The sequence below is a fragment of the Microlunatus ginsengisoli genome, from assembly GCF_039537205.1.
Taxonomy (GTDB): domain Bacteria; phylum Actinomycetota; class Actinomycetes; order Propionibacteriales; family Propionibacteriaceae; genus Microlunatus; species Microlunatus ginsengisoli.
This window is the reverse complement of the sequence record NZ_BAABAB010000052.1, coordinates 57,672-114,620: the sequence shown is the minus strand read 5'-3', so window position 1 is coordinate 114,620 and position 56,949 is coordinate 57,672. Positions and strand designations below refer to the sequence as shown.

The window sequence follows — 56,949 nt, the reverse complement described above, 5'->3', positions numbered from 1 at the left end:
TGTAGTCAGCAGCACTCATCGTTCTTCCAGACTCTCACGTGCCACCAACACTTTCGAACCCTTTAGCTCTGGGTGGAGCCGCCGAGCCGGGCCCTGATCACGGGTGCAACCGGCGCGAGTGTCCGGAAATGCCGGCGACACGCCGACGATCGGTCACCAGATGGGCCCGAGTGTCCGATTCCGTCGAGCGGGTGGTGGGCGCAGCAATCAATCTGAGGCAATCAGTACAAGCTGTAGCCGCCGTCCAGCACGAGGACCTCACCGGTGACGAAGCTGGAGGCCTGGGAGGCGAGGAAGACGACGGCCGGGCCGAGCTCGGTCGGGTCGGCGGCGCGCTGCATGGGCGCGTCGTCGATCCAGCGGGCCTTGAACTGCGGGTCGTCGACCGGCGCCATCTCGGTCCGGGTGTATCCCGGGGCGACGGCATTGACCCGCACGCCGTGCGGCGCCCACTCGGCCGCGAGCGACCGGGTCAGCTGGTGGACGGCCGCCTTCGAGGCGTTGTACGCCGGCTGCCACTGCGGGCGGTTCACGATGAACGCCGAGATCGACCCGATGTTGACGATGGCACCGCTGCCGGCCGCGACCATGTGCCGGCCGAAGGCCTGCGCGCAGTTCCAGACCCCGGTGACGTTGACGTTCATCACGAGTTCGAACTCGTCGATCGGCACGTCGAGCGCTGGCCGGTGGATGCAGGCGCCGGCGTTGTTGACCAGCACGTCGACCCGGCCGAACTGCTCGACGATCTCGGCTGCGGCGCTGACCACCGAGTCGGGCTCGGTGACATCGGCGGCGACGGCGACGGCCTGCGCTCCCAGCTCGGTGATCTCGGCCAGCACCGGGGCCGCGGCCTCGAGGTTGCGGACCAGCAGCACGACGTCGCTGCCCGCCTCGGCCAGGGTCAGGCTCAGTGCCCGGCCGATGCCGCGGTTGGCACCGGTGACGACCGACACCTTGCCGGCCAGCGAGAACGTGTCGAGTACGGCCATTCAGTCCTCCAGAGTCCTGTGTCTTCTGCCACCCGGCAGGGCGACCTCGCCGTGGGCGACGATGACCGCCGGCCCGGTGAGCCAGGCTTGGCCCTCGCCCAGTTCGACCTCGACGCTGCCGCCCGGCACGTCCACGCGATACTGCGCCGGCTCGCTCGACCCGCCCAGCCGGGCGTGGGTCGCGGCGGCGACGGCGACCGTACCGGTCCCGCACGAGCGGGTCTCGCCCGAGCCGCGCTCGTACACCCGCATGGCAACGTGCCGCTCCCCCAGCACCGCGACGAACTCGGCGTTGACGCCGGCCGGGAACGCCTCCGCCGGGGTCCAGCTCGGGGCGGTCCACAGCGGCAGCGCAGCCAGCTCCGCGGGGTCGGCGACGAAGGCCACTGCGTGCGGATTGCCGACGTCCACCCCGACCGCGTCGTACGCCCGGCCGTCGGCGACGGTCACCTCGACGGCCTCCCCGGTGAGCCGGACCTCGCCCATCCCGACCCGGACGGAGCCGTCGGGAAGAACCGCAATCGGCTTGATGCCGGCGCGGGTCGCGATCTCCAGCTCGTGCCCGCTGACCAGGCCCTCGTCGAGCAGATAGCGCGCGAAGACGCGGATCCCGTTGCCGCACATCTCGGCGATGGAGCCGTCGGCATTGCGATAGTCCATGAACCAGGTGTGCGGGTCACCGCCGTCGACATGGCTGGCCAGGACGACCCGCAACACGCCGTCGCCGCCGACTCCGGCGTGCCGGTCGCAGAGGAAGCGGACCTCCTCCTCGCCGAGGTCCAGCACGCCGTCGCGGTCGAGCAGGATGACGAAGTCGTTCTCGGTGCCGTGCCCCTTCGCGAACGACCACCTGCGCATGCGGGCCAGTCTTCCAGAACGCGCCGGACGCGTCGTCAGGGCCGGACGTCCAGCGCGTCGCGGACCGCGCCCACCAGATCGGGACGCCCGGCCTCGAACCAGCTGATCCGTTCGTCCCGGCGGAACCAGGAGTCCTGCCGTCGGGCGAACTTCCGGGTGCCGACGACGGTCGCCTCGCGCGCCTGCGACTCGGTCAGCTCGCCGTCCAGGAAGCGGAGGATCTGGGCATAGCCCAGTGCGCGCGACGCGGTCAGCCCGTCCCGCAAGCCGAGGCTGACCAGGTGCTCGACCTCGGCCACGAAGCCGTCAGCCCACATGGCGTCCACCCGCTGCTCGATCCGTGCGTCCAGGCCCGGCCGGTCGAGGTCCAGCCCGAGTTGGCGTACGTCGGGGAGCAGATAGCGGCGCTCCGGCAGCGAGGCCGCGAACGGCTCACCGGTCAGCTCGATCACCTCCAGGGCCCGGACCACCCGGCGGCCGTTGCCGGGCAGGATCGACGCCGCGGCCGCCGGGTCGCGCTCGGCCAGCCGGGCGTGCAGCGCCGCGGGCCCGAGTTCGGCCAGTTCGGCCTCCAACCGGGATCGCAGCTCCGGGTCGGTGCCGGGGAAGCGGAAGTCGTCGAGCACGGCCCGGACGTACAGCGCGGAACCGCCGACCAGGATCGGGATCACGCAGCGCTCCTGGCAGTCCGCGATCGCCGCCCGGGCCATCGATTGGAACTCGGCCACGGTCGCGGTCCGGGTCACGTCCAGGACGTCGATCAGGTGGTGCGGCACCAGGGCCCGCTCCGCCGGGGTCGGTTTCGCGGTGCCGATGTCCATCCCGCGATAGACCAGCATCGAGTCGGCGTTGACGATCTCCGCCGGCCGGCCGTCGGCGGCGAGTTCCTGGGCGAGCCCGATCGCCAGCGACGACTTGCCCGCCGCCGTCGGACCCACCACCGCCACGATCACGGCGCCAAGTCTGCCCGGAGTGCGCCCTTCGACAGGCTCAGGGCACAAAGGCCGGGCAGACCCGCGCTGAGCTGGGCACAAAGGCCGGCACACCCGCGCTGAGCTCGTCGACGCGCACGTCTCCCGCCCTTCGACAGGCTCAGGGCACGAAGGCCGGGCACACGCGCGCTGAGCTTGTCGACGCGCGCGTCTCCGGCCCTTCGACAGGCGCGGGGCACGTGCGGGCGAGAATCAGCTCATGGCTTCGGCGGTGTGGAAGGTCCTGGTCGACGGCGAGATCCGGCTCGCGAGCGGATCGCCCGAGGGTGGTCCGTCGGAGCTGCTGGCCGCAGGCGACCTCGACCCGCTGATTGCCGCGGGTGCCGCGGCGATCCGCGCGGCGCTGGACGGGACGGTCGGTCCGGTCCCGCCCGGCTACCGGGTGCTGGCGCCGATCGGCAGCCAGCCGGTCTGGGCGTCCGGGGTCACGTACGAGCGCAGCCGGGCGGCGCGCAACGCCGAGTCCGACGTGCCGGACGTCTACGACAAGGTGTACGTCGCCGAGCGGCCCGAGCTGTTCCTCAAGGCGCCGCCGGGAGGCTCTCGGGGACCGGGCGAGACGGTCGGCATCCGGGCCGACTCGACCTGGGACGTGCCGGAGCCGGAACTGACCCTCGCGGTCGACGCCACCGGCACGATCGCGGCTCTCACCTGCGGCAACGACATGTCGTCGCGCAGCATCGAGGGCGAGAACCCGCTCTATCTCCCGCAGGCGAAGGTGTACGACCTCAGCTGCGCGGTCGGCCCCTGCCTGCTGCCCGCCGGCGAGGTCGCGATCGCCGACCTGGAGATCCGGCTGGTGATCGAGCGCGGCGGGGCGACCGCGTTCGACGAGGCGATCAGCGGGTCGGCGATCCACCGCGACGTCGCCGACCTCGCGACCTGGCTGTTCCGGGCGAACACCTTCCCGACCGGCGCGTTCCTGATGACCGGGACCGGCATCGTGCCGCCGGAGGACTTCACCCTGGCAGCGGGCGACGTGGTCACGGTCGCGATCAGCGGGATCGGATCGCTGACGAATCCGGTGGTCGAGGTCGGGGCTCGATGATCGAACCCGAGAATCCGCCCCTCGATGCGAGGTCCGCGGGTCGGCTGAGCGGGACGCGGGTGTCGCGGCGGCCGCGAGGGTCGGATGATCGGGTTGTGGGACTCCTCCGATGACCGACGCCTTCACCCCCGCCCGGGACGACCTGTTCGATGTCCGCAGCCAGGCCGACGGACCCACGGGCAGCCTGCCGCTCACCGACGACCTGCTCCGGCACGCGCCGAGCGGCACCATCTTCGGGCTCACCCAGAACGTCGGGATGGGGGCCGACCCGGCCAGGTCGAACCATCCCGGCGTGCTGATCCTGTCGACTCAGGGCGGCATGCGGCACCCCGACGGGACCCCGGCCGCGCTCGGCTACCACACCGGCCACTACGAGCTGGGCACCATCGCCGCGACCGTCGCCGACTCGCTCACCAGCGGCGGTTTCCTGCCGTTCGCCGGGTTCGTCTCCGACCCCTGCGACGGCCGGTCCCAGGGCACCACCGCGATGTTCGACTCGCTGCCCTACCGCAACGACGCCGCGATCGTGATGCGCCGGCTGATCCGTTCGCTGCCGCACCGGGTCGGCGTGGTCGGGATCGCCACCTGCGACAAGGGCCTGCCGGCGATGATGATGGCCCTGGCCGGCTCACCGAGTGTGCCGTCGGTGCTGATTCCGGGTGGGGTGACGCTGCCGCCGGCCCGCGGCGAGGACGCGGGCACCGTCCAGACCCTCGGCGCGCGCTACGCGCACGGTCTGATCAGCCTCGAGGACGCCGCCGCGCTGGGTTGCGCGGCCTGCGCGTCCCACGGCGGCGGCTGCCAGTTCCTCGGCACCGCCGCGACGGCCCAGGTGGTCGGCGAGGCGCTCGGGCTGGCCGTCGGACATACCGCGCTGGCTCCATCGGGTGAGCCGGTCTGGCTGGAGGGCGGGCTGCGAGCGGTGCGCGCGCTGGCGGCCGCGGTCGAGCGCGGCCAGCGCACCTCCGACGTCCTCAGTGACGACGCCGTGCACAACGCGATGGTGGTGCACGCGGCGTTCGGCGGGTCGACCAATCTGCTGCTGCACGTGCCGGCGATCGCCCACGCCGCCGGGCTGCGGCGGCCGACCGCCGCCGACTGGCTCGCCGTCGCGCGGAGCACGCCGCGGATCGTGTCGGTGCTGCCGAACGGCCCGGTCCAGCACCCGACGGTCCGGGTCTTCCTGGCCGGCGGCGTACCGGAGGCGATGCTGCACCTGCGCCGCCTCGGGCTGCTGCGCACCGGCGTTCGCGTGGTGGAGGGCGGCACCCTCGACGAACGTCTGGACGCGTGGGAGGAGAGCGAGCGCCGGCGGCGGTTCCGGGAGATCCTGGCCGGACGCGGCTTCGACCCCGACGACGTGATCTTCGCACCCGAGCGAGCCGCCGAGATCGGCATGCGCGGCACGGTCGCCTTCCCGACCGGCAACCTCGCGCCCCACGGCTCGGTGGTCAAGGCCACCTCTATCGACCGCTCGATGCTGGACGCCGACGGTATCTACGAGCTCACCGGACCGGCCCGGGTGTTCACCGCCGAGCACGAGGCGATCGAGGCGATCAAGGACGGCACCGTGCAGGCCGGCGAGGTGATCGCCCTGGTCGGCTGCGGCCCGGCCGGCACCGGGATGGAGGAGACCTACCAGCTCACCTCCGCACTGAAGCACGTGCCGTTCGGCCGCCGGGTCGCGCTGCTCACCGACGCCCGGTTCTCCGGCGTCTCCACCGGCGCCTGCATCGGTCACGTCGGGCCCGAGGCGCTGGCGGGCGGTCCGGTCGGGAAGCTGCGCACCGGTGACCTGGTCCGGGTCAGGATCGACACCGCGGCGCTGACCGGCTCGCTGGACTTCGTCGGCCGCCCCGGCGCGGAACTGACCCCCGAGCAGGGGGCGGTGGAGTTGGCGCGCCGCGAGCCCACGCCCGGCCTCGCCCCGCACCCCGAGCTGCCGGCGGACACCCGGCTGTGGGCCGCGCTGCAGGAGGCCAGCGGCGGCACCTGGGGCGGCTGCGTCTACGACCCGGATGCGATCGTCTCGGCGCTGGCTCGCAAGCACGGCACAAGCCCCACCCAAGACGGGCCGAGCACGCTCGACCCGTGACCGAGACCACCCCGAGCGCCCCGACCGGCCCGACCTCCCCGACCGGCCCGACCTATCAGGTCAACCTGCCCGGCCAGGCGTACGTCGCCGAGGGCCCGCACGACCACACCGGTATGTACCTGATGCACTTCGCGCTCCGCCGCGACCTCGCCAACCTGACCTCGGCGGCGGCCAACACCCCGCTCGGCGCCGGGGACAGCTGGCAGGCGCTGCACGCCCGCTGGCGCCTGTTCGCCGAGATCTTGCACCATCACCACACCGTCGAGGACGACCTGTACTGGCCGGTGCTGGCCGAGGCGGTGACCGAGCGCGGCACCACCGCGGACCACGCCCTGATCGCGGAGATGGCCGATGAGCACGCCGAGATCGACCCGGCCCTGGCGGCGGTGACGGAGGCCTTCGAATCCGTGCTGGCGCACCCGTGCGGTGCCCACCGCAACGCGCTCGACGTACGGCTCGCGACGCTGCGGGAGGCGCTGGACGTCCACCTGTCGCACGAGGAGCGGGAGACCCTGCCGCTGGTCCAGCGGGTGATGACCGACGAGCAGTACGCGCGCGTCGAGCAGGGCGTCGAGCGGGCCTACCCGCTGCGGATGGTGCCGACCCTGATCCCCTGGGTGTGTCATCGGCTGCCGCCGGACGTCGCGGAGCACACGCTGGCGGCCGGCGGCCCGCTGTACCGGCTGCTGTTTCGGCTGACCAGGGGCCGGTTCGAGCGCCGCGAGCGGCTCGCCTTCCGCTACAGCGAGGTGGTCCTGCCGGCGTGATCCGTCGTGCGTCGCTACCGGCGGTGGTTCAGATCCGCAGTGCGGCGCGCCAGCGGTGCAGCCAGTCCAGATAAGCCGCCATGCCCCATTCCTGCGCCTGCGCGACGGCCCGCCCGGCCGCCGATCGCGCCGCCTCGGCGTTGCCCAGGACCGCCTCGGCCAGCGCCAGATAGCCGTCGACCGGTCCGGCGAGCGCCGAGACCCCCGAGACGCCCATCCGGCCCGACATCGACCGGAGCGCCGGCGCCACCTCGGCCGCAGCCGCCGGGTCGCCGAGGGCCGCCGCCAGCTCCGCGCGGTAGGCAACATCCATCGCTGTCGCCCAATAGTCCGGCACGGGTGCCAGCGGGCCGCCCGCCAGCATCGAGCGCAGGTCGTCCAGCCGGCCGCAGCGGACCAGGCCGATGCACAACGAGTCGAGCACCATCGGCTCGGCGGCGTCGCCGTAGGCGGCCAGGAGCCCATCGACCGCCTGCTCCAGGGCCTCGGCCCGCCACAGCCCGACGGTGACGCCGGCACCCGAGGCGACCACGTCCGCAGCCACCGGCGTCGTCGACCGCGCGGCCAGCGACTGCAGCTCCGCGAGCAGCCGGTCGGTCTCGGCCGCGCGGCGCAGCGCCGCGAGGTTCAGCTCGACGAACCCCAGCACCAGCTGCAGGTAGCGCAGCCGCCGGCGCGCGGCCAGCGCGGCCGCCGCTGCCGACCAGCGCTCGTAGCCGGCCAGGTCACCCACCTCGAGCGCGTTTCCGGCGGCCGTGGTCAGGGCGAGCGCCTCCCCGTCGGCGTCGGCGGCGAGCCGCGCGGCCGCGAGCGCCTCCATCGCCAGGCTCTGCCGGGTCTCGGCGAACCGGGGCCGCCACAGCGAGATCGTCGCCGTGTGTGCGGCCCAACGGGTCAGGGCCGGGTCGGCCAGCCGGCGGGCCGAAGCCATTCCCTCGTCCACCAGCGCACCGATCTCGGCCTGTCGGCCCGGGGCGTAGTACAGCTGCGTCGCCAGGGCGAGCACCAACCGGACCCGGTCGGCGGAGTCGTCCGGGTCGAGGGCTCCCAACGCGCTGCGCAGATCCTCGATCAGGTCGTCGTCGACCACCTCGTACGCCTGCGGCAGCCAGACGCTGTGCCGGGTCAGCTCCGCCGCGGCCCGCGCCACCCGGCGGGGATCGGCGGCGGCACCGGCCAGGCTGACGGCTTCGACCGCGCTCGGCACGACCCGCTCCCAGCGGCCGGCGTACGCGGCCACCTCGGCCAGTGCCACCAGCACCTCGAACCGTGCGTCCCGCGACGCCGCCGGATCCAGCCGCTGCGCCTCCGCCGCCGCCGCCAACAGGTCGACCGCCTCCTCGTTCGCGAACTCGGCCCGGGCCAGCCGGGCCGCGTCCACCGCCGCCGGCCAGGCCTGCGAGGCGTGGATCGGACCGGCGGCCAGCCAGTGCCGGGCGAGTTCGAAGGCGAGCTGATCGGCGACCATCGGCACGCCGGGACGGGTCAGGGCGTACGCGATCCGGGCGTGGGTACGCGACAGCTGCGCCGGATGCACCGTGCTCAGCACGGTGTCCCGGGTCAGGGCGTGCTCGAACGCGACGTCCCCGTGCGCCAGGTCGCGCACGATGCCGGCGTCGCGCGCCGGGTCGAGCCGCTCGTCGGCGGTCAGCGGGTCGAGCCCGACGACACTCGCGAGCACCGCCGGCGAGAACTCCCGGCCGAGGGCGGCGGCGACCACCAGCGCCGCCCGGGTCGGCTCCGGGAGGTTCTCCAGCCGGCGCCGGATCACCGCCTGCACCGAGGCCGGGACCTCGCCGCTCCAGCCGCCGTGCGCGCCGCGCCCGCCGCTCTCGGCGGCCAGCCGGGCCAGCTCGACCAGGAAGAACGGGTTGCCGGCCGAGGCCGCCCGCCACCGCTCGATCAGCTCGCCGGTGGCGACGCCCGGGGCGACCGACTCCACCAGCTCGGCCGTCTCCTGGCAGTCGAGGCCCCCGAGCTCGATCCGGCGGGCGCCGTGCCGGGCGAGAGTCACCTCCAGGTCGGCGAGCCCGCCGGCGGGTGCCGGCAGCGCCCGTCGGGTCACGACCACGGCGAGCCGCTCGCCCGGAACGGCGGTGTCGACCAGATGCCCGACCGCCCGGATCGTTGCCGAGTCGGCCCACTGGGCGTCGTCGAAGACGACCAGCACCGGCGCGGTGGCGCTTCGCCGACGTACGGTCAGGGCGAGCTGCTGGGCCGCCGCGAACGCCTGCTCGGCATAGTCGTCGGCCTCGTCCCGGTGCAACGCGGCCCGCAGCGCGGCCAGGTCGACCGGCTGCGCCGCCGGCCCGGCCAGGGCGTCCAGGACGTCGGTCCACGGCCACAGCGGCGGCGCCCCGTCATCTTGGGAACACCGTCCGGTGACCGCGACGAACCCGCGAGCCGCCGCCTCCTCCCGCAGCTGCTCGACCAGCCGCGACTTGCCCATGCCCGGCTCGCCGACCACGATCGCGTACGCCGGACGGCCCGCCTCCGCATCGTCCGCCAGCCCGGTCAGCCGGGTCCGCTCGCGGGTCCGGCCGACCAGGTCCCAGCGGGCCGCCGTCGCCGGCCCGGACGGGATCCGGTCGGGTGCATCCGGTGCCGGCGAGGCCCCCGGTGGCAGCACGGCGAGGATCGCCTCGTCCTGCCGCAGTACCGCGGCCTCCAGCCCGCGCAGCTCCGCACCCGGATCGAGCCCGAGCTCGTCGGCCAGTGCCGCGCGGACCCGGCGCAGCGCGGCCAGGGCGTCGGCCTGCCTCCCGGACCGGGTCAGCGCCAGCGCGTGCAGGGCCCAGGTCCGCTCGCGGAACGGGTTCCGCGCGCTGCCCTGTTCGGTCGCCGCGACGACGCCGGCGTGATCGCCGAGTGCCAGCATGACCAGCGCCCGGTCCTCCTCGGCGGTCAGCCGCAGCTCGTCCACACCGTTCCGGGCGGCCACGGCGTCCGGGTGGTCGCCGAGGTCGGCGTACGCCGTCCCCCGCCAGCCGCCGAGCGCCGACTCCAGCTCCTCCAGCCAGGCCTCCGCCGTCGGCCGGTCGGGCCAGTCCGGCGCGGGCCCGCCGGACAGCTGCGAGACGAGCGGGGCCACCCGCCGATGCAACGCGCGCACCCGGTCGGTGAAGTCGGTGGCGTCCACGTCCGGTCGCGCCAACGCCAGCCGGTAGCCGGCGTCGCTGGTGATCAGGACCGACGGCATCGCCCGCGGCGCGAGGTCGGGCTCCAGCGCCCGGCGCAGACCGGAGATGTAGCTGTGCAGCGTGCCGTGGGCACCCCGCGGTGGAGCGTCCCCCCAGACCAGATCGACCAGCCGGTCCGCCGTCACCGTGCTTCCCGGCTCCAGCGCCAAGGCGGCGAGCACGCTGCGCACGCGCCGCGCGGGCAGCACCTCGCTCTCCCCGCCGCGCTCGATCCGGGTGCCCCCGAGCACTCCCACCCTCATGGCAGGTCAGCGTAGGCCGTGACCCGGCAGCCGGACGCAAGAACGACCCAAGGGCCGCCCAAGGGGTCGCGGGCAGCCTGCTGCCATGACACAGACCAGTTCTCACCAGCCCGCCGGTTCGGCCCCCGTTCTCGTCCTCGCCGCCGGCGGGACCGTGGCCGGCGCCACCCTCGACGAGCTTCGCCGTCGCGACGTCGCCGTCCGGGCGTTGGTCCGCCGGCCACGGCCGGCCGACGATCCCGGGATCGAGTGGGTCGTCGGCGACCTGCGCGATCCGGGTGTCCTCACCGCCGCGCTGCGCGGCGTCCGGACCGTCCTGTACGTCACCCCGCACGAGAACGACGAGACCGCCATGGCCGACCTGGTCGTCCGTGCCACCCGCGCCGCCGGGGTCCGGCTCGTCTTCGTCGGCGTCCACGTCTCCACCCGGACCGTGCGCGGCTGGTTGCTGCACCACGTCTTCCGGCTGCTACTGCCCGCGTACGTCCCGAAGCTGAAGATCGGCCGGATGGTCGAGCGGACCCTGCCCGATGCGGCGCTGGTGGTGCCGTCGAACTTCTACGACAACGACCTGACCTTCCTCACCGACATCGAGGCCGGCGAGTACCCGACGCCGATCCGCCGGGTCAACCGGGTCGCGGTCTCCGACATCGCCGAGGTCTGCGCGGACGCGCTGACCGACCCGGCCTTCCCTGCCGGGACGCACGGCGTGTCCGGCCCAGCCAGCCTCAGCGGCGAGGAGTCGGCCGCGGCCTGGGCCGAGGCACTGGGCCGGCCGGTGCGCTACGTCGGGAACGACCCCGAGGCATGGGAGGCCGCGCTGTGCCGAGGGATTCCGGAGGGCAAGCGGCGCCGGGACTGGCGGAACTCCTTCCGAGCGCTCGGCCGGATGTCGATGAAGACCTCTCCGCGCGACGTCGAGGAGACCACCCGGCTGCTCGGCCGGCCGCCGCTGGACTACCGCAGCTGGGTCGCCGCCCAGGTACGCAGCCGGGCCGAGGTCGGGTCCTGACCGCCGGCACACCGCTAGGGTCGGCCCATGGGCATCTTCGACAAGGCCAAGGACATGATCGGCGACCACAACGACCAGGTCGACCAGGCGATCGACAAGGCTGCCGACCTCGCCGACCAGAAGACCGGCGGGCAGTACACCGAGCAGATCGACCAGAGCGCCGAGCAGATCAAGGAGCAGCTGGACAAGATGGCCGAGGAGCCGCCGGCCGGGGCCTGATCCGAGGGCCCGATCCGCGGCCTGATCGGAGCGGCCGGAGCCAGGAGGCTCGATCCGTCAGGCCGGCTCGCTCGGCACAGCCGCCCGGATCTTCTCCAGGGTGGCGGTGACCTCGGTCCGGGTCAGCTCCCGGGCGTCGATCCGGGCCGCCACGACCCCGCGGGCGTCGTCGATGTCGGCGTCGATCCGGGCGGAGGTCGTTGCGGCGCTGAGCCCCCGGCCGCGCCGGGACCGTTCGGCGCGGATGGTCGCAACGGCGGCGGCGACGGTGATCAGCGCCGTGAGGAAGGCCCAGCCCGACCCCAGCACGAACAGCACGACGCTGAGGATCAGGAAGACCCCGGTCACGCCCGCCGCGATCCCGCTCGGAACCGGTGAGGTGGGATAGCGCGCGATCAGCCGCGACTTCACCCGCTCGAGCTGTCCGGGCTGCGGCCCGGACGACGTGACGTCGATCTCGCCGTCCGCGGTGTGTACCCGCTCCGAGATCGGCTCGAGCGTCGCCAGGGTCGCCGCCTCCGCCTCGGCCGCTGCACGCAGCCCTCGGCCTACCCAGGACAGCAGCTCGATGCGTTCGGGTGATCCCGGCACGGTCGCCAGCAGAGCCTCCCGGACGACGTCGATCACCGCAGAGCCGGAGTTCTCCTCGGCCCGGTCGCCGGCCGGCGTACGACCGGGATTCTCGATCCGTTCGCGCAGCTCGCGTGCCCGCTCCAGCAGCGGAGCCTCCTGATCCGTGCCCTGGGCGACCAGCCGGGTGACCACGGCGCGCAGGGGTACGTCCGCCGGGTCCGGGGCCTGCCCAGACGTGTCCGTGCCGGCCGGGCTCACACCGGCTCGGCCGGCCTCGGGTGCCGCCGGCGATGCCGGCGACCCCACCGACCGGGTGCCGACCTCCAGCAGGTCGGCGATCCAGCCGACGATCGCCTCGGCGTCCCGGCTCCGGCTCTGCGCCTGGCACCAGGCCCGCCAGCCCCCGACGTCCGCGTTCGCCTGCTCGATCGCGCGCGCCCAGACCGGCCGGATCGCCGGCAGCACCGGACCGTATTCGCCCGCCACCGCGGCACCCCACAGCGCCAGCTGATCGTCGTTCAACCGGTCGTCGCAGGTCAGCAGCGGCGGCAACCGGTCGGCCACCGCGGTGCCGTGATGCAGGGCTCCGCAGGCTGCCACCACGAACAGTTCGGCCTGCGGCGACAGGTCGTGCGCGTTCTGCTCCGCGGCGGCATCGGGCCGCCCCTCGACCAGACCGATCACGGCGTTCGCGGCATGTGGCAACCAGTAGGTCTCGCCGCGATCGTCGACCCGCTCGGCCCGCCGCCCCTGCGCCAGGGCATCGATCGCCAGGGCGACATCGCGCCGGACCACCGTGGTGTCGGGGAATCCGGCCAGCTGCTCCCGGATGTCGCCGAGCTCCACATAGGCGTCGAAGGCGGCCGAGAGCGCTTTCAGCCGGGTTTCGATCGACCCCTGCAAGGTCCGCAGCTGGCTGCTCAGCCGCGAGCTCTGCGCGGCGGCCGCCGCGTTGGCCGCGTCGAGCTGGTCGCGCAGGATGCTGGTCCGGCGCTCGGCGCTGGTGAAGTACCAGCCCCAGTCGTCACTCACGCGGGCCTCCCGATGTCGTCGATCGACCCCCTATGCAAGCACGCCGCCGGGTCGTTCCCCGGACGGTGCGGCTCAGCCGCCCCCGGCGATCGCCGGCGCGGTCGGATCGGCGGCCTCGCCGGTGGTCTCCCGCTGCACGTAGTCCTCGATCGCCTCGACGTCGTGCTTGGCCCGCCGCACCACGGTCAGCAGGTCGCTCATCGTGGCGACCTCCTCGACCTGCTCCTTGATGAACCACTGCATGAACTGATCGGAGGCGAAGTCGTACTCCTCGCGGGCGATCCGGGTCAGCTGGTTGATCTGCCCGGTGACCCGCTTCTCCTGCTCCAGCGCGAGCGCGACCGGCGCCACGATGTCCTCGAACTGCGTCAACGGCGCGTCCACACCGGGGATCAGCACCTCGGCGTCCTGATCGACCAGATACTGGACCATCATCATCGCGTGACCGCGCTCCTCCAGCGCCTGGGCATAGAAGAACCCGGCCATCTGCGGCATGGTCAGCGCGTCGTAGTAGACCGCGCAGGCGACGTATTGCTGATGGGCGGCGAACTCGTTCCCGATCTGGACGTTGAGCTGCTCGACGAACCGTTGCGCTGGCATGGAGGACATCCTGGCGGATCGCCGTCCGCGGCGTCCAAGCGGCCCGGACAGCTAGGTTTGGCTGCCCTAACTTTCTGCTACGGTGTGCGGGTGCCGGCGAAGCCCAAGAAGAAGTGTTGCCGCGACAAGCCGCGCTGCAAACGCTGCCCGATCCGGATGCTGTCCGAGGGCAAGCTGGACCCCGACGTCGCCCGCAAGATCTTCGCCGACGCCCGCAACCGTAAGGCGCTCAAAGAGGCGAAGCTGACCAAGGCGGCCTGAGGCCCCCCGTGCGTTCTCGGATCCCCTGTGCGTTCTCGGATCCCCTACAGCGGATCCGAGGAGCAGGAAGGGATCCGAAGATCTGAGACCGGCGGAAGACCGAGGGTGGGCATGCCGAGGGTGACGGTGGGCCGGGCAGTGCTCGCGGGCTGCGCCTGGCGGGCGGCCCAGGCATCGCCGCCACGCGTCCGGCGCAGGTTCGACAGCCCGGCGTCGGCGGTCAGGTGGTGCGGTGCCGCGTACGTGATCTCGACGTCGGCGACGTCGCCCGGCCTGGGCCGCAGGTCCGGATCCTCGGGGACGCTCACGTGCACCAGCCGGTTGTCGGCGGCCCGCCCGGACATCCGGGACGTCGCCGCGTCCTTGCGCCCCTCGCCGTCGGCGAACATCACCTCGACGCTGCGGCCGACCTGGCGCTTGTTCTCCGCCCAGGAGACCTCCTCGACCAGCGCGACCAGCCGCTCGTAGCGCTCCTGGACCACCGCCTTCGGCACCTGGTCCGGCATGGTCGCCGCGGGCGTACCGGGACGGATGGAGTACTGGAAGGTGTAGGCGCCGGCGAACCGGGACGCCCTGGTCACGTCGAGCGTGCCCTGGAAGTCCTCCTCGGTCTCGCCGGGGAAGCCGACGATGATGTCGGTCGTGATCGCCGCCTCCGGCATCGCGGCGCGGACCCGGTCGATGATGCCGAGATAGCGCTCGCTGCGGTAGGACCGCCGCATCGCCTTGAGCACCCGGTCCGAGCCCGACTGCAGTGGCATGTGCAGCGACGGCATCACGTTCGGCGTCCCGGCCATCGCCGCGATCACCTCGTCGGTGAAGTCCTTCGGATGCGGCGAGGTGAACCGGACCCGGCGCAGCCCGTCGATCTCGCCGCAGGACCGGAGCAGCTTCGCGAACGCCGACCGGTCGCCGAACTCGACGCCGTACGCGTTCACGTTCTGGCCGAGCAGCGTCACCTCCTGCACACCGTCGGCGACCAGCATCTCGATCTCGGCCAGGATCTCCCCCGGCCGCCGGTCGGTCTCCTTGCCGCGCAGGCTCGGCACGATGCAGAACGTGCAGGTGTTGTTGCAGCCCACGCTGATCGAGACCCAGGCCGCGTACGGCGACTCGCGCCGGGTCGGCAGGGTCGAGGGAAACCGCTCCAGCGACTCCGCGATCTCGACCTGCGCCTCCTGCTCGATCCGGGCCCGCTCCAGCAGCACCGGCAGCGAGCCGATGTTGTGGGTGCCGAAGACGACGTCCACCCAGGGCGCCCGCCGGACGATCGTCTCTCGATCCTTCTGCGCCAGGCAGCCGCCGACGGCGATCTGCATCCCGGGCGTCTTGATCTTGGTGGGCCGCAGGTGGCCGAGGTTGCCGTACAGCCGGTCGTCGGCGTTCTCCCTGACCGCGCACGTGTTGAAGACCACCACGTCGGCCTGCGTTTGTTCCCCGGCCCGGGCATAGCCGGCGTCCTCCAGCAGCCCCGCCAGCCGCTCGGAGTCGTGCACGTTCATCTGGCAGCCGTACGTCTTGATCTCGTACGTGCGGGTCGAGGAGGCGCCGGTCGAGGAGGAGCGGGTCGTCGCGGGGCGTGGCTCGGCGCTGGGCAGGGTGGCAGTCATGGCCGGACCAGCCTAACTACGATCGCGGATATGGCCACCACGTTGCCCACCGGGGAGCAGTACGAGATCAGTGCCGGACCGTACCGCGCGGTGCTGACCGAGGTCGGCGCCACCCTGCGCGCCTTCGGCAAGGGCGGCCGGGACATCGTCCGCGGTTTCGCGGCCGACTCCGCCCCGTCCGGCGGCGCCGGCCAGCAGCTGATTCCCTGGCCGAACCGGATCCGGGACGGCCACTACACCTTCGACGGGGTCGAGCAGCAGCTGGCACTGTCCGAGCCGCCTCGGCACAACGCCAGCCACGGACTGGCCCGGCACGCCGTCTGGCGGCTGGTCGAGCTGACCGAGAGCAGCGTCACCCAGCGGCTGCGGATCTTCCCGCAGTCGGGCTGGCCGGGTGTGCTGGAGGCGACGCTGACCCACACCGTCGGCCCGGGCGGGCTGGTGGTCGACGTCCACGCCGCCAACATCGGGTCGCGCGCGGTGCCGTTCGGCTACGGCGCCCACCCCTACCTGACAGTCGGTGAGAGCAGCGTCGACGAGGTCGACCTGACCGTCCCGGCGAGGTCGTACCTGGACGTCGACGACCGGCTGCTGCCCGTCGCCGTGCTGGATGTGGCGGGAACTCCGTACGACCTGCAAACCGGCGGCGTGATCGGTGACCGGTTGCTGGACACCGCGTTCACCGGCCTCGGCCGTGGCGAGGACGGGCGCTGGCGCGTCCGGCTCTCGCTCGGCGAACGCTGGGCGGAGCTGTGGGGCGAGGAGCCGTTCGGCTGGACCCAGGTGTTCACCGGTGGACCCAAGCGCGATGCGTCGATCGCCGTCGAGCCGATGTCGTGCGGTCCGGATGCATTCAATCCGGGACCGACCCACGACGACCTGATCGTGCTGCAACCGGGCGGCGAGTTCCGCGGGCGCTGGGGCATCGACGGCGACTGAACGGGGTCCAGCCGGGCGTTCTGCGGCGGCGGTGGTCGCGACACGGCGAAGCGACCGCCGGCGTCGATCGAGCAAGAATCCTTGTGACATGGAAAAGTTGCGGCCCGGCCCACCCCGTAACCAAATCTCAACGTCCTCGTTCTCCCACCTGACAAGCATTTTCGTCTAGGGTCGGGCCATGGGTGAACCGGCAACGGAGGACCAGAACACCAATCTGCCCGGCGCCGGCGGCGCCGGGCTCGACGATGATCGGGACGAACCGGAGGCGCTCCAGGGGCCGTCGGTGGCTCCCGAGCACATCGGTGAGCCGCTGGTCGTGCTGACCGAGGTGGACAAATACTTCGGCGAACTACATGTCTTGCAGCACATCAATCTCTCGGTGCGCAAGGGCGAGGTGGTCGTCGTCCTCGGCCCGTCCGGATCGGGCAAGTCCACGCTCTGCCGGGCGATCAACCGGCTCGAGACCATCCAGTCCGGAACGATCGAGATCGACGGCACCCGACTGCCCGAGGAGGGCAAGGCGCTGGCGAACCTGCGCGCCGACGTGGGCATGGTGTTCCAGTCGTTCAACCTCTTCGCCCACAAGACGATCTTGGAGAACGTCACCCTCGGACCAACCAAGGTCCGCAAGAAGTCGGCGGCCGAGGCGAAGAAGCGCGGAATGGAACTGCTGAAGCGGGTCGGCGTTGACAGCCAGGCGGAGAAGTATCCGGCCCAGCTCTCCGGTGGCCAGCAGCAACGGGTGGCGATCGCCCGGGCACTCGCGATGGATCCCAAGGTGATCTTGTTCGACGAGCCGACCTCGGCCCTCGACCCCGAGATGGTCAACGAGGTGCTGGACGTGATGGTCGGGCTGGCCAGGCAAGGGATGACCATGATCGTCGTCACCCACGAGATGGGCTTCGCCCGCAAGGCGGCGAACCGGGTGGTCTTCATGGCCGACGGCCAGATCGTGGAGGAGAACGATCCCGAGTCGTTCTTCACCGCCCCGCAGAGCAACCGGGCCAAGGACTTCCTGAGCAAGATCCTGACACACTGACCACCCGCGGATCACCCCCGGGATCTGACATGGAGGAGGAACGATGAAGATCGACAAGAGGCTGGCGATCGTGGCCGCAGCGGCCGCGTTCGCGCTGCCGTTGGCGGCGTGCGGCGGTGGCGGCAGCAGCGCGGGTGGCGACCCCGGATCGGGCGGCAAGGTCGTCATCGGGATCAAGTACGACCAGCCGGGTCTCGGTCTGAAGGAGGGCGACAACTACACCGGCTTCGACGTCGAGGTGGCGAAGTACGTCGCCAAGGACCTGGGCTACACCGACGTCGAGTTCAAGGAGTCGCCGTCGGCCCAGCGCGAGACGCTGCTCCAGAGCGGCCAGGTCAAGATGATCTTCGCGACCTACTCGATCACCGACGACCGCAAGCAGAAGGTCTCCTTCGGTGGGCCGTACTTCATCGCCGGCCAGGACCTGCTGGTGAAGGCCGACAACACCGACATCACGGGGCCGGACAGCCTGAACGGGAAGAAGCTCTGCTCGGTCACCGGCTCCACCTCGGCCAAGAAGGTGAAGGACAACTTCGCCAACCAGGTTCAGTTGCAGGAGTACGACACCTACTCCAAGTGCGTCGAGGCGCTGAACACCGGCGGCATCGACGCGGTCACCACCGACAACGTCATCCTGGCCGGCTTCGCCGCTCAGCCGCAGTACCAGGGCAAGCTGAAGGTGGTCGGCAAGCCGTTCTCGACGGAGAAGTACGGCGTCGGGATCAAGAAGGGCGACACCGAGCTCTGCACCAAGATCAACACCGCGATCGAGAAGATGATCTCCGACGGATCATGGGAGAAGGCGCTGGACAGCACCGTCGGAGCGTCGGGCTTCAAGTACGACACCAGCACCAACCCGCCGAAGCCGGAAGCCTGCTCCTGATCACCGCCGAGATCAGACCCGACTGACCCAGTCACCGGTCCGGGTCCGCGCTCGGTGCGGACCCGGACCACCACCCCGACGAGAGGGGAGCCGATGGACGGCCTGACCACGCTGCTCGGTGAGTACAACGTTCTCGACGCGTTCTGGATGACGATCAAGCTGGCAATCGCCGGCGCCATCGGCGCCCTGATCATCGGCACGGTGATCGCGGTGCTGCGGGTGTCGCCGGTCGGCGTGCTGCGCGGCGTGGCGGTCGCCTACGTCACGCTGATCCGCAACACCCCGCTGACCCTGATCGTGTTCTTCTGCGCGTTCGGCCTGCTCCAGGTGCTCAGCCTGAATCTCACCGATCCGAAGTCGCCCACCTCGGTCATCGACAACAACTTCCGCTGGGGCGTGGTGGCGCTTGCGGTCTATCACGCCTCCTTCGTGGCCGAGGCCATCCGGAGCGGCATCAACACTGTGCCCAAGGGCCAGGCCGAGGCCGCCCGCGCGATCGGGCTCGGGTTCGGCGCGACGATCACCTCGATCATCCTGCCGCAGGCGTTCCGCGGTGCCATCGCGCCGCTCGGCAACACGATGATCGCGCTGACCAAGAACACCACAGTGGTGGCCACGGTCGGCGTCGGCGAGGCCGCCTACATGATGCGGCAGATGCTGGAGTTCGACATCTCCCAGCTGTACTGGATCTTCTTCATCATCGCCGCCGGGTTCGTCATCCTGACCCTGCCGATGGGCATCCTCTTCACCTGGCTGTCGCGTCGATTGGTGGTGCAGCGGTGAGTCCCGCCGAGCGAAGCGAGGGAGTCCGATGAGCGACGCGACCGTCCTCTACGACGCGCCCGGCCCGCGGGCCCGCGTCCGTAACCTCGTCATCGCGGTGATCGGCGGCGTTCTGCTGGCCGCCGCGGTCTTCGTCGTGATCCGCGCGCTGGCCGTCAAGGAGCAGCTGACCGGGGAGAAGTGGCTGCCGTTCCTGCAGGCCGATTCCTGGACCGCCTACATCATCCCCGGTCTGATCGGCACGCTGGTCGCGGCGGCGATCAGCGTCGTGCTGGCCGTCATCTTCGGCATCCTGCTCGGCATGGGGCGGCTGTCGGAAGTCACCCCGGTCCGGATCCTGTGCGGCGCGTTCGTGGAGTTCTTCCGCTCGGTGCCGGTGCTGGTGATGATGCTGTTCGCCTACTTCTTCGGCATCTTCGTGCTGCAGGTGGACCCGGACCTGCTGCCGTTGTTCGGCACCATCGTCGGCCTGACCTTCTACAACTCCTGCGTCATCGCCGAGCTGGTCCGCTCGGGGGTGCACGCCCTGCCGAAGGGTCAGCGCGAGGCCGGCTGGGCGATCGGGCTGACCCCGACCCAGACCCTGACCAGCATCTTGCTGCCGCAGGCGATCACCGCCATGCTCCCCTCGATCATCAGCCAGCTGGTGGTGATCCTGAAGGACTCGGCCCTGGGCTACAACATCGTCTACCTAGAGCTGCTGCGCCAGGGTCAGAACCTGGCAACGTACCGGGGCAACCTGATCCCGACGCTGATCGTGCTGGCCGCGATCTACATCGTCATCAACTGGGGGCTGACCCGGCTGGCCGGGCTGGTCGAGAAGCGGCTGCGGGAGGGCAAGCGGGGCATCAAGGCCGGCCCGGAGGCCGGGTTCGTGGTGATGGAGGAGACCGCCGCCGACGAGGGCGTGGAGGAGCCCAGCGAGCTCCAGCGCTAGCCGGCGCCGGCCGCCACGGAGCCGGGAGCTGCGGGCGGTGGCTTGCGGCTGTCGTAGGCGTCGGTCGGCCGCGAAGCGGCTCAGCCGCGGTCGGGCAGGTCGTCCAGCGCGGCCAGCAGCCGACGTACGTCCTCGGCACAGGTGTAGGGCGCCAGCCCGACCCGGACCGCACCCCCGTCGCCGAGCCCGAGGTGCCGAGACGCCTCGACGGCATAGAAGCTGCCCGCCGGAGCACTGACCCCGCGTTCGGCGAGCCGGCCGGCGAGGTCGGGCGCCGCCCAGCCGGGCAGGTCGAAGAGCAGCGTCGAGGTCCGGCAGGGCGCATCGGCGCCGTGCAACACGGCGCCACGCTCCAGCAGACCGGCACGCAGCGCCCGGCTCGACCCCACCTGATGCGCCTCCGCGGCAGCGATCGAACCGGCCAGCCGTTCGCGACGGCTTCCGCTCCCGGGCACCATCGCGGCTAGGTAGTCGATCGCGGCGGTGGTGCCGGCCAGCAGCTCGTACGGCAGGGTGCCCAGCTCGAACCGCTCCGGGACCGCGTCGGTCGACGGCAGCAGCTTGTCCGGACGCAACGTTTCCAGCAGTCCGGGGTCGGTGACCAGCACGCCGTGATGCGGCCCGAAGAACTTGTACGGCGAGCAGACGAAGAAGTCGGCGCCCAGCGCGGCCACGTCGACCGGCAGGTGCGAGGCGTAGTGCACGCCGTCGACATAGACATACGCACCGGCGGCGTGTGCGCGGTCCGCGATCGCCGCGACGTCGGGTCGGGTGCCGATCAAGTTGCTGGCCGCGGTGATCGCGACCACCCGGGTCCGTTCGGTCAGCAGGTCGGTGACCGCCTCGGTCGGCAGCGCTCCGGTGGCCGGGTCGAAGTCGGCCCAGCGCACGACCGCGCCCACCCGCTCGACGGCGATCAGCCACGGCCGGATGTTCGCGTCGTGGTCGAGCCGGCTGACGATCACCTCGTCGCCGGCGGCCCAGGTCGAGGCCAGCGTCCGCGCCATGGTCATGGTCAGCTCGGTCGCGCTCCGGCCGAAGACCACCCCACGGGGGTCTCCGCGCACGAAATCGGCGACGGCGCGGCGGAAGTCGAACACCGCCCGCTCGGCGTTGCGGGCCGCCGGGGTGTCCGGTCCGCGGTTCGCCAGCGGCTCCGACAGGGTCCGCGCGATCGCGGCGGCCACCACGGCCGGGGTCTGGGTGCCGCCGGGCGAGTCGAAGTGGGCAGAGCCGGCGGCGAGCGCGGGGAAGTCGGCGCGGATCCGGTCGACGTCGAAGTGCGCGTCCGGACCGGCCGGCGCCGAGCCCGGCCGGCCGGTCACCGGGCCGTCTCGGTCGCCCTGGACTCGCGGACCACGGTGATCCGGATCTGGCCCGGATAGGTCAGCTCCTCCTCGATCTGCTTGGCGATGTCGCGCGCCATCACCTGGGCGGCGATGTCATCGACCTGCTCGGGGACGACCATCACCCGCAGCTCCCGTCCGGCCTGCATCGCGAACACCTTGTCCACGCCGTCGTGGACGCCGGCGATGTGCTCGAGCCGCTCCAGCCGCTGGACGTACGCCTCGATGCTCTCCCGCCGCGCGCCTGGCCGGCTGCCGCTGATCGCGTCGGCGGCTTGCACCAGCACGGCCTCCACCGAATGCACCTCGACCTCGTTGTGGTGCGCCTCGATGGCGTGCACGACGTCGGGATGCTCACCGTACTTACGAGCCAAGTCCGCGCCGATCAGCGCGTGCGAGCCCTCGACCTCGTGGGTGAGCGCCTTGCCGATGTCGTGCAGGAACGCCGCCCGCTTGCACTGCGCGACGTCCAGCCTCAGCTCGGCTGCCATCAGTCCGGCGATGTGGGCGGACTCGATCAGGTGCTTCAGCACGTTCTGGCCGTACGACGTCCGGTAGCGCAGCTTGCCGAGGATCGGCACCAGCGCCGGGTTGAGGTCGGAGATGCCGACCTCCGCGAGCGCGTCCTCCGCGGCGGTCAGGCACAGCTGCTGGATCTTGGACTTGCTCCGCTCGTGCACCTCCTCGATCCGCGCCGGATGGATCCGGCCGTCCTTGACCAGCTCGGTCAGGGTAATCCGCGCGGTCTCGCGCCGGACCGGGTCGAAGCAGGACAGCAGCACCGACTCCGGGGTGTCGTCGATCATCACGTTGACGCCGGTGACCTGCTCGAACGCGCGGATGTTGCGGCCCTCACGGCCGATGATCCGCCCCTTCATCTCGTCGCCGGGCAGATGCACGGCCGAAACCACCGACTCCGAGGTCTGCTCGGAGGCGACCCGCTGGATGGCGTCGACGACAATGGTCTGCGCCTTGCTCTCCGCCTCCCGCGCGGCCTGCCGCTCGATGTCACGCGCGACCAGTACGGCCTGCCGCTTGGCCTCGTGCTCGACGGCCGACACCAGCTCCGCCTTCGCCTGTTCGGCGGTGAGCCCGGCCACCCGCTCCAGCGCGGCGAGGTGTTCGCCCTCGGCCTCGGCGAGCTCGCGACGCTGCCGTTTCAGCTCCGCCTTCTGGTCGTCCAGCTGATGAGCCCGGTCGTCCAGCCCGCGCGCCTCGGCGTCCAGCCGCTCCTCCCGGTCGGCCAGCCGCTGCTCGCGCCGCTCCAGGTCGTTGCGCTGCTCGCGCAGCTCGTTCCGCCGGGTGGCCGCCTCGGCCTCCGCCTCCGCCCGCGACGCCTGCGCAGCGCGCATCAGGTCCTCGGCCCGAGTCTGCAACTCCCCGACCTCGGCCTCGGCGGCCTCGCGCCGAGCGAACAGCTTCTGCTCCGCGTCGGCCAGCTGCGCCTCGCGCTCGCTGACGGCGGCCTGGTCGATGGTCCGCGGCGTCGGCGTACGCGAATCCTGATCGAGCTCCACCAGTCCGCGCCGGCCGGCCGGCCCGCCGGGCTGGCGACGGATCACCACCACCGCGACAACGGCGACGACGGCGATCAGCACGGCCAGGCCACCGAGCACCAATGCTTCGAAAGCCCCAGTCATATCTGCTGCGCTCCTTGTCCACACGCGTGCGCGTGCCTCGGACGAGGGATCACAACAACGCAAGATCCGCCGGAGGCTCGGCTCCGGCGATCCCGCCGACGGTGCGACGGGGCCAACGAGAGAGGCGGTCCTCCCCTTCTTCCCGAGAAGAATTGCGTTCGAGCAGTCTCAGCCGCGGTTCATTCCGCGCTTATCAGGTCATATCAAACAAGCGTTGTAGCGATACCTCGCTGTCTGCAGACTAGGTGGCCCCTGCAGCCGGGTCAAGCACAACTGTGGTCCATCAAAGACCGAGGTCATCGGTATCTTTCAGAATCCGGCCGATTGTCTCGGCGCCGAATCCGCGCCGCGCGAGCCGGTCGGCGAGCCGGCGTCGCCGGACGGCGGGGTCGAGACCGGACATCGATCCCGCGACCTTCTCGACGTAGGCCCGGGCGGCGGCGGACTCGTCCTCCGTGCTGACCCTCGCGAGCGCCTCTTCCACGACCGCGCGATCGACGCCCTTGCCCGCGAGCTCGCGTCGCAGCATCGTTCGCGACCGGTGCCGCCGGACCTGACGCGACTCGACCCACCGGCGGGCGAAGGACTCGTCGTCGACCAGCCCGATCTCCTCGAACCGGTCGAGCACCTCCTCGGCCACCTCCCGGGGCACGTTCTTGCCCGCCAGTGCGGTCGCCAGTTCGTGCCTGGTGCGGTCCTGGGCCGTGAGTTTGCGGACCACGATGCTGCGCGCCACGGCCGCCGGGTCGGCGTCCGGATCCGTCGCGCCGCTCGGTAGCTGGCCGCTCGGTAGCTGGCCGCTCGGTAGCTGGCCGCCCGGTAGCTGGCCGCCCGGTAGCTGGCCGCTCGGTAGGTGGCCGCCCGGTTGCTGGCCGCCCGGTTGCTGGCCGCCCGGTTGCTCGCCGTGCGACGGATGGTCGGTCGATGGATGGTCGGTCGAATGACGGTCGGTCGATCTCTCGCCGCCGGGATCCGGGTCACCCGGACGCCGGCCGCGCGGCTGCCGGGCGTCCGACCACTCACTGCTCGACCGGCCGCCGGCCACCTCCCCGACCTCGGATCGAGGCCGAGGTTCGGGTCGAGGTCGAGCCACGGGTCGGGCCGACGCCGACGCCGACATTTCCGACGTCCCCGCACCCGCGCCACCCGCCCCGGGATCGCCGCGATCGCTCGGGCCGGACGGTCCGGTCTGGCGGAGCAGCCAGTCTCGAGCCTGCTGGACCGGGTCGGGCGTCATCGGCTCAGAACTCGACCTCGCCGGTCACCGGATCGATGCCGGCCGGGACGTCGAGCTGCGGACCGATCCCCATCCGCTCCTTGATCCGCTTCTCCAGCTCGTTCGCGAGATCCGGATTGGCCTTGAGGTAGTTCCGGGCGTTCTCCTTGCCTTGCCCGAGCTGGTCGGCTTCGTAGGTGAACCAGGCCCCGGCCTTGCGGACCAGACCGGTGTCGACACCGAGGTCGATCAGGCTGCCCTCACGACTGATACCCCGGCCGTACAGGATGTCGAACTCGGCCTGCTTGAACGGAGGCGCCACCTTGTTCTTGACGACCTTGACCCGGGTCCGGTTGCCGACCATGTCCTGGCCGTCCTTGAGGGTCTCGATCCGGCGGACGTCGAGGCGCACCGAGGAATAGAACTTCAGGGCACGGCCGCCGGTGGTGGTCTCCGGCGAGCCGAACATCACCCCGATCTTCTCGCGCAGCTGGTTGATGAAGATCGCGGTCGTGCCGGCACCACTGAGAGCGCCGGTCATCTTGCGCAGCGCCTGACTCATCAGACGCGCCTGCAGACCGACGTGGCTGTCACCCATCTCGCCCTCGATCTCGGCCTTGGGCGTCAGCGCGGCCACCGAGTCGATCACGATCAGCGTCAGCGCGCCGGAGCGGACCAGCATGTCCGCGATCTCCAGCGCCTGCTCGCCGTTGTCGGGCTGGCTGACCAGCAGGGCGTCGGTGTCGACCCCGAGCTTCGCCGCATACTCCGGGTCGAGGGCGTGCTCGGCGTCGATGAAGGCACAGATCCCGCCGGCCACCTGCGCATTGGCGATCGCGTGCAACGCGACCGTGGTCTTGCCGCTCGACTCCGGTCCGTAGATCTCCACCACCCGGCCGCGCGGCAGGCCGCCGATGCCGAGGGCGACGTCCAGGGCGATCGACCCGGTCGGGATCACCTCGATCGGTGCCCGCACCTCGTCGCCGAGGCGCATCACCGAGCCCTTGCCGAACTGCTTGTCGATCTGGGCGAGAGCCGACTCGAGCGCCTTCTCGCGATCCTCTACGGGCATCCTGTCCGTCCTTCCTGTCACCGCCGCGGTGCGGCGGCCTGAGTGCACGTGGTTGTGGGTCTTGCTTCTTCCGTCACTGGCACTCTAAGAACCAGCACCGACAATCGTTCGGCCTCGTCCGTTTCCTGTGGATAACGTTCCGACGCTCTCTATTCGGTGGATAACCTACCGAACAGGTGTTCGAAGAAACAGTGCGCCACGCCGACGGATCCGGTTCTTCTCGTCCGTTTGCCGAACCCGATTCGGGTCGCCCGGCCAGCCGCTCCCCACGACACACGCGTCGCGAAACTCCAAGGCGCAACCTCGGAAGCGGTGTTGACTTTGCACAATGAGCAATCGACAGGCCATCACCGACGGCGCCGCCACCATCGCGACCGCCATCCGCGTCATCGACCCGGACACCGACGCGTCGACCGCTACCCCCTGTGCCGACTTCGACCTCGAGACGCTGGTGAACCATGCCCTCGGCACCACCGCCGCGCTGGCCCGGCTGGCCGCCAAGGAGGGTCTCGATCCGGACGACCCGTGGGGCAGCCGGACCGAGGCCTTCGACGGCTCCTGGCCGGAGCGGCTCGCCGACCAGCTGGAGGCCACCGCCGCGGCCTGGGACGACGACGCCGCCTGGCAGGGCTCGCTCGACCTCGGCGGCGGCGAGCAGCCCGCCGGCTCGATCGGTGAGATGGCGTTCGTCGAGGTGATGGTGCACGGCTGGGATGTGGCCACCGCCGCCGGCCGGGCGGTCAGCGTGCCGGACCAGATCGGCGACGAGCTGTTGAGCGCGGTCACGTCGTCGGCGGAACTGGGCCGCAAGATGGGAGCGTACGGGCCTGAGGTCTCGGTCGACGGCGCCGCCTCCAGCTTCGACAAGGCCCTCGGGGCCGCCGGCCGCGACCCTCAGTGGCGCCCGGCGGGCTGAGGAGTTCAGCGCTCGCGGTCGGGTAGCTCCAGCGCGGCCCAGACCGCGCGCCAGATGGTCTTGGCCGGCAGACCGTCGTCGACGGCCTGGTTCACGGTCCGGCCGCCGAGCGAGGTCAGATGGTGCTCACCGGCCCAGACCCGGTAGTACCCGTCGCCCAGGTGCTCGCGCATCCGCTGCCACAACTCGGTTTCCTTCATCCATCCCCTCGCTCGCGTCGAACGCCGGCCGCGATCGCGTCGCCGCGTCGCGGCCAACCGTAGCCCGGATCCGGCATCGGCCATCCACGTCGCTCCACCGCTCGCCTCACACCGACAGTCAGGGGTGTGAAGCGACCGTGGGTGCGGCCTGGGCGGCACGAGCCTCGGTGCACTGCTCGGACAGAACTGTCGGTAGGGCGATGCAAGATGGAGCGCATGTCATCGGCTGACCCGCTGGAGGTGTTCTCCCCGGCCACGAGCACGTGGTTCCGGGAGGTGTTCGCCGCGCCGACGGCGGCCCAGCGCGGCGCCTGGCAGACGGTTGCCGCCGGCGAGAACGCCCTGGTGATCGCACCGACCGGCTCTGGCAAGACGCTGGCGGCTTTTCTCTGGGCGCTGGACGACCTGACCCGGTCGGGCCCGGTGCCGAGCAAGCAGCGCTGCCGGGTGCTGTATGTGTCCCCGCTGAAGGCGCTCGCGGTCGATGTCGAGCGGAACCTCCGCGCCCCGCTGGCCGGGATCACCCAGACTGCGCTCCGAATCGGCCAAACGCCGCCGACGATCACCGTCGGCGTCCGCTCCGGCGATACCTCCGCGGCCGACCGCCGGGCAATCGCCAGCCGGCCGCCGGACATCTTGATCACCACTCCCGAGTCGTTGTTCCTGATGCTCAGTTCGGCGGCACGGGACTCGCTGCGCTATGTCCGGACGGTCATCGTCGACGAGGTCCACGCGCTCGCAGGCACCAAGCGCGGCGCCCATCTGGCACTGTCCCTCGAACGGCTGGCAGCGCTCACCGCCGAGACGGCGGCCGAGCAGGGTGCCGAGCCCGCCCCGATCCAGCGGATCGGGCTGTCGGCGACCGTTCGCCCGCCCGAGCGGGTCGCTCGGTTCCTCGGCGGTCCCGACCCGGTCCGGGTGATCTCACCACCGGCAGAGAAGTCGTGGGACCTGGAGGTCGTCGTCCCGGTCGAAGACATGAGCGAGCTGGGCGCGACCGCGTCGGTGCCGACGCCGAGCCTGGACGACGACGGTCCTCCGGCGAGCCGGCCGTCCATCTGGCCGCACGTGGAGAACAAGATCCTCGACCTGATCGAGGCCCACCGGTCCACCATCGTCTTCGCCAACTCGCGGCGGCTGGCCGAGCGGATCACCGCGCACCTGAACGAGTTGCACGCCGAGCGGGTCGGTGAGGCGGCCGAGGAGTTCGACCCACCGGCCGAGATCATGGCCCAGTCGGGCGCGTCCGCCGGCCTGGACGGGACGCGTACGGCCGTGATCGCCCGCGCCCATCACGGCTCGGTCAGCAAGGAGCAGCGGGCCCAGATCGAGGCCGACCTGAAGTCGGGGCAGCTGCCGTGCGTGGTCGCGACCTCCTCGCTCGAGCTCGGCATCGACATGGGCGCGGTCGACGTGGTCGTCCAGGTCGAGGCGCCGCCGTCGGTGGCCAGCGGGCTGCAGCGGGTCGGCCGGGCGGGCCATCAGGTGGGCGCGACCTCCCGCGGGGTGTTCTTCCCCAAGCACCGCGGCGACCTCGTCGAGTCGGCGGTCGTGGTCGAGCGGATGCGAGCGGGCGCGATCGAGGAAGTCGCCGAGCTGCGCAACCCGTTGGACGTGCTGGCGCAACAGCTCGTGGCCGCGGTCGCCGTCGAGGAGTGGAGTGCCGACGACCTCTACGCCCTCTGCCGCCGCGCGGCGCCGTATGCGGACCTGCCCCGGAGTGCGTACGACGCCGTGCTGGACATGCTGAGCGGCCGCTATCCCTCGGAGGACTTTGCCGAGCTGCGGCCCCGGGTGGTCTGGCAGCGCGACACCGGCGCGATCACCGCGCGGCCTGGCGCGCAGCGACTCGCCGTCACCTCGGGCGGCACGATCCCCGACCGCGGCCTGTTCGGTGTGTTCCTGGTCGGCGAGGGCACCGCCTCGGGCAAGCACTCCCCCGGCCGCCGGGTCGGCGAGCTGGACGAGGAGATGGTCTACGAGACCCGGGTCGGGGATGTCTTCACCCTCGGCACGACGAGCTGGCGGGTCGAACAGATCACCCACGACCAGGTTCTCGTCTCCCCCGCACCGGGCAGCCCCGGCCGGCTGCCGTTCTGGAAGGGCGACTCCCCAGCCCGACCCGTGGAGCTGGGCGTCGCATTCGGCGAATTCGTCCGCACTCTTGCCGCGCTGCCGCCCGACCGCGCCCGTGACCGGCTCGCCGAGGCCGGCTTGGACCCGTTCGCCGCCGCGAATCTGGTCAGCTATCTCGGTGAGCAGGCAGCGCTCGGCGCCCTGCCGACGGACCAGACGATCGTCTTCGAGCGGTTCCGCGACGAGCTGGGCGACTGGCGGGTCTGTGTGCACTCACCGCTGGGTGCGGGGGTGCTCGCGCCCTGGTCGCTGGCGATCGAGCGGTCCGCGCGAGAGCGCTACGGGATGGAGGTCCAGGCGACCGCCACCAACGACGGGATCGTGCTCCGGATCCCCGACACCGAGACGCATCCGCCGAGCGCCGAGCTGCTGGTCGTCGATCCCGACGAGCTCGAGGCGATCGTCACCGAAGAGGTCGGTGCGTCGGCCCTGTTCGCCGCCCGGTTCCGCGAGTGCGCCGCCCGGGCACTGCTCCTCCCGCGCCGTGATCCCCGGTCGCGGACCCCGCTGTGGCAGCAGCGGATGCGTTCGGCCCAACTGCTCAGCGTCGCGGCCCGCTACCCCGAGTTCCCGATCGTGCTGGAGACCATGCGGGAGTGCCTGAGCGACGTCTTCGACCTCGACGGGCTGCTCGATCTGCAGCGCCGGATCGCCGCCCGATCGGTGTCGCTGGTCGAGGTGGAGACGACCGAGCCGTCCCCGTTCGCCAAGTCCCTGCTGTTCGGCTACGTCGGCGCCTTCGTCTACGAGGGCGACGTGCCGCTGGCGGAACGGAAGGCGGCAGCGCTCGCACTCGACGCCACCCTGCTGGCCGAGCTGCTCGGCAAGGACGGCCTGAAGCAGTTGCTCGACCCGTCGGTGATCGCGGCGACCGAGGCCGATCTGCAGGGGCTCAGCACCGAGCGGCAGGCGACCAGCACCGAGCAGCTGTTCGACCTGATCCGCACGGCCGGACCGTTCAGCCGGACCGAGCTCGCGTTGCGCAGTGGCCCCGAGCTGCCGCTCGGCCCGGCGCTCGACACGCTGCTGCGTGCCCGTCGGCTGGTCGAGGTCCGGATCGGCGGCGTGGACATGATCGCGGTGGTGGAGGACGTGCCGCGGCTTCGCGACGGGCTCGGCATCCCGGTTCCGCCCGGCGTCGCCGCCGACTTCGACACACCGGCCGCGCACCCGATCGAGGACCTGGTGCTGCGCTGGGCGCGGACACACGGACCGTTCGCGCCGTCGGTCGTCGCCCGCCGATACGGGCTCGGCCGCTCGGTGGTCGAGGCGACCTGCGAGGCGCTGACCGCGGCCGGCACGCTGACCGCCGGCGAGTTCGTCGACACGGTGCCGGGCATCGACGCGGTGCCGGGCGCCGAGCTGGGCCACCGGCAGTACTGCCACAGCAAGATCCTTGCGCTGATCAAGCGGCGGACCCTGGCGGCGTTGCGGAAGGAGGTCGAACCGGTCGAGCAGCTGGCCTACGCCCGGTTCCTCCCCGCCTGGCAGGGCATCGGCGGCAAGAATCGCGGCGCCGACGCCGTGCTCGGGGTGATCGAGCAGCTGGCGGGTTATCCGCTGCCGGCCAGCTCGATCGAGTCGGTCGTCTTGCCGGCGCGGGTGAACGACTACCAGCCCGCGATGCTGGACGAGCTGCTCAGCTCCGGCGAGGTGCGCTGGGTCGGCGACGGCCCGATCTCGGACGGAGACGGCTGGATCCGGCTCTATCCGGCCGAGATCGAGCCGCCGCCCGCCCGTTCGCTGCCGGCCAGCTACCGGGGCAACGAGTTGCTGGCCGCGCTCGGCGGTGGCGGCGCGCACTTCTTCGACGGTCTGCTGCCGTCCGGTTTGGCCGCCGCCGACCGCTCGGAATATGTCACCGCCCTATGGGACCTGGTCTGGTGCGGGCTGGTCAGCTCGGACACCTTCGCGCCGGTGCGACAGTTCACCACGGGTGGCACGCTGCGCCGGCCGCCGCGAGCGGCGTCCCGCTCGCACCGGTCCCGGCCGGCCCTGCGAGCCGCTCGGGCGCCGCGGATCAGCTCACCGACGACGGTCGGGCGATGGTCCTTGGTGGAGCGCAACCCGGTCAGCGAGGCCGAGCGACTGGCTGCGGACGTGTTCGCCCAGCTGGACCGCTACGGCCTGGTCACCCGGGGCAGCGTGCTCACCGAGAACCCGAGCGGAGGCTTCGGACCGGCCTATCGGGCGCTGAGCCGGCTGGAGGAGGGCGGCCAGTGCCGTCGCGGCTATTTCGTCGAGGGTCTCGGCGCCGCCCAGTTCGCCCTCCCCGGCGCGGTCGACCGGTTACGCCGGGCGATCCAGCCCGCCGCCGAGCCGGTTCCGCTCGTGCTGGCGGCAACCGAGCCGGCAAACCCGTACGGAGCGGCGCTGCCGTGGCCAGATCGGGAGGGTCATCGTCCGGGCCGGAAGGCCGGGGCGCTGGTCGTGCTGGTGGACGGGGCGCTGACCTTCTACGTCGAGCGTGGCGGCCGGACCCTGCTGTCCTTCACCGACGACGCAGCCGTGCTCGGCCCGGCGGCCGAGTCGCTGGCCCAGGCCGTCACCCGCGGGCTGCTCGGCAAGTTGACCGTCGAACGGGCCGACGGCGAGCACGTCTTCGACTCCGCCCCGGTGAGCCATGCGCTGCAGGGCGCCGGTTTCAAGATGACACCGCAGGGCCTGCGGCTACGCCCGCCGGCGACCCTGTCCTGACAGGGGTGCCGGCACCGATTCGGTCCGTGGCCGGCACCCGCGCAGCAAGCCCTAGGCGGCGGCCCTCGCGATCGGCCGGATCGTCGGCACCGACGCAAGCCGTTCGGCCAACGCCAGCTTCTCGGCCACGATCGTCAGCACGACCGACAGCGGCAGATCGAGTGCGCGACAGATCGCCGCCAGCAACTCGCTGGAGGCTTCCTTCTGGCCCCGCTCGACCTCGGACAGGTAGCCCAGGCTCACCCGCGCCGCCTTGGACACCTCGCGCAGCGTGCGCCCCTGGGTGACCCGTTCCTGGCGCAGCGCTTCACCGACGAGCTCGCGCATCAGCATCGGCTTCATCGGAGCGTCCTGTTCCATGACCAAACTGTACTCACCTGCACCACCGGTCGACAGCGACCGCCGCGACGTGGAACGAGTCGTCACCGGGTCGATCCGAATTCGTTGCGTCGACGTCGATTCCTGGGAAGTCGTCACGAAAAGGTACAACGCCGGACCGGCGGACGAGCATTCCCGGAGGAACGGGCCGGGTTCAGCGCGCCGACCTCCGGGCTTCGATCGCGTCCAACAGCAATGACAGGGCGGCGACGACGGTCGCCTGCCGGATCTCCGCCCGTGACCCCGCGAGCGCCAGCTCCTGCACGCGTACGTCCTCGGTCTGCGAAGCCGCGCCGGCCCCGCCGGGCCCGCCGGCCCGCCGCGCGATGCCGACGAACACCTGCCCGACGGGGTGCCCGTCCTGCGACTCCGGACCGGCGACACCGGTGACCGCCAGCCCCCAGTCCGCCTCGCACCGGCGGGCCGCGCCGAGCGCCAGCTCGCCGGCCGTGCTGGCAGCGACCGGGCCGTCGCGCCGCAGAGTCGCCGCGGAGACGCCGGCCAGGGTTGCCTTCAGCTCGGTCGCATACGTGATCAGCCCGCCCCGATAGACCGCCGACGCGCCCGGCACGCCGGTCAAGGTCGTGCCGATCCAGCCACCGGTCAGCGACTCGGCGGTGGCGAGCGTCGACCCGTCGCCGGCGAGCGCCGAGATCACCGCCCGGGCCAGCGACTCCTCGTCGACCACGTCAGCCGGCGCCGGCACGCAGCGCGTCGCGGCGCAGCTTCCAGGCCTGCCAGCAGTAGTCCAACCCGGTGACCATGGTGAGCAGGAAGGCGATGCCCATCACCACCCAGGCGACCGGCTCCGCCCAGCCCGGCAGCGGCAACAGGTAGAGGATCACCGCCACCGCCTGGGTGACCGTCTTCAGCTTGCCGCCGCGGTTGGCCGCCATCACGCCGTACTTCAGCATCAAGAAGCGGAGCAGCGTGATCCCCCACTCGCGGACGAGGATGAGGATGGTCACCCACCACCACAGCTCGCCGTTGATGGACAGGCCGATGAACGCCATCCCGGTGAGCGCCTTGTCGGCGATGGGGTCGGCGAGCTTGCCGAACTTGGTGACGATGTCGTACTTGCGGGCGAGGTGGCCGTCGATCAGATCGGTCAGGATCGCCACGGTGAAGACCAGCGCGGTGGCCAGCTGCCAGCCGGTGCCGGTCGGGTGGACCAGGAGCATCCAGGCGAAGACGGGGACCAGGATCAGCCGGAACGTGGTCAGCGCGTTCGGCACGTTCCACGGCGTGGTCTCCGGTGGCGCCGGTTGCTGGGCGGTCATCGGGTCGCACCGTCCCGGGTCACGTCGCCACCAGCCGTCCGGACGCGCGCCGGGTCGACCGTGATCGAGTCGACCGTGATCGGCTCGGCCATCAGGTCGGCACCGACCGAGTCGACCACCAGCGCCTCCACCAGCCTGCCGACCGGGAAGGGACCGCCGAGGAGCTCGGTGCTGCCGTCGACCTCCGGACCCTGGTGGGCCGATCGCCCGATGCCGACGGTCTGGTCGCTGCCGTCCTGCTCGACCAGCACCCGGACCTCCTCGCCGATCCGCTCCTCCGCGCGTTGCGCCATCAGCTCGTCGACCAGATCGGCCGTCGCCGATCGGCGGGCCTCGATCTCGTCGGTCGGCAGCTGCCGGTCCAGTCGCGCGGCCTCGGTGCCGTCCTCGTCGGAGTAGCCGAAGACCCCGATGGCGTCGAGCCGGGCGGCGGCCAAGAAGTCGTGCAGCACCGCGAGATCGTCTTCGGTTTCGCCCGGGAATCCGCAGATCACGTTGCTGCGGATGCCGGCCTGCGGCGCCTGCGCCCGGATCGACTCGATCAGCGCCAGGAACGCGTCGGCGTCACCGAAGCGGCGCATCCGTCGCAGCACGGTCGGGGAGGCGTGCTGGAAGGACAGGTCGAAGTACGGGACGACCTTCTCGCCGCCGGCGATCGCACCCACCAGGCTCGGTCTGGTCTCCGCCGGTTGCAGGTAGGAGACCCGCACCCAGTCGATCCCGTCGATCCGGTCGAGCTCGGCCAGCAGCTTCTCCAGCGCCTGCAGGTCGCCGAGATCCTTGCCGTAGGACGACGTGTTCTCGCTCACCAGGAACAGCTCGCGGACTCCCTGGCCGGCCAGCCAGCGTGCCTCCGCAACGACCGCGGCCGGCGGGCGGGACACGTACGAGCCCCGGAAGGACGGGATCGCGCAGAACGTGCACCGCCGGTCGCAGCCGGACGCGATCTTCAGCGGCGCGGTCGGTCCGCCGCCGAACCGGCGGCGGTGCGGGCGGGGCCCGCTGGCCGGCGCCACCCCGTCCGGCAGGTCGGTGAAGCTGTGGTGGCCGGGGATGCTGACCTGTCCGGCGGCGGCCGGACGGGCCACTGGCGTGACCGGAAGCAGCGTCCGGCGGTCGCGCGGGACGTGGGCAGCGGGACGGTCGCCGGCGATGATCGCCTGCAACCGCGACGCGATGTCGGTGTAGCTGTCGAAACCCAGCACCGCATCGGCCTCGGGCAGCGCGTCGGCGAGCTCGGCGCCGTAGCGCTCGGCGAGGCAGCCGACCGCGACGACGGCGGCAACCGATCCGTCCTCTTTCAGGTCGGCCGCCGCCAGCAGCGTGTCCACCGAGTCCTTCTTGGCCGCCTCGACGAAGCCGCAGGTGTTGACCATCACCGCGGTCGCGTCGGTCGGGTCGTCGACCAGGACGAACCCGCCGTCCTCCAGCCGCGCGGCCAACTCCTCGGAGTCCACCTCGTTGCGGGCGCAACCGAGGCTGACCAGGTGGACGGGAATCACGGCGTCAGCCTAGCCTCCACCGAGTTGTCAGGTTCTCAGCGAGCTATGGCTCGCTGAGAACCTGACAGGTCCTCGGGGCGCGCCGGCTCGTCCCAGTCGATCCGGAACCGCTGCTCCCGGCCGAGCACGTCCAGGGTGCTGGTCCGGTTCAGCATCGCCGGCAGGATCAGCCGCATCAGCGCCCGGGCGATCGGTCCGGGCGTCTTGGCGTGGTTCAGCTTGGCGCCCCGCCGGGCGATCGTCTCGACCCGGTTGCGACGCAGCCGCTCGTACGCCGCGAACGCCGAGCCGGCATCGGGCAGGTCGCGCAGGCAGCGGGCCAGCTCGATCGAGCTCTCGATCGCCAGCGACGCGCCCTGCCCGGTGCTGTTCGACGGCGCGTGCACGGCGTCGCCCACCAGCACCAGCCGGCCCCGGGACCAGTGCGGCACCGGCGGCATGATGTGCAGCGCTCCGACCACCTGCAGCGTCTCCGGCACGGTGCCGGCCGCCAGCGCCGCGCCCGGCCGGTCGCCGGCGTAGCGCTCGCGGATGATCCGGAGCCACTCCTCGGCGGGCGTCCGCCGGGCGTCGGCATAGGACAGGTAGGTCTCCGAGGGCAGGTTCACGCCCCAGCCGACGCCGTCCGGTGTCGGCCAGTACAGGTAGTACGCCCGGCGACCGAACGCGAACACCATCTCCCCCGGCGTACCGACGTCGAGTCTCGCGGGCAGCGCGTCGTGCGGGACGAAGCCCTCGAAGCCGAGCATGCCGGTGTAGTCGGCGGCGGGCGCCTGCGGGTCGATCAGCCTTCGCACGGTCGAGCGCGCGCCGTCCGCGCCGATCAGGACGTCGGCGGTGGCGGTCGAGCCGTCGGCGAACCGGGCGGTGACCCCGTCCGGTGCCTCCTCGACCCCGACCAGCCGGCGGCCGTGGTGCAGCGGGACGCCGGCCTGCCGGGCCGCCGTCCGCAACGCCTCGTGCAGCGGGCCGCGGCCGATCATCCGCAGCGGTTCGAGATCCGGCAGCGACGGGGTCGCGCCGAGCGGACGGTCGGCGATCGAGACCGACGAGGCGGTGATCGGCAGCGCGCGTTCGCGGACCGCATCGGCCGCGCCGACGATCTCCAGCGCGGCGACGCCGTTCGGGGCCAGCGCCAGGCTGCCGCCGATGCCGCCACTCGGTTCGGGATAGGCCTCGTAGACGGCGGCCTCGATGCCGGCCCTGGTCAACGCGGCTGCGGTCACCGGGCCGGCGATGCCGCCGCCGATCACGATGGCGCTGCGGACACGGGCGTCGGGTCGACCGGTCGGTCGAGTGGACGGAAGAGGACGGTTGGTGTCGTTGTCGGGCATGGTCGGTTCCTCGTCTGGATTCGTAGGGATGGAGCGGTCGGACGACCGCCGGGAGAACGTCGAATCCGGACCTGACCAGTACTGTGGAGCTGCCGCCTCGCGGCCGGATTCGATCATGGATGTGGTCGGCCGGTTCGAGGGTGCCGGCCGGCGGTGTTGGCGCACCGCCGGCCACTCGAGCCGGCGCCGACGGTCAGCGACTCGTCACGGCTGGGCCTCCTCGTCGTCGTGCGGGCCCGGCGCGTCCAGGCCGGGCATTCCTGCCGCCTGCAGCCGGCGCCACTCGGCCAGGTCCGGGAACGTGCCGGCGGCGAGCTCGTCGCGTAGTCCGCGGACCCAGGCGAGCTGGGCATCGAGCTGGGCGAGCGCGTACTCGTCCTCGATCAGGAACATCCGTGGCACGTGCTGCGCGTCTCGCACCAGTTGGCTGCGCACGTCGGCGGCCTGCTCGGCGAGCGCGTCGACGCGGCGCCCGAGCAGGTCGATCGCCGTCTCCGGCGAAAGCGCGGGGAGCACCGACAGCCCGGCGACCAACGGGTCGGCCGCCCCACCGGGCTCGGCCAGCAGCTGCGCGGCCCAGTCCTGGAGCTCGCCGACGCCCGCCTCGGTGATCCGGTAGATGGTGCGCTCGGGCCGTGCCCCGTCGCGGTCGGTGCCGACGACGGCGATGAAGCCGTGCCGGGCCAGGTTGTCCACGACGGTGTACAGCGAGCCCCACTTCACCGCCAGCTGCCGGTCCTTGCCGCGGGAGCGGATCACCGATGCCATCTCGTAGCGATGCATGGGACGCTCGGCGAGCACCGCCAGCACGGCCAGACCGAGCAGGTTGCCGACCTTCCGCGCCGCCATCGTCCCACCTCCGTTATTCGTAGACGAATATACGCAGGCGAGTATGAGTCCGCCAGGTCGACGGCGCGAACCCAGGGTCCGGCCGGGGTCGGCTCAGGGTCAGCCGGCCCGCAGGTTGTCCATCACCTCGTCGAGGTCGTCCGGCTTCACCAGCACCTCGCGGGGCTTCGAGCCCTCCGACGGGCCGACCACACCGCGGGTCTCCAGGATGTCCATCAGCCGGCCGGCCTTGGCGAAGCCGACCCGGAGCTTGCGCTGCAGCATCGACGTCGACCCGAGCTGCAGGGTCACCACCAGCTCGACGGCCTGCAGCACCAGGTCGAGATCGTCGCCGATGTCCTCGGCCACCTTGCTCGCCGACTCCGCGGGCGCGGTGACGTCCTCGCGATAGCTGGGCTTGAGCTGCTCGGTGACGTGACCGACGACCCTGCGGACCTCGTTCTCGGTCACCCAGGCGCCCTGGATCCGGATCGGCTTGGACGCGCCCATCGGCAGGAACAGTCCGTCGCCCTGACCGACCAGCTTCTCCGCGCCCGGCTGGTCGAGGATCACCCGCGAGTCGGTCATCGACGAGGTGGCGAACGCGAGCCGGCTCGGCACGTTGGCCTTGATCAGACCGGTCACCACGTCGGTGCTCGGTCGCTGGGTCGCCAGCACCAAGTGGATGCCCGCGGCCCGGGCCAGCTGCGTGATCCGGACGATCGAGTCCTCGACGTCGCGCGGAGCCACCATCATCAGGTCGGCCAGCTCGTCCACGATCACCAGCAGGTACGGATAGGGCGCGAGCACCCGCTCCGAGCCCTCGGGCGGCTTGACCGAGCCGGCCCGGACCGCCTTGTTGAAGTCGTCGACGTGGCGAAAGCCGAACGCGGCCAGGTCGTCGTAGCGCAGATCCATCTCGCGGACCACCCACTGCAGCGCCTCGGCCGCCTTCTTCGGCACGGTGATGATGGGGGTGACCAGGTGCGGCACCCCCTCGTACGCGGTCAGCTCGACCCGCTTGGGGTCGACCAGCATCATCCGCACCTCGTCCGGGGTGGACCGCATCAGGATCGAGGTGATCATCGAGTTGACGAAGCTGGACTTGCCGGAGCCGGTGGCCCCGGCGACCAGCAGGTGCGGCATCTTGGCCAGGTTGGCGACCACGAACCCGCCCTCGACGTCCTTGCCCAGCCCGACCGTCATCGCGTGATGATCGTTCCGGGCGGTGGTCGAGCGCAGCACGTCGCCGAGCGAGACGACCTCCTTGTCGGTGTTGGGGATCTCGATGCCGATCGCGGACTTCCCGGGGATCGGTGACAGGATGCGTACGTCCGCGCTGGCGACCGCGTACGCGATGTTGCGGCTGAGCGCGGTCACCTTCTCCACCTTCACCGCCGGGCCGAGCTCGACCTCGTAGCGGGTGACGGTCGGGCCGCGGGTGTAGCCGGTGACGGTCGCGTCGATCTCGAACTGGCGGAGCACCTCGGTCAGCCGGCCGACCACCGCGTCCGACGCGGTGGTGCGGGTCTTGTGCACGCTGCCCTGCTTGAGCACCTCGGAATCCGGCAGCACGTACTGCACGTCGCCGGACAGTTGCAACTGCTCGACCCGTTGCGGGATCGGGGTGTGGGGCGGCGGCTCCAGACCGCTCGCCGCACTCTTGTCGCCGGCCGCCTTCGCGGCCACCGGCGCCAGCCCCGCTGTGACCGGTCCCGCGGCGACCGGCCGCGCCTCGTCCAGCCTCTCCGGTTCGACCTCGACGTCGTAGACATCCGGACCGGGTTCCAACTCGGCCGGTGCCCGGTTCGTGATCACCGGGGTGTCGTACGCCTCGTCGACGCCGATCTGTCCGGGGTCGATCACCTCGCCCTCGAGCACCCGCGGTTCGGGCCGGATCCGATCACGGACGGCCCGCAGCCGCTCGGGGATCTGATACAGCGGGATCCCCACCACCACGATGATGCCGAAGATCAGCAGCAGGACCAGCAACGGCACGGCGACATAGACCGAGAGCAGATCGGAGAGCAGGCTGGAGGCGATGTAGCCGATGATCCCGCCCGCCTCGCGCAACGCCTGCGGGTCGTTGGTCCGCGGCAGCCCGTGCGCGATGTTGATCAGCCCGAGCAGGCCGATGGTGACCGCGCTCCAGCCGACCAGCTGCCGCCCGCCGGGCCCGTTGCGATCGGGATGGCGCATGGTCCGCCAGGCCATCCCGACCAGGAAGATCGGGGCGACATAGCTGAGCGCGCCGATCACGCTGGAAACGCCGACCTTGATCGCCGCGCCGACCGGTCCGGGCAGACCGAACCAGAACGTGGCGCCGATGACGATGGCGCAACCGACCAGGAACAGCCCGACGCCGTCGCGGCGCAGGTCCGGGGCAAGATCGCGATCACCCCCGCCGACGCTGCGGGTGGCGCCGCCGAGCGCGTGCGCGAGTCCGATCCAGCCGGCCCGCAGCCCGTGCCCGAGCCGGACCAGCAGCGGCGTCCGCGGCGGGCGCCGGGCGGAGCCGCGACCCTTCGCCGCGGGCTTGCGCGATCCAGACCTATTGCTTTGGCCAGATCTGCTGCTTTGGCCGGACCTGCTGCCCTGGCCGGCCCGGCCCGGGGCCGGCTTGCGCTGGGCTGGGCCACCCTTCGCGGAGGATCCACCCCGCTGCGGGGCGCCACGGCTCGCGCCGGACCTGCTGCCGGCGGGCTGGGCTGAGGACTTCTTGCTTCCGGACGACCGCGGGCTGCTCCCGGACGCGCCGGGATTGCTACGAGACCGCGGTGGGGAAGACGCGCGGGTCGCCATGAGGGTGAGGTTACGTGATCACGGCGCTAGACACCCCGGCTCCACGCCGTAGAGCCCCGACCGGGGATGAGGACTCTCTCACCTGCGCCTCACCGCCGGCTCACCCCGGAGCGATCGACTGATCACACCCCCACCCGCCAGAAGGAGACACCACGATGTCGATCACTCCGCGACGTACCATCGCCGGCCTCGGTGCCGGCCTGCTCACCGTCAGCGTCCTCGGCCTGCTCGGCGCTCAGCCGGCCGCCGCCGCTTCGCCGACCTGCCATGGTCTGCGGGCGACCATCGTCGGCACCGACCGGTCGGAGGAGATCAACGGCACGCCCGGCCGCGACGTGATCGTGGCCAAGGGCGGCCACGACGAGATCGACGGCCGCGGCGGGAACGACGTCATCTGCGCCGGCGGCGGCAACGACGAGGTCGAGGGCGGTGCCGGCAACGACTGGATCGACGGCGGCTCCGGGCACGACGAACTCGACGGCGACTCCGGCAACGACACGCTGTACGGCGGCTCGGGCAAGGACGAGCTGGAGGGCGGGTCCGGCAAGGACCGGCTGGACGGCGGCAGCAACAACGACAAGCTGGACGGCGACTCGGGCGATGACCGGCTCTACGGTCGCGGCGGGAACGACTTCCTCGAGGGCGGTCGTGGCCGCGACTACCTCAACGGCGGCGCGAACGCGGACCAGAAGTTCCAGGGCAACGCATCCGATCGGGCCGAGGACCGCTGGGAGGACCGCTACGGTCTCGACGACTGACAGCGGGCCGTCCCCCGCGATGCATTTTCCGGCCATGGCGGGCTCTTCGGGGCACTCCCGGCCCGGAGGCACCCGAACTTCCCGCCGGGGCGGGGTTCTCGGGCTGCTCACGCCGACCGGGCCCATCATTCCGGCCGCGGCGGGAGTTTCGGGCTGATCCGGACCCAGAGGCGCCCCAGAGACCCACCGCGGCGGGAATGTCGGGCTGATCCGGGCCCAGAGGCGCCCCAGATTCCCACCGGGGCGGGATTTTTCGAGGGCCCTCCCGGCCCGCAACCGCCGCAATCCCCCGCCGGGGCCGGAATCTGCTGGCGTCAGCCCGGGAGGTGCGACCGGAGCTGCCAGAGGTGGTCGGTCGGGCCGATCCCGGCGCCGAGCGGGAACCCGGCCCGGATCGCACCGGCGACGTACGCCTTCGCCGTGCCGACGGCCCCGGGGACGGTGTCGCCCAGCGCCAGCCGGCAGGCCAGCGCCGACGCCAGGGTGCAGCCGGTTCCGTGAGTGTGCGGCGTGTCGATCCGCTCCCCCGTGAAGCGGTACGTCGAACCGTCCGCCCCGAGCAGGACGTCGGTCGGCGGTCCGGTCCGATGTCCGCCCTTGACCAGCACCCAGGGCGGTCCGTACGTCAGCAGGACGCGGGCCAGTTCCTCCGGCTCCGTCGAGCCCGGTCCGGCCGCGGCCAGCAGCTCCGCCTCGGGCAGGTTCGGGGTGATCACCGTGGCGAGCGGCATCAGCCGGTCGCGCAACGCGGCCACGGCCGAGGCATGCAGCAGCGGATCGCCGTGCTTGCTGACCGACACCGGGTCGAGCACGATCGGTACGTCGACGCCTCCGATGCACTCGGCCACACACTCGACCACCTCGGGACTTCCGAGCATGCCGATCTTGATCGCGTCGACGCCGATATCGTCGACCACGCTGCGGAACTGCTCCTCGATGGCCTCGATCGGCAGCGGCCAGATCCCTTGCACGCCGACGCTGTTCTGGGCCGTGATCGCGGTCAACACGCTCATCCCGTGCACGCCGTGGGCCAGCATCGTCTTCAGGTCGGCCTGGATGCCGGCCCCACCACCGGAGTCGGAGCCTGCGATGGTCAGCACCCGCACGCTGGGGGCGGACCCGGCCGCGCGGTCCGAGCCGCCCGCGGCAGGAGTTGTCGGCGCCGTCACCGCGATCCTCGCTGGCCCGGCCGGAAGTGGTCCCAGCCGGTCGCACCCTCCCACGGTGTCCCGTCCACCAGCACCCGCGGCCCGCTCTCCCCGACCGACTCGTCGGACTCGACCGACCCGTCGGACCCGCTGTCCCCGTTGGCCTCGTCGGACCGGTTGGCCTCGTCGGACCGGTTAGCCTCGTCGGACCCGCTGGCCTCCCGAACGGTGCCGATCACCCGCCACTCGGCCGGAATCACCGCACCGGCGGGGAAGGTCGCGGCGAGCGCGTGGTCCTCGCCGCCGGTCAGCACCAACGCGTACGGATCGATGCCCGTCGCGGCGCTCACCACCTGCAGCGGCTCGGGGATCTCGAAGGCGTCCCGGCGGAGGTCGATCACGACGCCGGAGGCGTCGGCGAGGTGGCCCAGGTCGGCCAGCAGGCCGTCGGAGACGTCGATCATGGCCGTCGCGCCCGCGGCAGCGGCCACCGCTCCGGCCCCGTACGGGACCTCCGGCACCCGGTAGGCGTCAACCGCAGCCCGCGGCGAGCGGAAGCCGCGGCCGAGCACGGTCAGCCCGGCCGCCGCCCAGCCGGTCCGGCCGATCAGTGCGACGACGTTCCCGGCGCCTGCGCCGGACCGCCGCACCACGGGTCCCGCTGCCGAGCCGAGCACGGTCACCGCGATCGCGATGTCCCGGGTCGACCGGGTGAGGTCGCCTCCGACCAGGCTGACCCCGGCGTACGCGGCCTCCTCGCGCAGCCCCGCCGCGAACTCGAGTGCCCAGTCGGCGGCCAGATCGCCGGGCGCGGAGAAGCCGACCACGATCGCCCGAGCCGTTCCGCCCATGGCTTCGATGTCGGCCACGTTGACCGCGACCGCCTTCCGGCCCACGCTCTGCGCGTCCGACCAGTCGCGGCGAAAGTGCACTCCTTCGACCAGCAGGTCGATCGAGGTGAGCACCGGCGATCCCAGGTCGAGGGCGGCCGCGTCGTCGCCCGGACCGATGATCACCGCGTCCCCCGCCGGCAACCCGTCGGTGATCGCCGCGATCAGGGCGAACTCTCCGACCTCGGCTAACGTGCGCGCGGGCGAGCCTGTAGCGTGACGCACAACGGCGAGCGTACGCGGTGGTCCGCCCGGACCTGGCTGCGTCTCGCGCACGGGCGCACCGGGCGTCCCCTGGGTGAAGGAGACCGCAGCGAATGGTCGTTCAGGCGTACATCTTGGTTCAGACCAACGTCGGCAAGGCAGCCGAGGTCGCCAGTGCCATCGGCGCCATCCAGGGCGTGACCCTGGCCGAGGACGTCACCGGTCCGTACGACGTGATCGTCCGCGCCGAGGCCTCGAGTGTCGACGAGCTGGGCCAGCTCGTGGTGGCCAAGGTCCAGAATGTCCCCGGCATCACTCGCACCGTCACCTGCCCGGTCGTGCACATATAGATTGCTTCGCTCGGCAAGCCTCGCTCCGCGCTCCGCTGCGCTTCGGACGCGTCGTTCGTCGCGTTCGGTGAAACGGAAAGACGTGTTTCACCGAACGCTCCTGCACTCCGCGCCGCGCAGCGTCGGTGCAGGTTGAGTTGCCACAACGCCGCACTGCTCGGTGCGTCCCACTCGGCCAACTGGCACAGTCGGCCGCTCGGTTGACACCGGTCGATGTGACTCATATTCGCGGCCGGATGGACCGGCATCCTCGACGTTCGCAGCAGGACTCAGGCGAAGCTGGCCCTGACTACGGGGCCGTGCCCGAGACCGGCCGGTCCGCGGCCGCCCGATCACACATCGCGCGCCCGGAGCGACTTCGCTCGGTTTACCCCCACTTCGCGCGTGGAGCTTCACGCGCGAACTGGGTGGAAAGCGAGCGAAGCTGCACTGGGCGGTGAGGGCAGACCCGGGCGGCGACGGCAGACCCGGACGCGGGGGCAGACCCGGACGGTGAGGGCAGACCCGGGCGGCGGGTGGAGGGGGCGCGGGTGGCTGCCCCGACCCGGGCGCGGGCGAGGTCAGCGCAGGCCGAGGGGGCGCTCGAGGCCGAGCTGGAGCAGGCGGTCGACGAGGGCCGGGTAGTCGATGCCGGACGCGGCCCACATCCGGGGGAACATCGAGTGCGCGGTGAAGCCGGGCATGGTGTTGATCTCGTTGATCACGATCCGGAGCTCGCGGGTCAGGAAGACGTCCACCCGGGCCAGGCCCTCACAGCCGATGGCCTCGTACGTCCGCACGGCCAGCGCGCGGACCTCGTCCGCCACCGATGGCTCGACCTGGGCCGGCACGTCCAGGTCGACCTGCTCCTCGGGCAGATACTTCGCCTCGAAGTCATAGAAGCCCGACGCGCTGTGCACCCGGATCTCGGCGATCTGGCTGGCGATCGGCGGCTCGTCGCCGAACCCGCCGAGCACCCCGCACTCCAGCTCCCGCGCGTCGACGAAGCCCTCCTCCACGATCACCTTGGGGTCATAGCGCTGCGCGAGCTCGACCGCGGCGACGAGGTCGGCGCTCGACTCGACCCGGGAGATGCCGAGGCTGGAGCCCCCGCGCGCCGGCTTCACATAGACCGGATAGTGCATGGCGTCGACGGCCTCGATGCAGGCGGCCCGATCCCGGCGCCACTCCCCCGGGGTGATCTGCACGAACGGCCCGACCGGCAGCCCGGAGGCGGCCAGCACCAGCTTCATGAACACCTTGTCCATGCCCACCGCGCTGGCCAGCACGCCGGCGCCGACGTAGCGGGTGCCCATCATCTCGAACAGGCCCTGAATCGTGCCGTCCTCGCCGAACGGCCCGTGCAGCAGGGCGAACGCGACGTCCACCGGTCCCAGCGCGGTCAGCGCACCGGTGTCTCGGACGGCCAGCTCCGAACCGGCCTCGCCGCGCAGCAGCATCGCGTCGGCGGTGTCCTCGGTCAACTCCGGCAGTGTGCCGTCGCTCACCGTCAGCCGTGCGATCGCGTCGGGCTCCAGCACGATCCAGCGTCCGGTCGGGGTGATCCCCAGCCCGACCACGTCGTAGCGGTCGCGGTCGATCGCGCCCACCACCCCGGCAGCGGTCAGGCAGGACACGCCGTGCTCGCTGCTCATTCCGCCGAACACGACGGCCACCCGCACCCGGGACGACATCTCGACCTCACTCATCGGGTCCCGACCCTACCTGGGCGGACGGGAAGAATGCCGTCATGAGCCACGAACACACCGGGGGTCGGCACGACTCCGTCCGACCCGATACCCTCGCCGTCACCGCCGGCCGGCCGGCGAAGGTCGTCGATGCTCCCTTCAGCCAGCCGGTGGTCTTCGCCTCGACGTACGTCGGTGCGCCCGACCCGCAGCACACGCTCGGCTACGGCCGCTACGGCAACCCGACCTGGTCCGCGTTGGAGGAGGCCATCGGCGCGTTGGAGGGCGGCCAGGCGCTGATCTACTCCTCCGGCATGACCGCCGCCTACGCCGCGCTGGAGCTCCTCCCCCGCGGCGGCACGATCGTGCTGCCGGGCAACTGTTATCTGGGCGTGGCATCGGCCGTCGACGAGCGGGTCGAGTCCGACGGGGTGACCGTACGTCGGGTGGACGTCGCCGACACCGCGGCGGTGCTGGCGGCGGCCGCGGACGCCGACCTGGTCTGGCTGGAGTCCCCGACGAACCCGACGATGGAGGTCGCGGACCTGCCGGCGCTGGGCGCGGCGCTGACCGATCGGGTCACCCTGGTGGTCGACAACACGTTCGCCACCCCGCTGCTGCAACGGCCGCTGGAGCTGGGAGCGCACGTCGTGTTGCACTCGGCCACGAAGTTCATCGGCGGCCACTCCGACGCACTGCTCGGCGCGCTGGTCTGCCGCCCCGGGGACCCGCGGTTCGATCGGCTGCTCGCCAGCCGCTCCCACCGCGGCGGCGTGCCCGGTCCGATGGAGGCGTACCTGGTGCTGCGCGGACTGCGCACGCTCGCGGTCCGGCTGGATCGGGCCCAGGCCAACGCCCAGGTGCTGGCCGAACGGCTCAGCGCTCACCGCGCGGTCCGGGCGATCCGATACCCGGGCCTGCCGACCGATCCGGCGCACGAACTGGCCGGCCGGACCATGGCCGGCTACGGGGCCATGATCGCGATCGAACTCGCCGACGCGGCGAAGGCCGACGCCACCGTGGAGCGGCTGCGGCTATGGGTGCACGCCACCAGTTTGGGCGGGGTCGAGTCGAGCCTGGAACGTCGCCGCCGCTGGGCCGGCGAGCTGCCCTCGGTGCCCGAGGGCCTGCTGCGGCTGTCGGTGGGGATCGAGAACGTCGAGGACCTGTGGGCCGACCTTGCCCAGGCCCTGGACGGGCTCGACTGACCCCGCCCGCCACTCAGAACAGGGGCCCACTCAGAACAGGGGCCCGCTCAGAACAGGGAGCCGATCACCAGCCGGATGACCTGGTCGAAGACCCGGTCGGGCAGGATCGTCCGAAGCAGGATGAGCGGCTTCGCTCCGACCCCGACCGGATAGCGGGTCCGCGGCCGTCGGGCGGTCAGCGCCGTCGCCACCGCGTCGGCCACCACGGTCGGCGGCGAGGCGAGCAGCGTATTCGGCCGCGAGCCGGCCTCGAGGTTGTCGGCGGTCGTGGCGACCTGACCGGCGTACGGCCCCTGGGCGGACGCGGTCCGCAGTCGCTCGCCGGCGATCGCTCCCCACTGGGTCCGGATCGCGCCCGGTTCGATGATCACGACGTCGATGCCGAACGGGCCGACCTCCATCCGCAGGCAGTCGCTGAGAGCCTCCAGCGCGTATTTCGAGGCGTGGTACCAGCCGCCGTAGGGGGTGTAGAGCCGGCCGCCCATCGAGGAGATGTTGACGATCGTCCCGGCGCCCCGCTCGCGCATCTGGGGCAGCACCAGCCGGATCAGCTCGGCCGCGCCGAACAGGTTCACGTCGAACTGCGCCCGAGCCTCCGCGACGGGTACGTCCTCGATCACGCCGTACGAGCCGTAGCCGGCGTTGTTCACCAAGACGTCGATCCGGCCCGCCTCGGCGAGCACCGCCGCCACGCCGGCTCGGCGCGAGGCATCGTCGGCCACGTCCATGGCCAGCGGTCGTCCGCCGTCGGTGACCAGCCGATCGAGCCGTTCGATCGATCGTGCGGTGCCGTAGACGGTGTAGCCGAGGTCGAGCAGTCGACGTGCCGTGGCCGCGCCGATGCCGGACGATGCGCCGGTGATCAACGCAACCCGTCCCTCCATCCGACCCTCCCAGCCCCGGTGCCGTTTCCCGGACGGGCCAATCCTGACAGGAGGTTCAGCCGGCTGGGACCGCCACAAAAGATCGGGACACGGGGAAATTCGTCAGACCCCGGATCAGCGATCCCTGCCGTCGTACGACCGGGCCAGCCACCCGCAGGCCGGGGTAGCGCGCGATCAGCGAGCGGACCGCGATGATCGCCTCCAGCCGGGCCAGCGGCGCTCCGACGCAGTAGTGGATCCCGCTGGAGAAGGCGAGATGCTCGCTCTTGTTCGGCCGGTCGAGATCGAACCTGGCCGGCTCGGCGAAGACCGCCGGGTCGCGGTTGGCGCCGGCGAGCAGGGTCACCACGATCTCGCCCTTCTTCACCTGGTGTCCGGCGATCGTCGCGTCGGCGAGCGCGAACCGTGCGGTGCGCTGCACCGGCGGATCCCAGCGCAGGGTCTCCTCGATGGCGGCCTCGACCAGCGTCGGGTCCGCGGCCACGCGCCGCCACGCGTCGGGATGCGTCAGCAGCGCGAGAATCGTGTTGCTGATCAGGTTGACGGTCGTCTCGAAGCCCGCGATCAGCAGCAGCGTGCACAGCGGCACCATCTCCTCCGGCCGCACCGAGCTGCCCTCGGTCGAGACGAGCCGGCTGATCACGTCGTCGCCGGGATCGCGGCGCCGGGCCTCGAAGGCGTTCTCGAAGATCCGCCGAAGGGCCTGCTGAGCCCGCATCAGCTCGCCGGCGTGCTTGATCGACTGCAGCCCACCGAGCGCGCTGCCGAAGGTCGCGCCGTAGTGGGCGAACTCATCCGCATCCGCGTCACCGACCCCGAGCAACCGGGTGATCACGCCGATCGGCATCGGCGCCGCGAGCGAGCCGACAAGATCGAAGGGCTCGTCGCCGACCGTCTTGTCGAGTAGGTCGTCGACCACCTGCTGGATCGACGGGGCGAACGCCGCGACGGACTTCGGGCTGAACGTGGGTAGTGCGAACCGGCGCAGCCTCGTATGGTCGGGCGGGTTCATCTCCAGAAAGGACAACTGGGGCGAACCGGCCAGATGATCGGCGTCCTCGCCCGTGGCGCCGAACGACCGGCTGCGCAGAATCTCGTTGCAGACGTGGTGGTCGACGCTGGTCCAGGCGCCGATGGTGGAGCGCACCAGCGGTCCGCGGGAGCGTACGTCCTCGTAGAGGGGGTAGGGGTCGCGCCGTCCCTCCTCCAGGTGCAGCCGGGCCAGCGGATCGCGCCGCAGGTGCGCACCGACCCTGATGGCGGCGCGCTCCCGGAGGAAGTCGCGGACGAAGATCAACTGCTCACGACGAGGCCCCATGCGCCAAGTCTGCGTCCGACCCGCAAGCGTGGGAAGGGAGCTTTGTCACGTTCTCCTCGACCCGAATGCGGGCACCGCCGCCGCACGCGTTCGGTAGCGCCCAGTGTTCGATAGCGCGCAGTGTTCGATAGCGCTCGGGGTTTCGATAGCGCTCGGGGTTCGATGGCGCTCGGGTTCAGTAGCGCTCGGGCTTGGCCGAGCGTGACATCAGCGCCTCGATCATGTCCCGCGGCGTGAGCTGCTCGGCGATCACGGCGTCGACCGCCTCGACGATCGGCATCTCCACACCGTGGTCGCGGGCCAGCTGGCGGATCGACGAGCAGGACTTGACCCCCTCCGCCACCTGGCGGGTCGAGGCCGCGATCTCTGCGACCGTACGTCCCCGGCCGAGCCCCTCGCCGAACGTCCGGTTCCGCGACAGCGGCGAGGAGCAGGTGGCCACCAGGTCGCCGAGCCCGGCCAGGCCGGAGAAGGTGTAGGGATGGGCGCCGAGCGCGTCGCCCAGCCGGATCGTCTCCGCCAGACCGCGGGTGATCACCGACGCCGTCGAGTTGTCACCCAGCCCGAACCCCACCGCCATCCCGACCGCCAGCGCGATCACGTTCTTGGTCGCGCCGCCCAGCTCCACGCCGATCACGTCGGTGTTGGTGTAGGCCCGGAAGCGGGCCGTGTGGCAGACCCGCTGCAGTGCGGTCGCGGTGTCCTCCGACGCACACGCGACCACCGTCGCCGCCGGCTGCCGCTCGGCGATCTCGCGGGCCAGGTTCGGACCCGACACCACCGCGATCCGATCGCTCGGGATCTGTGTCACCTCGGCGATCAGCTGGCTCATCCGCAGTCCGGTGCCCAGCTCGATGCCCTTCGCCAGGCTGACCACCGCCGCCTCCGCCGGGATGACCCAGCGGGCGAGGTTCTCCCGCAGCGCCTGGGACGGGATGGCCAGCACCACGAACCGCGCGCCCTCCATCGCCTGCTGCGCATCGGCGTATGCCCGGATCGCGTCGGGCAGCTCCAGGTCGGGGAAGAACGCGGAATTGATCCGCTCCCGGTTGATGGCCTCGGCCTGGTCGGCGTGATGGGACCACAGCGCGACCTCGCAGCCGGCGTCGGCCAGCACCAGCGAGAATGCGGTCCCCCACGACCCCGCACCCATCACCGCGACCTTCGTCCGCGGCGCTGCGGCGGTCGACGAAGTGGAGGTCATCGGCTGTCTCCCATCTCGGTCGAGGACGGTCGCGGCGGCGACTCGCCTCGGAGGTCGGCGACCATCTCGGTCAGCGTCGCCATGGCTCGCTCCGTGGTGCGGTTCAGCATGGCCGAGGTCACCTGTCCCTCACTGCTACCCCGCTCCAGCGGGATGGGGTCACCGGTGGCCAGCCGGAGCGTCTTGCGCGGCAGCAACTTCGGGAACTCGATCCGCTTGCCGTACATGATGTCCTGCGCGCCCCACTGGGCGACCGGGATCAGCGGTGCGCCGGTGGCGTAGGCGATCCGGGCCGCGCCCGTCTTGCCGGCCATCGGCCACAGGTCGGGATCGGTGGTGATGGTGCCCTCGGGATAGACGACCACGACCTTGCCCTCCCGGACGGCCTCGATCGCGGCCTTCAGCGCGTCCGCGGCGGACCGGGTGTGGCGTTGCACGGGGATCTGACCGGCCGCCGCCAGGATCCGGCCGACCACCGGCACCCGGAACAGCGAGTCCTTCGCCAGGAAGCGGCCCCAGCGCCCGGAGAACGCCAGATACTGCGCCAGCGCGATCGGGTCCACGTTGGAGATGTGGTTCGCGACCACTACCAGCCCACCGGTCTGCGGCAGCTTGCCCTGCTCACGCCAGTCCCGGTGGGTCAGCGGCTTGAGCAGGGCGTGCACGAGCCGCACCGCCCATCGATACATCGGCTCGACCGGTTCCCGGTTCGCCTTGCGGAGCGGGCGCAGAATGGTCTGGTCCGTCCGGGCCGGATCGGTCATTCGCCCTCTCTCTTCCGCGACGGCACCGCCTTTTCCCCGCGCCGTCTCATCGACGCCGACGAGGTGGCAACAATCTAGAGGATCGTGACAGCATCGGGTGATCATGGAGTGGCAAGCCGCGGGTCCGGTCGGCGCAGTGGTCGCCCTGAAGCCGCTGCGATCGGCGAAGTCGCGGCTGCGCGGGATCCCGCAGCCCAAGCGCCAGGAGATCGCCTGGGCGCTGGCGGCGGACACCATCGCAGCACTGGCCGCGGCCCTCGATGTCGTCTCGGTGGTCAGCAACGAGCCGTCGCTCGCCGATCGGTTGAGCGAACTGGCCCCGCGCGCCCGGGTGCGCTCGGAGGGTCCGTCGCTGGGGATGAACGCGGCCCTGGCCGCGGGTGCGGCCGAACTCGTCGACTCCGGCGCGTCACTGGTCCTGGCCTGCGTCGCCGACCTGCCGTGCCTTCGTCCCGACACCGTACGTCGGCTGGTGGCGGCGGCCACCGGCCATCCGCGCTCGTTCGTCGCCGACCGCAGCGGTGTCGGCACCACCATGCTGTTCGCGCGCGGGGTCAGCCTCGACCCGCGCTTCCAGGGATCCTCGGCGGCGGCCCATCGGGGGTCGGGCGCGGTGCCGCTGACGGCGTCTGCCGTGGGCGAGATGGCCGACGCCCGGCACGATGTCGACACCCTTCCCGACCTGTACGCGGCCGAGCGGGTGGGCGTCGGCCCGCGGACGGCTGCGCTCTTCGAACCCGGCACCGGCCGGCTCCGCGAGCACGACATCGCCGGCTCGACCTGCCGCTGAACTATCGAACGCGACGCGAGGGCGGCGTCGACGACGCTGCCCTCGCGGCCGGATCCACCCTCGCCCGACTCGGCCGGGCCGGGCAGGGCTCAGCTCTTCGCGGTTCGCTTGGCCGGTGCCTTCCTCGCCGCCGCGCTGGTCTTGGCCGGTGCCTTGGTCGCCGTCTTCTTGGCCGCCGGGGCCTTCTTGGCCGCCGCCGTCCTCGCCGGCGCCTTGGTGACCGTCGACTTGGTGGCCGTCGACTTCGCGGCGGTCGACTTGGCGGCCGACGTCTTCGTCACCGTCGCCTTCGTCGCGGGCGCCTTGGTAGCGGGCGCCTTCTTGGCCACCGTCTTGCTCGCTGCGGCGCCGGTTGTCGCCGGCGCGGCCTTGGTGGCGGTCTTGCGCGCCGGGGCCTTGGTGGCGGCGGCCTTGGTCGTGGTGCGCTTCGCTGCCGGCGCCTTGGTCGCGGCCGCCTTCGCGGGCGCGGCCTTGCTGGCGGCGGCCTTTGCCGGAGCCTTGGTGGCGGCCGCCTTCGCCGGTGCCGCCTTGGTGGCAGCCGCCGTGGTGGTCTTGGCCGGAGCGGCCTTGGTCGCGGTCTTCTTCGCCGCCCGCGGGACCTTCTTCTCCCCGGAGGTGAACGCCTTCAGGTCCGAACCCGCCCGGAAGCGCGGCACCGCCGTGGCCTTGGCCCGCTTGCGCTCGCCGGTCCTCGGGTTGCGGACCATCCGGGCCGGACGTGCGATCTTCTCGAAGACGCCGAACCCGGTGATCGACACCTTCTCCCCGCCCGCGACCTGGTAGGTGATCGTCTGCACCACCGAGTTCAGTGCCTTCGCCGCCTCGGTCTTGTTGCCGTCGTAGTGCGACGAGAGCGCCTCGATGAATTCTGCCTTGTTCACGCCGGACCCTTCTGGAACGCTTGCCAAGCCTGATTGGGCTTGCGGGCAGCCGCACGGTACGTCTGCGAGCACAACGCTAAGGAGAAAGGGGCGCGGAGACAATCACCAAACCCACAAATCCGCAAGTGTCGTTGGAAAAACGTGCCGAAATCGATGATCAGGAGGCCGAATCGACCTTTGCCGGCAGGGTCTTCGGCAAGAACGACGGGCGGGAGGTCTCGAAGGTGTCGATGTCGGCGACGTGCCGCAGGGTCAGACCGATGTCGTCCAGACCCTCCATCAGCCGCCAGCGAGTGTAGTCGTCGATCTCGAAGAAGGTCTCGAAGCCGGGTGCGGTGATGGTCCGCTCCGCAAGATCAACAGTCAGTGGCGTGGCCGGATTGGACTCGACGAAGTCCCACAGCTCCTCGATGATCTTCTGGTCGACGACGGCGATCAACAGGCCGGCCTTGCCGGAGTTGCTGCGGAAGATGTCGCCGAACCGAGAGCCGATCACCACCTTGAAGCCGTAGTTCTGCAGCGCCCAGACCGCGTGCTCGCGCGACGACCCGGTGCCGAAGTCCGGACCCGGGATCAAGATCGTGGCGCCGGCGTACTGCGGCTGGTTGAGCACGAAGTCGGGATCGGAGCGCCAGGCGGCGAACAGCCCGTCCTCGAACCCGGTCTTGGTCACTCGCTTGAGATAGACCGCCGGGATGATCTGATCGGTGTCGACATTGCTGCGCCGCAAGGGAAGTGCGGTGCCGGTGTGGCTGTTGAACTTGTCCATCGTCTGTTCTCCTCGGGCGTCAGCGGGCTGGGTCAACGGGCTGGGTTCAACGGGCTGGGCTCAACGGGCTGGGGCGGCCGAATCGGCCAGATCGGCGGGGGAACCGAGATGGCCAAGGATCGCGGTGGCCGCGGCAACCGGCGGCGAGACCAGGTGGGTCCGTCCGCCCTTGCCCTGGCGACCCTCGAAGTTCCGGTTGGAGGTCGATGCGGCGCGCTCGCCCGGGGCCAGCTGGTCGGGATTCATCCCCAAGCACATGGAGCAACCGGCCGCCCGCCACTCGGCGCCGGCGTCGGTGAAGATCACGTCCAGCCCCTCGGACTCGGCCTGGAGCCGCACCCGGGCCGAGCCCGGCACCACCAGCATCCGCACCGAGTCGGCGATCTGGCGCCCGTCGATGATGCTCGCCGCGGCCCGCAGATCCTCGATCCGGCCGTTGGTGCACGAGCCGAGGAACACTGTGTCCACGGGGATCTCGCGCATCGGCGTGCCCGGCGTCAGGGCCATGTACTCCAGCGCCTTGGTGGCGGCGGTGCGGTCGGCCTCCTCGGCGAACTCCTCCGGGTCGGGCACCCGCGCGCCGAGCGGCACGCCCTGGCCGGGGTTGGTTCCCCAGGTGACGAACGGCGTGAGCTGGGAGGCGTCCAGGAACACCTCGGCGTCGAAGGTCGCATCGGGATCGGTTCGCAGCGTGCTCCAGTACGCGACCGCGTCGTCCCAGTCCTGTCCGGACGGGGCGTGCGGACGGCCTTGCACGTAGGCGAAGGTGGTCTCGTCCGGCGCGATCATGCCGGCCTTCGCGCCCCACTCGATGCTCATGTTGCAGATGGTCATCCGGCCCTCCATGGAGAGTGCCTCGATGGCCGACCCGCGGTACTCCACGATGTGACCCTGGCCGCCCCCGGTGCCCACCTTGGCGATCAGCGCGAGCACGATGTCCTTTGCGGTGACACCCGGCGGCAGTTCGCCGTCGACAGTGACTGCCATCGTCTTCGGCGTGGCCTGCGGCAGGGTCTGGGTGGCGAGCACGTGCTCGACCTCGGACGTACCGATGCCGAAGGCGATCGCCCCGAACGCGCCGTGGGTGGCGGTATGGGAGTCCCCGCAGACCACCGTCATCCCCGGCTGGGTCAGCCCCAGCTGCGGACCGATGATGTGCACGATGCCCTGGTCCAGGTCGCCCAGGCTGTGGATCCGGACGCCGAACTCCTTGGCGTTCTTGCGCAGCGTGTCGACCTGGATGCGCGAGACCGGGTCGGCGATCGGCTGGTCGATGTTCAGCGTCGGGGTGTTGTGGTCCTCGGTCGCCATGGTCAGATCGGGTCGGCGCACCGGGCGACCGGCCTGACGCAGGCCGTCGAACGCCTGCGGGCTGGTCACCTCGTGCACGAGATGCAGGTCGATGAAGAGCAGGTCGGGCTCGCCCTCGGCCGAGCGGACGACGTGCGCGTCCCAGACCTTCTCGCTCAGTGTCTTGCCCATGGCTTCGAGCGCCTCCTCGTGTCGATGTCGTCCGCCTTCGGCTCGTCCGCATGCTGATTTGCATTCCAGCATTCGAGACGGCAGTATCAAGGCATGGACAACTCTAGCGGTGTCGGCGTCCTCGACAAAGCCGCCCTCGTCCTGGGCGCGCTGGAGACCGGCCCCACCACACTGGCCGGTCTCGTCGCGGCGACCGGGCTCGCCCGGCCGACCGCTCACCGGCTCGCGGTCGCGCTGGAGCACCACCGGCTGGTCAGTCGAGATCTGCAGGGTCGCTTCGTGCTCGGCCCCCGGCTGGGCGAGCTCGCCTCCGCTGCCGGCGAGGACCGGCTGCTCGCCACGGCGGGCCCGGTGCTGGCCCGGCTCCGCGACATCACCGGCGAGTCCGCCCAGATGTTCCGCCGGCAGGGCGACTTCCGGATCTGCGTCGCGACGGCCGAGCGGATGTCGGGCCTGCGTGACTCGGTTCCGGTCGGCACCCAGCTCACCATGAGCGCGGGCTCGGCCGCGCAGGTCCTGCTGGCCTGGGAGGAGCCGGAGCGGATGCAGCGAGGCCTGCGCGGCAGCCGCTACTCCGCGGTGGCTCTGGCGGCCGTCCGCCGTCGTGGCTGGGCCCACTCGGTCGGCGAGCGCGAGCCCGGCGTCGCCTCCGTGTCGGCACCTGTCCGTTCGCCGTCCGGCAAGGTGATCGCCGCGGTCAGCGTGTCCGGGCCGATCGAGCGGCTGTCTCGGCAGCCCGGTAGGCTGCACGCGCCGGCGGTGGTCGCCGCCGCCGAGCGACTGAGTGAGGTCCTGCGCCGAAGCGGCGCCGAGTAGGACGCAACGAAGCGGGTCCCAGCCCGGAGTCGACGCGGAGCGAGGAACACGTGGTCACGCCGACGGAGGAGAGCGACCAGCTCTCTGTGCACCGAGCCGCCCGGGTCGACTACGCGATCTCCCGCTGGCGAGCACGCCGGGCCCGCGCCCGCGGCGCGCGGGCGACGGTGATCTCCTACACCGGCTACGGCACCACCTCGTGGATCCGCGTCCTCGGCCGGGTGCTGCTCACCCGGGAACCTTTCGGCTGGCCGCACCAGTTCGAGACCGGTGCCCGCGGCTGGCGCAGCTTCACCGCCGTCCCGGTCGAGAACGGCGTGGTCGTGCTGCGCATCGGCGATCGCGAACTGGAGCTCACCGCCGATCGCAACGGCATCGTCGACATCCGGCTGCCGGTCGAGCTCGATCCCGGCTGGCACGCGTTGACCCTGCAGACCGAAGGATCCGAACCCATCCCGGCGAAGGTGTACGTGATCGCCGACGACACGACGTTCGGCGTCGTGTCCGACATCGACGACACCGTGATGGTCACCTCGCTGCCCCGCCCGATGCTGGCCGCGTGGCACACGTTCGTGGTGAACGAGCACGCCCGGGCGACGACGCCGGGAATGCCGGTGCTCTACGAGCGGATCAACGAGGAGCATCCCGACGCGCCCTTCATCTATCTGTCCACCGGAGCATGGAACGTCGCCCCGACCCTGACCCGGTTCTTGTCCCGCAACCTCTATCCGGCCGGCGCCTTGCTGTTGACCGACTGGGGCCCGACCGCGGACCGCTGGTTCCGCAGCGGGCAGGAGCACAAGCGCACCCAGTTGCGCCGGCTCGCGTCGGAGTTCCCGCGGATCCGCTGGCTGTTGATCGGCGACGACGGCCAGCACGATCCGCAGCTGTACGGCGACTTCGCGGCCGAGCACCCCGAGCACGTGGCCGCCGTCGCCATCCGCCAGCTCGGCCCCGGTGAGGCCGTCTTGGCCGGCGGCAGCCACCGAAGCCCGGCCCGCGGAACGGCGTTGGCGGTGCCCTGGCTGCACGCCCCCGACGGCGCAGCTTTCGCCGCCGAGTTCGAGCAGCTCGGGCTGATCGCCGGCCGGCAGCGCGAGCCCGAGATCTAGTGTCGCGTTAGTCAGCTTCCTTTGCGCATCGCGGCGTCCAGGTGCGTGCCTGCGCGTCGCCGAGCGGCAGGAGACCTGACGAACGCGACACCGGTTCTCCGAGGCGCTTGACCCTGACACCGTGTCAGGTCCTAGACCTGGGGAGGTCATGTTCAGCATCGGAGACTTCGCCAGGACGGGCCGCGTGTCGGTCCGGATGCTGCGGCACTACGACGCGATCGGCCTGCTGCCGCCGGCCCGGGTGGACCCGGTCACCGGCTACCGCTGGTACGACCCCGACCAGCTGGCCCGGCTCAACCGGATCGTTGCCCTGAAGGATCTGGGCTTCACCCTGGACCAGGTCGCCGTGATGGTCGACGGCACGATCGACGCGACGGAGCTGCGCGGCATGCTGCGGCTGCGACGGTTGGAGCTGCGCGAGCAGATCGCTGCCGACACCGCACGGCTGGCCCGGGTCGAGGCGAGGCTCCGAGTCATCGAGAAGGAGGACGCCATGTCCACCGCAGAGATCACGATCAAGACCGTCCCGGCGACCTGGGTGGCCGAGCTCAGTGCGCCAGTCGCCGGCTTCGAGCCGCAGCACATCACCCCCGTGCTCGGCCCGTTGTTCGACCGGCTGATGGCCGGTCTCGAGGCGACCGGGATCCCGTGCGCGGGTGCACCGATCGCCTACTACGAAGACGCCGTGGACGCTGACGGCCTGACCGTTCATGCCTGCGCGCCCGTGCCCGAGGACACCCGGTTGGACAGCGAGGGGCCTGACTCCGACGCGGTGGATCACCTCACCCTGACCCGCCTGCCGGCGATCACGGCGGCGACGATCCTCCACCGCGGGGTGATGGACGACGTGATGCCGACGATCCAGACCCTGGGGCAGTGGATCGGTGAGCACGGCCACCGATCGGCCGGCTACAACCGGGAGGTCTACCTGCGTTACGGCGAGGGCATGCCCGAACCCTGGGAGACCGAGCTGCAGGAACCGCTGATCACCGGCTGACCCGGCGCCATCCGGCTGACCGGTCGTGCGTCTGTCCCTTGGCTCGGCGCTCTAGGCTGCTGCCATGTCCGCCAGCGCTTCGGCCGGTCCGGCCGCGGTGTGGCCGGCCGATCCTCGCAGCAAGGCGCTGGCCCTCGAGCTGTACGAGGCCGTCGCCGACCGGCCGCTGATCTCGGTGCACAACGGACTGCCCGCACGCTATCTCGCCGAGGATCTGCCGATCACCGATCCGATCGGCCTGCTGATCTCCCACGACCAGGGCCTCCAGGCGCTGCTGCGGA

51 protein-coding genes (2 of these 51 running past the window's edge) are annotated in these 56,949 nt (G+C 71.6%); 21 read left to right on the top strand and 30 right to left on the bottom strand.

The features are described from left to right. From hflX to miaA, 4 genes are all read right to left on the bottom strand, one after another. Positions 1–19: the 5' portion of a GTPase HflX gene (gene hflX, locus ABD747_RS25625; RefSeq protein ID WP_344809990.1), read on the bottom strand. 1,406 nt of this gene lie to the left of the window's left edge; the window shows 19 of its 1,425 coding nt (coding positions 1–19); the start codon lies at positions 17–19; its stop codon lies off the left edge, out of view. A 202-nt stretch (positions 20–221) separates the two neighbouring features. After that, positions 222–989, bottom strand: a complete 768-nt coding sequence (locus ABD747_RS25620; protein ID WP_344809989.1) for an SDR family NAD(P)-dependent oxidoreductase — start codon at positions 987–989, stop codon at positions 222–224. Next, positions 990–1,847 (bottom strand): diaminopimelate epimerase, encoded by an 858-nt coding sequence (gene dapF / locus ABD747_RS25615; RefSeq protein ID WP_344809988.1) that lies wholly within the window; start codon positions 1,845–1,847, stop codon positions 990–992. It abuts the gene before it with no gap. Between the two features lie 35 nt (positions 1,848–1,882). Beyond that, on the bottom strand, positions 1,883–2,800 hold the full coding sequence (gene miaA / locus ABD747_RS25610; RefSeq protein ID WP_344809987.1) for a tRNA (adenosine(37)-N6)-dimethylallyltransferase MiaA: 918 nt from the start codon (positions 2,798–2,800) through the stop codon (positions 1,883–1,885). Between the two features lie 238 nt (positions 2,801–3,038). On the opposite strand from miaA, the gene ABD747_RS25605 reads away from it, so the two are divergent. The 3 genes from ABD747_RS25605 to ABD747_RS25595 all read left to right on the top strand — a co-directional run bounded on the left by ABD747_RS25605 (position 3,039) and on the right by ABD747_RS25595 (position 6,749). After that, complete coding sequence (locus ABD747_RS25605; RefSeq protein ID WP_344809986.1) at positions 3,039–3,887, top strand: fumarylacetoacetate hydrolase family protein; 849 nt, start codon at positions 3,039–3,041, stop codon at positions 3,885–3,887. A 109-nt stretch (positions 3,888–3,996) separates the two neighbouring features. Then, on the top strand, positions 3,997–5,982 hold the full coding sequence (locus ABD747_RS25600) for a YjhG/YagF family D-xylonate dehydratase (protein WP_344809985.1): 1,986 nt from the start codon (positions 3,997–3,999) through the stop codon (positions 5,980–5,982). Continuing rightward, complete coding sequence (locus ABD747_RS25595; protein WP_344809984.1) at positions 5,979–6,749, top strand: hemerythrin domain-containing protein; 771 nt, start codon at positions 5,979–5,981, stop codon at positions 6,747–6,749. Before ABD747_RS25600 ends, ABD747_RS25595 begins: the two co-directional genes overlap by 4 nt. A gap of 28 nt (positions 6,750–6,777) precedes the next feature. Here ABD747_RS25595 and ABD747_RS25590 read toward each other — a convergent pair whose 3' ends face one another. After that, positions 6,778–10,191, bottom strand: a complete 3,414-nt coding sequence (locus ABD747_RS25590; protein WP_344809983.1) for a BTAD domain-containing putative transcriptional regulator — start codon at positions 10,189–10,191, stop codon at positions 6,778–6,780. A gap of 85 nt (positions 10,192–10,276) precedes the next feature. Between ABD747_RS25590 and ABD747_RS25585 the strand changes: the two genes are divergently transcribed. Together ABD747_RS25585 and ABD747_RS25580 are read left to right on the top strand one after the other, a co-directional pair. Next, a complete protein-coding gene (locus tag ABD747_RS25585; RefSeq protein ID WP_344809982.1) occupies positions 10,277–11,203 on the top strand; it encodes an SDR family oxidoreductase in 927 nt (308 codons plus the stop codon). A gap of 27 nt (positions 11,204–11,230) precedes the next feature. Further along, positions 11,231–11,422, top strand: coding sequence for an antitoxin (locus ABD747_RS25580; protein WP_344809981.1), 192 nt, complete (start codon positions 11,231–11,233; stop codon positions 11,420–11,422). Between the two features lie 57 nt (positions 11,423–11,479). On the opposite strand, the gene ABD747_RS25575 is transcribed toward ABD747_RS25580, so the two are convergent. After that, on the bottom strand, positions 11,480–13,027 hold the full coding sequence (locus tag ABD747_RS25575) for a hypothetical protein (RefSeq protein ID WP_344809980.1): 1,548 nt from the start codon (positions 13,025–13,027) through the stop codon (positions 11,480–11,482). Between the two features lie 72 nt (positions 13,028–13,099). Then, a complete protein-coding gene (locus ABD747_RS25570) occupies positions 13,100–13,627 on the bottom strand; it encodes a ferritin (protein WP_344809979.1) in 528 nt (175 codons plus the stop codon). 90 nt (positions 13,628–13,717) lie between these two features. On the opposite strand from ABD747_RS25570, the gene ABD747_RS25565 reads away from it, so the two are divergent. After that, positions 13,718–13,888 carry a hypothetical protein gene (locus ABD747_RS25565; RefSeq protein WP_344809978.1) on the top strand — a complete coding sequence of 57 codons (171 nt, stop codon included), beginning with the start codon at positions 13,718–13,720 and terminating at the stop codon, positions 13,886–13,888. Between the two features lie 44 nt (positions 13,889–13,932). On the opposite strand, the gene miaB is transcribed toward ABD747_RS25565, so the two are convergent. Continuing rightward, complete coding sequence (miaB, locus tag ABD747_RS25560) at positions 13,933–15,498, bottom strand: tRNA (N6-isopentenyl adenosine(37)-C2)-methylthiotransferase MiaB (RefSeq protein WP_344809977.1); 1,566 nt, start codon at positions 15,496–15,498, stop codon at positions 13,933–13,935. 30 nt (positions 15,499–15,528) lie between these two features. On the opposite strand from miaB, the gene ABD747_RS25555 reads away from it, so the two are divergent. From ABD747_RS25555 to ABD747_RS25535, 5 genes are all read left to right on the top strand, one after another. Continuing rightward, positions 15,529–16,437 carry an aldose 1-epimerase family protein gene (locus ABD747_RS25555; protein WP_344809976.1) on the top strand — a complete coding sequence of 303 codons (909 nt, stop codon included), beginning with the start codon at positions 15,529–15,531 and terminating at the stop codon, positions 16,435–16,437. Positions 16,438–16,615: 178 nt separating this feature from the next. Further along, positions 16,616–17,476 (top strand): amino acid ABC transporter ATP-binding protein, encoded by an 861-nt coding sequence (locus ABD747_RS25550; protein WP_425562586.1) that lies wholly within the window; start codon positions 16,616–16,618, stop codon positions 17,474–17,476. 43 nt (positions 17,477–17,519) lie between these two features. After that, positions 17,520–18,359, top strand: a complete 840-nt coding sequence (locus tag ABD747_RS25545) for a glutamate ABC transporter substrate-binding protein (protein WP_344809975.1) — start codon at positions 17,520–17,522, stop codon at positions 18,357–18,359. Between the two features lie 93 nt (positions 18,360–18,452). Further along, positions 18,453–19,142, top strand: coding sequence for an amino acid ABC transporter permease (locus ABD747_RS25540; protein ID WP_344809974.1), 690 nt, complete (start codon positions 18,453–18,455; stop codon positions 19,140–19,142). Between the two features lie 28 nt (positions 19,143–19,170). Beyond that, positions 19,171–20,079, top strand: a complete 909-nt coding sequence (locus ABD747_RS25535) for an amino acid ABC transporter permease (RefSeq protein ID WP_344809973.1) — start codon at positions 19,171–19,173, stop codon at positions 20,077–20,079. A gap of 80 nt (positions 20,080–20,159) precedes the next feature. Here ABD747_RS25535 and ABD747_RS25530 read toward each other — a convergent pair whose 3' ends face one another. From ABD747_RS25530 to recA, 4 genes are all read right to left on the bottom strand, one after another. Further along, complete coding sequence (locus tag ABD747_RS25530) at positions 20,160–21,404, bottom strand: cysteine desulfurase-like protein (RefSeq protein ID WP_344809972.1); 1,245 nt, start codon at positions 21,402–21,404, stop codon at positions 20,160–20,162. After that, positions 21,401–23,065: a ribonuclease Y gene (gene rny / locus ABD747_RS25525; RefSeq protein ID WP_344809971.1), complete on the bottom strand. Its 1,665-nt coding sequence runs from the start codon at positions 23,063–23,065 to the stop codon at positions 21,401–21,403. The genes ABD747_RS25530 and rny overlap by 4 nt, the downstream gene beginning before the upstream one ends. A 283-nt stretch (positions 23,066–23,348) precedes the next feature. Then, a complete protein-coding gene (locus tag ABD747_RS25520) occupies positions 23,349–24,110 on the bottom strand; it encodes a regulatory protein RecX (protein WP_344809970.1) in 762 nt (253 codons plus the stop codon). 196 nt (positions 24,111–24,306) lie between these two features. Continuing rightward, on the bottom strand, positions 24,307–25,353 hold the full coding sequence (gene recA, locus ABD747_RS25515) for a recombinase RecA (protein WP_344809969.1): 1,047 nt from the start codon (positions 25,351–25,353) through the stop codon (positions 24,307–24,309). Between the two features lie 328 nt (positions 25,354–25,681). Here recA and ABD747_RS25510 point away from each other — a divergent pair, with 328 nt between their 5' ends. Beyond that, positions 25,682–26,269, top strand: coding sequence for a TIGR03086 family metal-binding protein (locus ABD747_RS25510; RefSeq protein WP_344809968.1), 588 nt, complete (start codon positions 25,682–25,684; stop codon positions 26,267–26,269). 5 nt (positions 26,270–26,274) lie between these two features. On the opposite strand, the gene ABD747_RS25505 is transcribed toward ABD747_RS25510, so the two are convergent. After that, positions 26,275–26,469 carry a DUF3046 domain-containing protein gene (locus tag ABD747_RS25505; RefSeq protein ID WP_344809967.1) on the bottom strand — a complete coding sequence of 65 codons (195 nt, stop codon included), beginning with the start codon at positions 26,467–26,469 and terminating at the stop codon, positions 26,275–26,277. Positions 26,470–26,676: 207 nt separating this feature from the next. Here ABD747_RS25505 and ABD747_RS25500 point away from each other — a divergent pair, with 207 nt between their 5' ends. Then, positions 26,677–31,302, top strand: a complete 4,626-nt coding sequence (locus ABD747_RS25500; RefSeq protein WP_425562585.1) for an ATP-dependent helicase — start codon at positions 26,677–26,679, stop codon at positions 31,300–31,302. A gap of 51 nt (positions 31,303–31,353) precedes the next feature. Here ABD747_RS25500 and ABD747_RS25495 read toward each other — a convergent pair whose 3' ends face one another. The 7 genes from ABD747_RS25495 to ABD747_RS25465 form a co-directional block, all read right to left on the bottom strand. Further along, complete coding sequence (locus tag ABD747_RS25495; RefSeq protein ID WP_344809995.1) at positions 31,354–31,644, bottom strand: helix-turn-helix domain-containing protein; 291 nt, start codon at positions 31,642–31,644, stop codon at positions 31,354–31,356. A gap of 190 nt (positions 31,645–31,834) precedes the next feature. Further along, positions 31,835–32,386, bottom strand: coding sequence for a CinA family protein (locus tag ABD747_RS25490; protein WP_344809965.1), 552 nt, complete (start codon positions 32,384–32,386; stop codon positions 31,835–31,837). Continuing rightward, positions 32,370–32,960, bottom strand: coding sequence for a CDP-diacylglycerol--glycerol-3-phosphate 3-phosphatidyltransferase (gene pgsA, locus ABD747_RS25485; protein WP_344809964.1), 591 nt, complete (start codon positions 32,958–32,960; stop codon positions 32,370–32,372). Before pgsA ends, ABD747_RS25490 begins: the two co-directional genes overlap by 17 nt. Beyond that, positions 32,957–34,459 carry a 30S ribosomal protein S12 methylthiotransferase RimO gene (rimO, locus tag ABD747_RS25480; protein ID WP_344809994.1) on the bottom strand — a complete coding sequence of 501 codons (1,503 nt, stop codon included), beginning with the start codon at positions 34,457–34,459 and terminating at the stop codon, positions 32,957–32,959. Before rimO ends, pgsA begins: the two co-directional genes overlap by 4 nt. Before the next feature lie 38 nt (positions 34,460–34,497). Further along, a complete protein-coding gene (locus ABD747_RS25475) occupies positions 34,498–35,796 on the bottom strand; it encodes an FAD-dependent oxidoreductase (RefSeq protein ID WP_344809963.1) in 1,299 nt (432 codons plus the stop codon). Positions 35,797–36,000: 204 nt separating this feature from the next. Beyond that, positions 36,001–36,645: a PadR family transcriptional regulator gene (locus ABD747_RS25470; RefSeq protein WP_344809962.1), complete on the bottom strand. Its 645-nt coding sequence runs from the start codon at positions 36,643–36,645 to the stop codon at positions 36,001–36,003. 99 nt (positions 36,646–36,744) lie between these two features. Then, complete coding sequence (locus ABD747_RS25465; protein WP_344809961.1) at positions 36,745–39,426, bottom strand: FtsK/SpoIIIE family DNA translocase; 2,682 nt, start codon at positions 39,424–39,426, stop codon at positions 36,745–36,747. 155 nt (positions 39,427–39,581) lie between these two features. Between ABD747_RS25465 and ABD747_RS25460 the strand changes: the two genes are divergently transcribed. Then, entirely contained in the window at positions 39,582–40,184 is a 603-nt protein-coding gene (locus ABD747_RS25460) for a calcium-binding protein (RefSeq protein ID WP_344809960.1), read from the top strand. A gap of 314 nt (positions 40,185–40,498) precedes the next feature. Here the strand turns inward: ABD747_RS25460 and thiD are convergent, their stop codons facing one another. After that, on the bottom strand, positions 40,499–41,353 hold the full coding sequence (gene thiD / locus ABD747_RS25455; RefSeq protein WP_344809959.1) for a bifunctional hydroxymethylpyrimidine kinase/phosphomethylpyrimidine kinase: 855 nt from the start codon (positions 41,351–41,353) through the stop codon (positions 40,499–40,501). After that, positions 41,350–42,447, bottom strand: coding sequence for a thiamine-phosphate kinase (locus ABD747_RS25450; RefSeq protein ID WP_344809958.1), 1,098 nt, complete (start codon positions 42,445–42,447; stop codon positions 41,350–41,352). The genes thiD and ABD747_RS25450 overlap by 4 nt, the downstream gene beginning before the upstream one ends. A gap of 92 nt (positions 42,448–42,539) precedes the next feature. Between ABD747_RS25450 and ABD747_RS25445 the strand changes: the two genes are divergently transcribed. Then, positions 42,540–42,776: an Lrp/AsnC family transcriptional regulator gene (locus tag ABD747_RS25445; protein ID WP_344809957.1), complete on the top strand. Its 237-nt coding sequence runs from the start codon at positions 42,540–42,542 to the stop codon at positions 42,774–42,776. Positions 42,777–43,336: 560 nt separating this feature from the next. Here the strand turns inward: ABD747_RS25445 and ABD747_RS25440 are convergent. Then, positions 43,337–44,464 carry a D-alanine--D-alanine ligase family protein gene (locus ABD747_RS25440; RefSeq protein WP_344809956.1) on the bottom strand — a complete coding sequence of 376 codons (1,128 nt, stop codon included), beginning with the start codon at positions 44,462–44,464 and terminating at the stop codon, positions 43,337–43,339. A 41-nt stretch (positions 44,465–44,505) separates the two neighbouring features. On the opposite strand from ABD747_RS25440, the gene ABD747_RS25435 reads away from it, so the two are divergent. Then, entirely contained in the window at positions 44,506–45,651 is a 1,146-nt protein-coding gene (locus tag ABD747_RS25435; RefSeq protein WP_344809955.1) for a trans-sulfuration enzyme family protein, read from the top strand. A 47-nt stretch (positions 45,652–45,698) separates the two neighbouring features. Here ABD747_RS25435 and ABD747_RS25430 read toward each other — a convergent pair whose 3' ends face one another. From ABD747_RS25430 to ABD747_RS25415, 4 genes are all read right to left on the bottom strand, one after another. Then, on the bottom strand, positions 45,699–46,535 hold the full coding sequence (locus ABD747_RS25430) for an oxidoreductase (RefSeq protein ID WP_344809954.1): 837 nt from the start codon (positions 46,533–46,535) through the stop codon (positions 45,699–45,701). Between the two features lie 55 nt (positions 46,536–46,590). After that, positions 46,591–47,853, bottom strand: coding sequence for a cytochrome P450 (locus ABD747_RS25425; protein WP_344809953.1), 1,263 nt, complete (start codon positions 47,851–47,853; stop codon positions 46,591–46,593). Positions 47,854–48,028: 175 nt separating this feature from the next. Beyond that, positions 48,029–49,057, bottom strand: coding sequence for an NAD(P)H-dependent glycerol-3-phosphate dehydrogenase (locus tag ABD747_RS25420; RefSeq protein WP_344809952.1), 1,029 nt, complete (start codon positions 49,055–49,057; stop codon positions 48,029–48,031). Next, positions 49,054–49,821: a lysophospholipid acyltransferase family protein gene (locus tag ABD747_RS25415; RefSeq protein WP_344809951.1), complete on the bottom strand. Its 768-nt coding sequence runs from the start codon at positions 49,819–49,821 to the stop codon at positions 49,054–49,056. Before ABD747_RS25415 ends, ABD747_RS25420 begins: the two co-directional genes overlap by 4 nt. Positions 49,822–49,924: 103 nt before the next feature. Between ABD747_RS25415 and cofC the strand changes: the two genes are divergently transcribed. Continuing rightward, a complete protein-coding gene (gene cofC, locus ABD747_RS25410; RefSeq protein ID WP_344809950.1) occupies positions 49,925–50,611 on the top strand; it encodes a 2-phospho-L-lactate guanylyltransferase in 687 nt (228 codons plus the stop codon). A gap of 89 nt (positions 50,612–50,700) precedes the next feature. Here cofC and ABD747_RS25405 read toward each other — a convergent pair whose 3' ends face one another. The 3 genes from ABD747_RS25405 to leuC form a co-directional block, all read right to left on the bottom strand. Then, on the bottom strand, positions 50,701–51,492 hold the full coding sequence (locus ABD747_RS25405) for an HU family DNA-binding protein (RefSeq protein WP_344809949.1): 792 nt from the start codon (positions 51,490–51,492) through the stop codon (positions 50,701–50,703). A gap of 157 nt (positions 51,493–51,649) precedes the next feature. After that, positions 51,650–52,261, bottom strand: a complete 612-nt coding sequence (gene leuD / locus ABD747_RS25400; RefSeq protein ID WP_344809948.1) for a 3-isopropylmalate dehydratase small subunit — start codon at positions 52,259–52,261, stop codon at positions 51,650–51,652. Between the two features lie 60 nt (positions 52,262–52,321). Continuing rightward, a complete protein-coding gene (leuC, locus tag ABD747_RS25395; RefSeq protein WP_344809947.1) occupies positions 52,322–53,743 on the bottom strand; it encodes a 3-isopropylmalate dehydratase large subunit in 1,422 nt (473 codons plus the stop codon). 93 nt (positions 53,744–53,836) lie between these two features. Between leuC and ABD747_RS25390 the strand changes: the two genes are divergently transcribed. The 4 genes from ABD747_RS25390 to ABD747_RS25375 all read left to right on the top strand — a co-directional run. After that, on the top strand, positions 53,837–54,559 hold the full coding sequence (locus tag ABD747_RS25390) for an IclR family transcriptional regulator (protein WP_344809946.1): 723 nt from the start codon (positions 53,837–53,839) through the stop codon (positions 54,557–54,559). Between the two features lie 50 nt (positions 54,560–54,609). Beyond that, positions 54,610–55,671, top strand: coding sequence for an App1 family protein (locus tag ABD747_RS25385; RefSeq protein ID WP_344809945.1), 1,062 nt, complete (start codon positions 54,610–54,612; stop codon positions 55,669–55,671). Positions 55,672–55,819: 148 nt separating this feature from the next. Further along, positions 55,820–56,668 carry a MerR family transcriptional regulator gene (locus ABD747_RS25380; RefSeq protein ID WP_344809944.1) on the top strand — a complete coding sequence of 283 codons (849 nt, stop codon included), beginning with the start codon at positions 55,820–55,822 and terminating at the stop codon, positions 56,666–56,668. A gap of 64 nt (positions 56,669–56,732) precedes the next feature. Next, positions 56,733–56,949: the beginning of a glucuronate isomerase gene (locus ABD747_RS25375; protein ID WP_344809943.1), read on the top strand. The gene runs 1,202 nt beyond the window's last position; the window shows 217 of its 1,419 coding nt (coding positions 1–217); its start codon is at positions 56,733–56,735; its stop codon lies off the right edge, out of view.

Coding starts and splice junctions, on each gene's coding strand:
- ABD747_RS25620 (WP_344809989.1), bottom strand. CDS start 989: ATGGCCGTACTCGACACGTTCTCGCTGGCCGGCAAGGTGTCGGTCGTC.
- dapF (WP_344809988.1), bottom strand. CDS start 1,847: ATGCGCAGGTGGTCGTTCGCGAAGGGGCACGGCACCGAGAACGACTTC.
- ABD747_RS25605 (WP_344809986.1), top strand. CDS start 3,039: ATGGCTTCGGCGGTGTGGAAGGTCCTGGTCGACGGCGAGATCCGGCTC.
- ABD747_RS25600 (WP_344809985.1), top strand. CDS start 3,997: ATGACCGACGCCTTCACCCCCGCCCGGGACGACCTGTTCGATGTCCGC.
- ABD747_RS25590 (WP_344809983.1), bottom strand. CDS start 10,191: ATGAGGGTGGGAGTGCTCGGGGGCACCCGGATCGAGCGCGGCGGGGAG.
- ABD747_RS25585 (WP_344809982.1), top strand. CDS start 10,277: ATGACACAGACCAGTTCTCACCAGCCCGCCGGTTCGGCCCCCGTTCTC.
- ABD747_RS25580 (WP_344809981.1), top strand. CDS start 11,231: ATGGGCATCTTCGACAAGGCCAAGGACATGATCGGCGACCACAACGAC.
- ABD747_RS25570 (WP_344809979.1), bottom strand. CDS start 13,627: ATGCCAGCGCAACGGTTCGTCGAGCAGCTCAACGTCCAGATCGGGAAC.
- miaB (WP_344809977.1), bottom strand. CDS start 15,498: ATGACTGCCACCCTGCCCAGCGCCGAGCCACGCCCCGCGACGACCCGC.
- ABD747_RS25555 (WP_344809976.1), top strand. CDS start 15,529: ATGGCCACCACGTTGCCCACCGGGGAGCAGTACGAGATCAGTGCCGGA.
- ABD747_RS25550 (WP_425562586.1), top strand. CDS start 16,616: ATGGGTGAACCGGCAACGGAGGACCAGAACACCAATCTGCCCGGCGCC.
- ABD747_RS25545 (WP_344809975.1), top strand. CDS start 17,520: ATGAAGATCGACAAGAGGCTGGCGATCGTGGCCGCAGCGGCCGCGTTC.
- ABD747_RS25540 (WP_344809974.1), top strand. CDS start 18,453: ATGGACGGCCTGACCACGCTGCTCGGTGAGTACAACGTTCTCGACGCG.
- ABD747_RS25535 (WP_344809973.1), top strand. CDS start 19,171: ATGAGCGACGCGACCGTCCTCTACGACGCGCCCGGCCCGCGGGCCCGC.
- rny (WP_344809971.1), bottom strand. CDS start 23,065: ATGACTGGGGCTTTCGAAGCATTGGTGCTCGGTGGCCTGGCCGTGCTG.
- recA (WP_344809969.1), bottom strand. CDS start 25,353: ATGCCCGTAGAGGATCGCGAGAAGGCGCTCGAGTCGGCTCTCGCCCAG.
- ABD747_RS25510 (WP_344809968.1), top strand. CDS start 25,682: ATGAGCAATCGACAGGCCATCACCGACGGCGCCGCCACCATCGCGACC.
- ABD747_RS25505 (WP_344809967.1), bottom strand. CDS start 26,469: ATGAAGGAAACCGAGTTGTGGCAGCGGATGCGCGAGCACCTGGGCGAC.
- ABD747_RS25500 (WP_425562585.1), top strand. CDS start 26,677: ATGGAGCGCATGTCATCGGCTGACCCGCTGGAGGTGTTCTCCCCGGCC.
- ABD747_RS25495 (WP_344809995.1), bottom strand. CDS start 31,644: ATGAAGCCGATGCTGATGCGCGAGCTCGTCGGTGAAGCGCTGCGCCAG.
- pgsA (WP_344809964.1), bottom strand. CDS start 32,960: ATGACCGCCCAGCAACCGGCGCCACCGGAGACCACGCCGTGGAACGTG.
- ABD747_RS25475 (WP_344809963.1), bottom strand. CDS start 35,796: ATGCCCGACAACGACACCAACCGTCCTCTTCCGTCCACTCGACCGACC.
- ABD747_RS25470 (WP_344809962.1), bottom strand. CDS start 36,645: ATGGCGGCGCGGAAGGTCGGCAACCTGCTCGGTCTGGCCGTGCTGGCG.
- ABD747_RS25465 (WP_344809961.1), bottom strand. CDS start 39,426: ATGGCGACCCGCGCGTCTTCCCCACCGCGGTCTCGTAGCAATCCCGGC.
- ABD747_RS25460 (WP_344809960.1), top strand. CDS start 39,582: ATGTCGATCACTCCGCGACGTACCATCGCCGGCCTCGGTGCCGGCCTG.
- ABD747_RS25445 (WP_344809957.1), top strand. CDS start 42,540: ATGGTCGTTCAGGCGTACATCTTGGTTCAGACCAACGTCGGCAAGGCA.
- ABD747_RS25440 (WP_344809956.1), bottom strand. CDS start 44,464: ATGAGTGAGGTCGAGATGTCGTCCCGGGTGCGGGTGGCCGTCGTGTTC.
- ABD747_RS25435 (WP_344809955.1), top strand. CDS start 44,506: ATGAGCCACGAACACACCGGGGGTCGGCACGACTCCGTCCGACCCGAT.
- ABD747_RS25430 (WP_344809954.1), bottom strand. CDS start 46,535: ATGGAGGGACGGGTTGCGTTGATCACCGGCGCATCGTCCGGCATCGGC.
- ABD747_RS25425 (WP_344809953.1), bottom strand. CDS start 47,853: ATGGGGCCTCGTCGTGAGCAGTTGATCTTCGTCCGCGACTTCCTCCGG.
- ABD747_RS25420 (WP_344809952.1), bottom strand. CDS start 49,057: ATGACCTCCACTTCGTCGACCGCCGCAGCGCCGCGGACGAAGGTCGCG.
- ABD747_RS25415 (WP_344809951.1), bottom strand. CDS start 49,821: ATGACCGATCCGGCCCGGACGGACCAGACCATTCTGCGCCCGCTCCGC.
- cofC (WP_344809950.1), top strand. CDS start 49,925: ATGGAGTGGCAAGCCGCGGGTCCGGTCGGCGCAGTGGTCGCCCTGAAG.
- leuD (WP_344809948.1), bottom strand. CDS start 52,261: ATGGACAAGTTCAACAGCCACACCGGCACCGCACTTCCCTTGCGGCGC.
- leuC (WP_344809947.1), bottom strand. CDS start 53,743: ATGGGCAAGACACTGAGCGAGAAGGTCTGGGACGCGCACGTCGTCCGC.
- ABD747_RS25390 (WP_344809946.1), top strand. CDS start 53,837: ATGGACAACTCTAGCGGTGTCGGCGTCCTCGACAAAGCCGCCCTCGTC.
- ABD747_RS25380 (WP_344809944.1), top strand. CDS start 55,820: ATGTTCAGCATCGGAGACTTCGCCAGGACGGGCCGCGTGTCGGTCCGG.